Annotated in this window: 53 protein-coding genes, 1 tRNA gene and 1 pseudogene (1 of these 55 running past the window's edge); 34 read left to right on the forward strand and 21 right to left on the reverse strand. The window is 38.9% G+C overall.

The genetic code is table 11. The features are described from left to right. The 3 genes from AACU25_RS14920 to hpnH all read left to right on the forward strand — a co-directional run. Positions 1–1,158 (forward strand): efflux RND transporter permease subunit (locus tag AACU25_RS14920; RefSeq protein WP_339382031.1); only part of this gene is annotated, 1,158 nt, incomplete at its 5' end. Next, complete coding sequence (hpnA, locus tag AACU25_RS14925) at positions 1,158–2,147, forward strand: hopanoid-associated sugar epimerase (RefSeq protein WP_096576851.1); 990 nt, start codon at positions 1,158–1,160, stop codon at positions 2,145–2,147. The genes AACU25_RS14920 and hpnA, both read left to right, overlap by 1 nt. A 281-nt stretch (positions 2,148–2,428) precedes the next feature. Beyond that, positions 2,429–3,445, forward strand: a complete 1,017-nt coding sequence (gene hpnH / locus AACU25_RS14930; RefSeq protein WP_096576853.1) for an adenosyl-hopene transferase HpnH — start codon at positions 2,429–2,431, stop codon at positions 3,443–3,445. 189 nt (positions 3,446–3,634) lie between these two features. On the opposite strand, the gene AACU25_RS14935 is transcribed toward hpnH, so the two are convergent. Further along, complete coding sequence (locus tag AACU25_RS14935; protein ID WP_096576855.1) at positions 3,635–3,958, reverse strand: hypothetical protein; 324 nt, start codon at positions 3,956–3,958, stop codon at positions 3,635–3,637. 364 nt (positions 3,959–4,322) lie between these two features. Here AACU25_RS14935 and AACU25_RS14940 point away from each other — a divergent pair, with 364 nt between their 5' ends. The 6 genes from AACU25_RS14940 (at position 4,323) to AACU25_RS14965 (ending at position 11,364) form a co-directional block, all read left to right on the forward strand. Continuing rightward, positions 4,323–5,477, forward strand: a complete 1,155-nt coding sequence (locus AACU25_RS14940) for a murein hydrolase activator EnvC family protein (RefSeq protein WP_321206751.1) — start codon at positions 4,323–4,325, stop codon at positions 5,475–5,477. A gap of 68 nt (positions 5,478–5,545) precedes the next feature. Further along, positions 5,546–5,618, forward strand: a tRNA-Arg gene (locus AACU25_RS14945). Between the two features lie 533 nt (positions 5,619–6,151). After that, entirely contained in the window at positions 6,152–7,063 is a 912-nt protein-coding gene (locus AACU25_RS14950) for a DUF4007 family protein (protein ID WP_190445816.1), read from the forward strand. A 17-nt stretch (positions 7,064–7,080) separates the two neighbouring features. Continuing rightward, positions 7,081–10,584 carry a hypothetical protein gene (locus AACU25_RS14955; protein ID WP_096583784.1) on the forward strand — a complete coding sequence of 1,168 codons (3,504 nt, stop codon included), beginning with the start codon at positions 7,081–7,083 and terminating at the stop codon, positions 10,582–10,584. Between the two features lie 127 nt (positions 10,585–10,711). After that, positions 10,712–10,942, forward strand: coding sequence for a type II toxin-antitoxin system Phd/YefM family antitoxin (locus tag AACU25_RS14960; protein ID WP_096576857.1), 231 nt, complete (start codon positions 10,712–10,714; stop codon positions 10,940–10,942). 2 nt (positions 10,943–10,944) lie between these two features. After that, positions 10,945–11,364, forward strand: a complete 420-nt coding sequence (locus tag AACU25_RS14965; protein ID WP_096576859.1) for a type II toxin-antitoxin system VapC family toxin — start codon at positions 10,945–10,947, stop codon at positions 11,362–11,364. Between the two features lie 73 nt (positions 11,365–11,437). Here AACU25_RS14965 and AACU25_RS14970 read toward each other — a convergent pair whose 3' ends face one another. The 4 genes from AACU25_RS14970 to AACU25_RS14985 all read right to left on the reverse strand — a co-directional run bounded on the left by AACU25_RS14970 (position 11,438) and on the right by AACU25_RS14985 (position 13,477). Further along, positions 11,438–12,346, reverse strand: coding sequence for a DUF4351 domain-containing protein (locus tag AACU25_RS14970; protein ID WP_096576861.1), 909 nt, complete (start codon positions 12,344–12,346; stop codon positions 11,438–11,440). 23 nt (positions 12,347–12,369) lie between these two features. Continuing rightward, positions 12,370–12,705 (reverse strand): XisI protein, encoded by a 336-nt coding sequence (locus AACU25_RS14975; RefSeq protein ID WP_045871735.1) that lies wholly within the window; start codon positions 12,703–12,705, stop codon positions 12,370–12,372. Beyond that, positions 12,693–13,109: a XisH family protein gene (locus AACU25_RS14980; protein WP_096576863.1), complete on the reverse strand. Its 417-nt coding sequence runs from the start codon at positions 13,107–13,109 to the stop codon at positions 12,693–12,695. Before AACU25_RS14980 ends, AACU25_RS14975 begins: the two co-directional genes overlap by 13 nt. 146 nt (positions 13,110–13,255) lie before the next feature. Then, on the reverse strand, positions 13,256–13,477 hold the full coding sequence (locus AACU25_RS14985) for a hypothetical protein (RefSeq protein WP_096576865.1): 222 nt from the start codon (positions 13,475–13,477) through the stop codon (positions 13,256–13,258). 138 nt (positions 13,478–13,615) lie between these two features. Between AACU25_RS14985 and AACU25_RS14990 the strand changes: the two genes are divergently transcribed. The 6 genes from AACU25_RS14990 (at position 13,616) to AACU25_RS15015 (ending at position 18,255) form a co-directional block, all read left to right on the forward strand. Continuing rightward, on the forward strand, positions 13,616–13,807 hold the full coding sequence (locus AACU25_RS14990) for a hypothetical protein (RefSeq protein WP_321206746.1): 192 nt from the start codon (positions 13,616–13,618) through the stop codon (positions 13,805–13,807). A 215-nt stretch (positions 13,808–14,022) separates the two neighbouring features. Further along, positions 14,023–14,823 carry a phosphoadenosine phosphosulfate reductase family protein gene (locus tag AACU25_RS14995; RefSeq protein WP_096576867.1) on the forward strand — a complete coding sequence of 267 codons (801 nt, stop codon included), beginning with the start codon at positions 14,023–14,025 and terminating at the stop codon, positions 14,821–14,823. 76 nt (positions 14,824–14,899) lie between these two features. Continuing rightward, on the forward strand, positions 14,900–15,460 hold the full coding sequence (locus AACU25_RS15000; RefSeq protein ID WP_096576869.1) for a hypothetical protein: 561 nt from the start codon (positions 14,900–14,902) through the stop codon (positions 15,458–15,460). Positions 15,461–15,491: 31 nt separating this feature from the next. Then, positions 15,492–16,847 carry a DNA sulfur modification protein DndB gene (locus AACU25_RS15005; RefSeq protein ID WP_190445815.1) on the forward strand — a complete coding sequence of 452 codons (1,356 nt, stop codon included), beginning with the start codon at positions 15,492–15,494 and terminating at the stop codon, positions 16,845–16,847. A 42-nt stretch (positions 16,848–16,889) separates the two neighbouring features. Further along, on the forward strand, positions 16,890–17,024 hold the full coding sequence (locus AACU25_RS15010) for a hypothetical protein (protein ID WP_321206745.1): 135 nt from the start codon (positions 16,890–16,892) through the stop codon (positions 17,022–17,024). A gap of 67 nt (positions 17,025–17,091) precedes the next feature. Next, a complete protein-coding gene (locus AACU25_RS15015; protein WP_096576872.1) occupies positions 17,092–18,255 on the forward strand; it encodes a cysteine desulfurase family protein in 1,164 nt (387 codons plus the stop codon). A gap of 602 nt (positions 18,256–18,857) precedes the next feature. Here the strand turns inward: AACU25_RS15015 and AACU25_RS15020 are convergent. Together AACU25_RS15020 and AACU25_RS15025 are read right to left on the reverse strand one after the other, a co-directional pair. Next, complete coding sequence (locus tag AACU25_RS15020) at positions 18,858–21,434, reverse strand: U32 family peptidase (RefSeq protein WP_096576874.1); 2,577 nt, start codon at positions 21,432–21,434, stop codon at positions 18,858–18,860. Between the two features lie 128 nt (positions 21,435–21,562). Further along, positions 21,563–21,718 carry a lmo0937 family membrane protein gene (locus AACU25_RS15025; RefSeq protein ID WP_096576876.1) on the reverse strand — a complete coding sequence of 52 codons (156 nt, stop codon included), beginning with the start codon at positions 21,716–21,718 and terminating at the stop codon, positions 21,563–21,565. A 305-nt stretch (positions 21,719–22,023) separates the two neighbouring features. Between AACU25_RS15025 and AACU25_RS15030 the strand changes: the two genes are divergently transcribed. From AACU25_RS15030 to AACU25_RS15040, 3 genes and pseudogenes are all read left to right on the forward strand, one after another. Then, complete coding sequence (locus tag AACU25_RS15030) at positions 22,024–22,344, forward strand: helix-turn-helix domain-containing protein (RefSeq protein WP_190445814.1); 321 nt, start codon at positions 22,024–22,026, stop codon at positions 22,342–22,344. 38 nt (positions 22,345–22,382) lie between these two features. Beyond that, positions 22,383–22,826 (forward strand): winged helix-turn-helix domain-containing protein, encoded by a 444-nt coding sequence (locus tag AACU25_RS15035; protein WP_190445813.1) that lies wholly within the window; start codon positions 22,383–22,385, stop codon positions 22,824–22,826. A gap of 82 nt (positions 22,827–22,908) precedes the next feature. Beyond that, positions 22,909–23,190 (forward strand): annotated as a pseudogene (locus AACU25_RS15040) (transposase); the annotation flags it as partial. A 7-nt stretch (positions 23,191–23,197) separates the two neighbouring features. Here AACU25_RS15040 and AACU25_RS15045 read toward each other — a convergent pair. Then, positions 23,198–23,410, reverse strand: a complete 213-nt coding sequence (locus AACU25_RS15045; RefSeq protein ID WP_339382115.1) for a hypothetical protein — start codon at positions 23,408–23,410, stop codon at positions 23,198–23,200. Further along, a complete protein-coding gene (locus AACU25_RS15050; RefSeq protein WP_321206743.1) occupies positions 23,328–23,882 on the reverse strand; it encodes an alpha-glucosidase domain-containing protein in 555 nt (184 codons plus the stop codon). Before AACU25_RS15050 ends, AACU25_RS15045 begins: the two co-directional genes overlap by 83 nt. A 978-nt stretch (positions 23,883–24,860) precedes the next feature. On the opposite strand from AACU25_RS15050, the gene AACU25_RS15055 reads away from it, so the two are divergent. Both AACU25_RS15055 and ggt read left to right on the forward strand, forming a co-directional pair. Beyond that, the gene (locus AACU25_RS15055) at positions 24,861–26,144 is read left to right on the forward strand and encodes a tetratricopeptide repeat protein (protein ID WP_321206742.1); all 1,284 of its coding nucleotides are present in this window, start codon (positions 24,861–24,863) and stop codon (positions 26,142–26,144) included. A 120-nt stretch (positions 26,145–26,264) separates the two neighbouring features. After that, on the forward strand, positions 26,265–28,043 hold the full coding sequence (gene ggt / locus AACU25_RS15060; protein WP_096576886.1) for a gamma-glutamyltransferase: 1,779 nt from the start codon (positions 26,265–26,267) through the stop codon (positions 28,041–28,043). A gap of 44 nt (positions 28,044–28,087) precedes the next feature. On the opposite strand, the gene AACU25_RS15065 is transcribed toward ggt, so the two are convergent. Then, the gene (locus AACU25_RS15065; protein WP_096576888.1) at positions 28,088–28,348 is read right to left on the reverse strand and encodes a hypothetical protein; all 261 of its coding nucleotides are present in this window, start codon (positions 28,346–28,348) and stop codon (positions 28,088–28,090) included. A 486-nt stretch (positions 28,349–28,834) separates the two neighbouring features. Further along, positions 28,835–29,428, reverse strand: coding sequence for a DUF1802 family protein (locus AACU25_RS15070; RefSeq protein WP_096576890.1), 594 nt, complete (start codon positions 29,426–29,428; stop codon positions 28,835–28,837). 81 nt (positions 29,429–29,509) lie between these two features. On the opposite strand from AACU25_RS15070, the gene AACU25_RS15075 reads away from it, so the two are divergent. Beyond that, a complete protein-coding gene (locus tag AACU25_RS15075) occupies positions 29,510–30,469 on the forward strand; it encodes an aldo/keto reductase (protein WP_096576891.1) in 960 nt (319 codons plus the stop codon). Positions 30,470–30,521: 52 nt separating this feature from the next. Here the strand turns inward: AACU25_RS15075 and AACU25_RS15080 are convergent, their stop codons facing one another. Further along, positions 30,522–30,953, reverse strand: a complete 432-nt coding sequence (locus AACU25_RS15080) for a hypothetical protein (protein WP_096576893.1) — start codon at positions 30,951–30,953, stop codon at positions 30,522–30,524. 211 nt (positions 30,954–31,164) lie between these two features. Here AACU25_RS15080 and AACU25_RS15085 point away from each other — a divergent pair, with 211 nt between their 5' ends. From AACU25_RS15085 to AACU25_RS15095, 3 genes are all read left to right on the forward strand, one after another. Next, on the forward strand, positions 31,165–31,884 hold the full coding sequence (locus AACU25_RS15085) for a hypothetical protein (RefSeq protein ID WP_096576895.1): 720 nt from the start codon (positions 31,165–31,167) through the stop codon (positions 31,882–31,884). A gap of 769 nt (positions 31,885–32,653) precedes the next feature. Further along, positions 32,654–34,267, forward strand: coding sequence for an NAD(P)H-quinone oxidoreductase subunit 4 (locus tag AACU25_RS15090; RefSeq protein ID WP_096576896.1), 1,614 nt, complete (start codon positions 32,654–32,656; stop codon positions 34,265–34,267). A gap of 179 nt (positions 34,268–34,446) precedes the next feature. Next, complete coding sequence (locus AACU25_RS15095; protein ID WP_096576898.1) at positions 34,447–37,002, forward strand: DEAD/DEAH box helicase family protein; 2,556 nt, start codon at positions 34,447–34,449, stop codon at positions 37,000–37,002. Between the two features lie 208 nt (positions 37,003–37,210). Here AACU25_RS15095 and AACU25_RS15100 read toward each other — a convergent pair whose 3' ends face one another. Then, a complete protein-coding gene (locus tag AACU25_RS15100; RefSeq protein WP_096576900.1) occupies positions 37,211–38,584 on the reverse strand; it encodes a cytochrome P450 in 1,374 nt (457 codons plus the stop codon). Between the two features lie 198 nt (positions 38,585–38,782). On the opposite strand from AACU25_RS15100, the gene AACU25_RS15105 reads away from it, so the two are divergent. From AACU25_RS15105 to AACU25_RS15120, 4 genes are all read left to right on the forward strand, one after another. After that, entirely contained in the window at positions 38,783–40,996 is a 2,214-nt protein-coding gene (locus AACU25_RS15105; protein WP_096576902.1) for a phosphoketolase family protein, read from the forward strand. A gap of 168 nt (positions 40,997–41,164) precedes the next feature. Then, complete coding sequence (locus tag AACU25_RS15110) at positions 41,165–41,821, forward strand: hypothetical protein (protein ID WP_096576904.1); 657 nt, start codon at positions 41,165–41,167, stop codon at positions 41,819–41,821. Between the two features lie 346 nt (positions 41,822–42,167). Beyond that, the gene (locus tag AACU25_RS15115) at positions 42,168–42,719 is read left to right on the forward strand and encodes a restriction endonuclease (protein WP_096576906.1); all 552 of its coding nucleotides are present in this window, start codon (positions 42,168–42,170) and stop codon (positions 42,717–42,719) included. Continuing rightward, on the forward strand, positions 42,716–43,267 hold the full coding sequence (locus AACU25_RS15120; RefSeq protein ID WP_096576908.1) for a hypothetical protein: 552 nt from the start codon (positions 42,716–42,718) through the stop codon (positions 43,265–43,267). The genes AACU25_RS15115 and AACU25_RS15120 overlap by 4 nt, the downstream gene beginning before the upstream one ends. A 92-nt stretch (positions 43,268–43,359) precedes the next feature. Here the strand turns inward: AACU25_RS15120 and AACU25_RS15125 are convergent, their stop codons facing one another. The 3 genes from AACU25_RS15125 to AACU25_RS15135 all read right to left on the reverse strand — a co-directional run bounded on the left by AACU25_RS15125 (position 43,360) and on the right by AACU25_RS15135 (position 44,281). Continuing rightward, a complete protein-coding gene (locus AACU25_RS15125) occupies positions 43,360–43,584 on the reverse strand; it encodes a DUF4926 domain-containing protein (RefSeq protein ID WP_096576910.1) in 225 nt (74 codons plus the stop codon). Then, entirely contained in the window at positions 43,581–43,928 is a 348-nt protein-coding gene (locus AACU25_RS15130; RefSeq protein WP_096576912.1) for a DUF6883 domain-containing protein, read from the reverse strand. The genes AACU25_RS15125 and AACU25_RS15130 overlap by 4 nt, the downstream gene beginning before the upstream one ends. A 203-nt stretch (positions 43,929–44,131) precedes the next feature. Further along, positions 44,132–44,281, reverse strand: a complete 150-nt coding sequence (locus AACU25_RS15135; protein WP_167717570.1) for a hypothetical protein — start codon at positions 44,279–44,281, stop codon at positions 44,132–44,134. A gap of 144 nt (positions 44,282–44,425) precedes the next feature. Here AACU25_RS15135 and AACU25_RS15140 point away from each other — a divergent pair, with 144 nt between their 5' ends. Next, the gene (locus AACU25_RS15140; RefSeq protein WP_190445812.1) at positions 44,426–44,890 is read left to right on the forward strand and encodes a hypothetical protein; all 465 of its coding nucleotides are present in this window, start codon (positions 44,426–44,428) and stop codon (positions 44,888–44,890) included. A gap of 330 nt (positions 44,891–45,220) precedes the next feature. Here the strand turns inward: AACU25_RS15140 and AACU25_RS15145 are convergent, their stop codons facing one another. Both AACU25_RS15145 and AACU25_RS15150 read right to left on the reverse strand, forming a co-directional pair. Then, complete coding sequence (locus tag AACU25_RS15145) at positions 45,221–45,604, reverse strand: hypothetical protein (protein ID WP_096576914.1); 384 nt, start codon at positions 45,602–45,604, stop codon at positions 45,221–45,223. Positions 45,605–46,111: 507 nt separating this feature from the next. Continuing rightward, positions 46,112–46,939, reverse strand: a complete 828-nt coding sequence (locus AACU25_RS15150; RefSeq protein ID WP_096576916.1) for a M15 family metallopeptidase — start codon at positions 46,937–46,939, stop codon at positions 46,112–46,114. A gap of 100 nt (positions 46,940–47,039) precedes the next feature. Between AACU25_RS15150 and AACU25_RS15155 the strand changes: the two genes are divergently transcribed. Further along, entirely contained in the window at positions 47,040–47,957 is a 918-nt protein-coding gene (locus tag AACU25_RS15155) for an AEC family transporter (protein WP_096576918.1), read from the forward strand. A 313-nt stretch (positions 47,958–48,270) separates the two neighbouring features. Here the strand turns inward: AACU25_RS15155 and AACU25_RS15160 are convergent, their stop codons facing one another. Then, entirely contained in the window at positions 48,271–48,798 is a 528-nt protein-coding gene (locus AACU25_RS15160) for a phosphoribosyltransferase (protein WP_096576920.1), read from the reverse strand. Positions 48,799–48,869: 71 nt separating this feature from the next. Here AACU25_RS15160 and AACU25_RS15165 point away from each other — a divergent pair, with 71 nt between their 5' ends. Both AACU25_RS15165 and AACU25_RS15170 read left to right on the forward strand, forming a co-directional pair. After that, positions 48,870–50,291: an MFS transporter gene (locus AACU25_RS15165; protein WP_096576922.1), complete on the forward strand. Its 1,422-nt coding sequence runs from the start codon at positions 48,870–48,872 to the stop codon at positions 50,289–50,291. A gap of 100 nt (positions 50,292–50,391) precedes the next feature. After that, complete coding sequence (locus tag AACU25_RS15170; protein WP_190445811.1) at positions 50,392–50,547, forward strand: hypothetical protein; 156 nt, start codon at positions 50,392–50,394, stop codon at positions 50,545–50,547. Positions 50,548–50,818: 271 nt separating this feature from the next. Here the strand turns inward: AACU25_RS15170 and AACU25_RS15175 are convergent, their stop codons facing one another. Beyond that, positions 50,819–52,174, reverse strand: coding sequence for a (Fe-S)-binding protein (locus tag AACU25_RS15175; protein ID WP_096576923.1), 1,356 nt, complete (start codon positions 52,172–52,174; stop codon positions 50,819–50,821). A 211-nt stretch (positions 52,175–52,385) separates the two neighbouring features. Beyond that, a complete protein-coding gene (locus AACU25_RS15180; RefSeq protein WP_096576925.1) occupies positions 52,386–53,672 on the reverse strand; it encodes an FAD-binding oxidoreductase in 1,287 nt (428 codons plus the stop codon). Positions 53,673–54,637: 965 nt separating this feature from the next. On the opposite strand from AACU25_RS15180, the gene AACU25_RS15185 reads away from it, so the two are divergent. Further along, entirely contained in the window at positions 54,638–57,304 is a 2,667-nt protein-coding gene (locus tag AACU25_RS15185; protein WP_096576927.1) for a histidine kinase dimerization/phosphoacceptor domain -containing protein, read from the forward strand. Positions 57,305–57,310: 6 nt separating this feature from the next. Further along, positions 57,311–57,671 carry the beginning of a hybrid sensor histidine kinase/response regulator gene (locus AACU25_RS15190; protein WP_096576929.1) on the forward strand. The gene runs 770 nt beyond the window's last position, so 361 of the gene's 1,131 nt are visible here — the first part of the coding sequence; its start codon is at positions 57,311–57,313; its stop codon lies off the right edge, out of view.

The raw sequence follows: 57,671 nt of genomic DNA on the forward strand, positions 1-57,671 counted from the left end.
AATATAAATCCCCAATTCCCAGTCCCCAATTCCCAGTCCCCAATCCCCAATTCCCAGTCCCCAATCCCCAACCCCTTAGACGATTCTTTGCAAGTTGCGAGGAAGTTGGAAGAGGTGGTGAGAAAATCGCCTGCTGTGGCAACTGTATTTACTACCGTGGGTTCTCGGGAGGGTGAGCCGAATAAAGGCACGCTGTATGTAAAACTGAAGGACGACCGCAAAATCACCACTGCAGAACTCCAGGATCAATTTCGTTCCTCTTTGCCGAATCTGCCTGGGGTAACTACCAGTGTGGAAGATATTCAATTTGTGGATACTGGCGGGCAAAAACCTTTGCAGTTGGCGTTACGTGGGAATGACCTCAAAGCCCTGGGTAAGGCAGCTAAGGATATAAAAGACCGTTTAGTAAAATTACCGGGATTCGCTGATGTCAGTGTTACAGGTGATAACAATCAAAGCGATCAGATTTTTCAAATTGAGCGTTTAAATAACCAGCGTGTGGCTTATATTAGCGCCAACCTGGGCAAGGATATGTCTTTAGGTGATGCTACTGATAAAGTTGTAGCAGAAGCTAAAGCAGTGTTACCAAAAGGTGTTTCCTTAGACTTAGGCGGAGACTCTGCCCGTTTAGGAGAAGTGTTTGGCAGCTTTGGCACTACCTTAGCTTTATCAGCACTGTGTATTGTGGTAGTACTAATTTGGCTGTTTAAAGGCTGGGTAGACCCCTTAGTAATTGGCGTTTCTTTACCCTTAGCTATAGTAGGGGCAATGTTGGCGCTGTTAATTACTAAGAGCGACTTCGGCATGATTTCCCTGATCGGCTTTGTATTTTTGTTGGGTATCGCCAATAAAAATGCCATCTTGATTGTTGATTACATCAATCAATTGCGGAAATCAGGGCTAGAACGGAAAGAAGCCATTCTCAAAGCCGGGCCAGTGCGCCTCAGACCAATTATGATGACCACTGCGGCGACAATTTTAGGCATGGTACCTATTGCCTTGGGGTTGGGAGCAGGTTCAGAATTGCGATCGCCTATGGCTGTTGCGATCGCAGGTGGTTTAGTAAGTTCCACTGTCCTGAGTTTAATTGTTGTGCCTGTGGTCTACGTCATCTTAGATGATTGGTTTCCTCGGTTCAAAAAGCGAGGTAATAATTAATGCAGGTTTTTGTAACCGGGGGTACTGGTTTTATTGGTGCCCATTTGGTGAGGTTGCTGCTGCAAGAAGGATATACAGTCAAAGCACTGGTACGCCCTAGCAGCAACCTGCAAAACCTCCAAGGGCTAGAGGTAGAAATTGTCAAGGGCGATCTCAATGATGGAGATTTGGCAGAGAAAATGCAGGGTTGTCAATATTTGTTTCATGTTGCAGCCCATTATTCCCTTTGGCAAACAGACCAAGAGTTACTTTACCGCCACAATGTCCAAGGTACGCGCAACGTTTTAGCCGCAGCCCAACAAGCTGGAATTGAACGCACTGTATATACCAGTTCCGTAGCCGCAATTGGGGTCGGGGAATCTGGTAAAGTCGTAGATGAAACTCATCAGAGTCCCTTAGAGAAATTGGTTGGTCACTACAAAAAGTCAAAATTTCTGGCGGAACAGGTAGCAATGCAAGCAGCTAGTACAGGTCAGGAAATCGTTGTGGTCAATCCTAGTAGCCCAATTGGGCCCTTGGATATTAAACCTACCCCCACAGGGGATATTATCCTGCGGTTTTTGCGGCAGCAAATGCCCTTTTACATGGATACTGGCTTGAATTTTATTGATGTGCGAGATGTAGCCAAAGGTCATTTACTAGCATTAACGCAAGGTAAATCAGGCGATCGCTATATCTTAGCTCATCAAAATCTTACCCTGAAGCAACTTTTAGAACAACTCGCCCAAATCACAGGTTTAAAAGCCCCGCAAAAGGCTGTACCTGCTTGGCTACCCCTAACTGCTGCTTGGATAGATGAAAAAATTCTCGCACCATTCGGTAAATCGCCCTCAGTCCCCTTAGATGGTGTACGCATGGCACAACAACCCATGTACTACGATGCATCAAAAGCAGTCAGAGAATTAGGCTTACCCCAATCTTCCCTCACCACAGCCCTCAAAGATGCTGTCGATTGGTTTGTGAGTAAAGGCTACGTCAAACAATTTTAGATTTTGGATTTTGGATTTTGGATTTTGGACTTTGGATTTTGGATTTTGGATTTTGGATTTTAGATCGACAATTTGATATTTGTTCCACCCAAGGCTGTGCTTGCACCAAAAACAATACAAAATCGTTCGACTGAGCGCTCACAACGAAGTCCCAAATTTAAAATCTAAAATTCGGAGGGTCAAATAAATGTTCTAGAATTTCCGTAATTACCAATTACCAATTACCAATTACCAAATTGTTATTAGTGGTGTTTTAACCAACAGAGGAGTGAACAGAAGTAATGGCGATTAATTTACAACAAGCTATAGATATTGGGAAATATCTAGTTACGCAACGCTTGAAAGGACGCAAACGCTTTCCTTTAGTATTAATGTTAGAACCGCTTTTTCGGTGTAACTTAGCTTGTAATGGTTGTGGTAAAATCCAGCATCCACCGGAAATATTAAAGCAAAATCTTACCCCAGAACAGTGCTTTGCTGCTGTGGAAGAATGCGGCGCACCAGTAGTTTCAATTCCTGGGGGAGAACCGCTAATGCATCCCCAAATTGATGAAATTGTGCGGGGATTAGTGGAACGCAAGAAATATATTTACTTGTGTACCAATGGTTTGTTATTAGAAAAAAGCCTCGATAAATTTCAACCTTCTCCTTACTTAACTTTCAGCGTTCATTTAGATGGAATGCGCGAGTTACACGACAAATCTGTTGATCGCAAAGGCGTTTTTGATATTGCTGTTAAAGCCATTCGTGCTGCTAAAGCTAGAGGTTTTCGCGTTGCAACTAACACCACCATTTTTGATGGTACTGACCCCAAAGAAATGCATGAGTTCTTTGAGTTTCTAGAAACTCTGAATACAGATGGGATGATGATTTCTCCTGGTTATAGCTACGAATTAGCACCAGATCAAAATCACTTTCTCCAGCGCGAACAAACACACGCCTTATTCCGGGAAATCTTGGCTCCCCAGAAAGCAGGCAAGAAAAATTGGAACTTCAATCACAACCCCTTATATTTAGACTTTCTCACTGGCGAGAAAGACTACGAATGTACACCTTGGGGTAGTCCTAGTTACAGCGTTCTCGGTTGGCAAAAACCCTGTTACCTATTTGGTGATGGTTATTATGCCACCTTTAAGGAATTGCTAGAAGAAACCGACTGGAGCCAATACGGCCGCGCCAGTGGTAATCCCAAATGTGCCGATTGCATGATGCACTGTGGCTACGAACCCACAGCCGCGATGGATGCAATGCAACCACAAAACATTGCCCGTTCTCTCGGTACTGTGTTTGGTAAATAACTGAAAAACTCCCACACTTTAGCAAGCAAGAAGCGTGGGCTCAATACTACAAGGGATAGCATTTTGAACTCAAAATTGGTGAAGGGGAAAAGGTGAAAGGTTAAGGATTAAAGGTTTTTTCTTTCCTTTTTTCCATTCCCCTTTTTCCCTTTAACCGACAAATATTGAGTGTGAGCTACTCAATACTCATCATTTATCTAAAACTGATTTTTCTTTGCTCCCATTTTGCTCTCGAACAGTTGCTAGCCCATGTATACCTATTGCTGTAATTACTCCTCCCAGCAATCCCCATGTGCCATCAGCAAATACATTAATACGATGCGCTAAAGTCCGATGATAGGCGTAATCTAACTGCCCATAACTAACTTTTGCACCTTTTGCTAGCCTTTCTACATTGTTCTCAGCTTTTCCTAGCGCGTCATAATCCAAAATAAACCAATACAGCGATATCCCCACCACTGCTAAACCAGGCATAACTAAAGTAATTAGAAGAATTGCTTTGCGAGTATTCATATAAATTAATTTAGGGTTTGGTATTTGGTATTTGGTGTTTGGTGTTTGGTGTTTGGTGTTTGGTGTTTGGTGTTTGGTGTTTGGTAATTGGTAATTGGTAATTGGTAATTGGTAATTGGTAATTGGTAATGGTTATTTCCCCTTGTCTCCTTTTACCCTTATCCTCGTCATCCCCCTCACCTCCTACTCCTCAACACCAATGACATTACCATGAGTCTGTGTTAAAACTTGGCTGAAAAAGTTGATACAGATTACGTTTGAGTAGGTGGGACGGATTTTGAAAATCATCCTCATGGTGTTGGCTTGGAGTCATCGCTTTTGGCAATTTCACACCATGAACAAGAGATTTTGGCATTGGTGGCAAATGGTATTGTCTGGGATTTTATGTGTCATTTTTTTGACATTCATTCTAGCTTTGCCAATCTATGCAACTGATACGCCATCAATTGACACCCTCAAGCAGCAGCAGCAACAAGTTCAGCAACAACGTCAGGATGTAGTTCAAGAACGCGATCGCTTAACTAATCTGCAAGAAGCCGCAAAAAATCGCCTCAATGGGTTACAACAAAATCTGCAAACCACTGATAGCCACATTCAAGATACGGAATTGCGCTTAAACCAAGCTAGTCAACGCTTGCAAGAATTGGAGACTGATTTAGATGTGGCAGAAATTTCCTATGAAGAGCAACAAGTAGCCACAGTTGCAAGATTGCGTTTTCTTCAGCGATCGCCTGCTAGCCAGGGATGGGGAATTTTACTGCAAAGTGAAAATATTAGTGATTTTATCAGCCGTCGTCATCAGCTAAAGTTGGTCTACCAAGCAGATCGGCAAATTTTGGCAAAACTTAATCAGCAAGCCAAGTCAATTAATCAACAAAAAACCGCAGTAGAACAGCAAAAAAACGAAATTGCCCTGATTCGTCTGCAATTACTAGCACAAAAAGCTGATTATCAAACGCAAGCGCAGTCACAATTAGAGTTAATTGAACGCCTAAATAGCGATCGCTTGGCTTTAGAAGCAGCACAAAACCAACTAGAACAAGATTCCAAAAATATAGAAATTCTCATTCAACAAAAGATTGCAGAAGCGCAAGCGAAAACCAACAGTAACAGTAAAAGTGTGATTATTCGCGGCACAGGAATGTTCGCATATCCCAGCGATGCACCTACCAGCAGTCCTTTTGGCTGGCGAATACACCCAATTCTCGGCTATCGTCGCTTTCACGCTGGGCTAGACTTTGCCGCTAGTTATGGTAGTACAATTCGTGCGGCTGATTCGGGAACAGTAATTTTTGCTGGCTGGTATGGCGGTTATGGAAAAGCTGTAATTATCGACCACAGCAACGGGATTACTACACTTTACGGTCATACCAGCGAATTGTTCGTTTCCGAAGGACAAGGAGTACAACGCGGACAAGCGATCGCGGCTGTGGGTTCCACTGGTTTATCTACTGGGCCTCACCTGCATTTTGAAGTAAGGCGTAATGGCACACCTGTAGATCCCGCCAGTTATCTTTAAGCTTGAGGAGTGCGATCGCAACTCATCTGCAAATTTTATCCCTGGCGTGTTATAATCGAAAAGATTAAGGGCGCGTGGCTCAGTGGATAGAGCAACAGATTCCGGTTCTGTGGGTCGGGGGTTCAAATCCCTCCGCGCTCGTTTTGTTTTACATTGACTAATTATTTGTCCGCGTTGACAGATTAGTGTCTTTGGTGAATTATAAGAGACATTAAACCAAGCTTGTGAAGATACAAGGTCTTGTAGTTACTAAATAGTGGAAGCAGAAATTAAAACTTTTGCTGAGTAACTAGAGCAGTGCATGGGCTATGAACAAACTCTAGGGTGAAGTTTGCTGACTAAACTTACTTGACTAAATAGAGAAAATATTGTTGAGCAAGTATGATTTCATTACGGTTAATTTTGTCTTTATGCAATTGCTAATTAACCTCATAAATTAAATACTTTTTTGATATGAATTTAGCAATAGCATGATTTTTGTTGCTAATTAATTTGTATATATGTTGATTTTTTTAATAAGTTTAGATTCAGTTTATTTACATTTTGGAATTGACATTTGATGCAAAAATATTCTGTTTTAATGATATTAATAAAATATTTTTAATGATAGTAAATAAATTGTGTCTACTTTGAGTCATAATAAATAAAATAGTTCTTATTATAACCATCTGATTGTGATCCAAACGACTCAGAACTCAAAAAAGCAGGAAAATTTAGTCAATCCAGTATTTGCCAATCATGAAACTTTTCATCCTAGGTTTGGTTGGTTGAAAAAAGGATTCGATGCAGCCCAGAAAGATCCAAGTATTTTCTTACAAGATGATGCACCTGTACGTCTGGGCGTTGGTAAAAATATGGTACGTGCTATTCGTTATTGGTGTAGTGCGTTCAAAATTCTTGATAAAAATAGCTTACCAACAACATTTGGAGAAAAACTGTTAGGAAACAATGGTTGGGACTCTTATTTAGAAGATCCGGCATCTTTATGGCTATTACATTGGAATTTGTTAAAGCCTACTTGTGAAGCGGCGGCTTGGTATTATATTTTTAATGTTTTTCGAGATTTAGATTTTACCAAAGAAGATATTTTGGCAGGTTTAAAAGATTATATTAAAAGTTTCAATAAAACGATTGCTGATTCTTCTTTTATCAAAGATGTCAATTGTATTTTACGAATGTATTCAGCACAGGATTTTATTAGAGATAATACCCCAATTGAAGATTCTATAGATTGTCCGTTTAATGAATTAGGTTTAATTCGCAATTTCGGCAAAAGTTATCAGTTCAAAATTGGCTCAAAGTCTAACTTGCCAGCATCAATTATAGTGGCAACTTGTTTAGAATATGCGAGTTGGGCAAATCAGGATAGCAATACAATTACTATTCGTAAGTTACTTTATGATGAAGGTAGTCCAGGGATGGTATTTAAACTGACGGAAAATATTTTATGTGCAGCCATTGAAACAGTTGCGAAAGAATTTAATACGATAGTTTTGGAAGATACTGCTGGACTCATTCAGTTATCATTACCTAATGAACCAGATGTTGTAGCTGGGGAAATTTTAGATAATTATTATAATTCCTAATGAAAATGAGTAAAAATATGACTAACAAAAAGTTATCCCACTATTTTAGCCTCCAGCGTCGCTATTCTCGTTCCATTAATTTAGAAAGAGATTTAGATAGTGTGGAAGCTTTAGAAGGTTATGTGCTAACTAAAAGAGCAATTGATTCTCTAAAACGTATTTTAAATAGTTTTCATTCTGATGAAGGAAATAGGGCTTGGACTTTAACCAGTGTTTACGGTACTGGTAAATCTGCTTTTGCTCATTATTTAATTTCTCTGGCTGCTAATTCTCAAAGTAAAATACATCTGAAAGCTTTATCAATAGCTGAAAATAAATTGGGGAAAGATAGTGAGATTTATCAATTAATTGAGGAAAAAATTCACCCGACAGGATTAATTAGGGCTGTAGCTACAGGACAAAGAGAACCGATTAGCCATACCATTATTAGAGCTTTATTAACAGGAGTTAATAGTTTTTGGACTCCTAGCCAAAGAAACAAAATTAATACTGTGCGTCAGTTAGTAGATTTAGAAGCAGAAATTAATGAGGGTGGTAAGGTTGATAGTAGAGAAATTCCTAATTTGGTGTGGGAATTAGCTGAGGAATCTCAAAGTGGAATTTTCCTGGTAATTGACGAATTAGGAAAGAATTTAGAATATGCTGCTCATGCTCAAGGTGATGAAGATTTATATCTTTTACAACAATTAGCGGAATTACCACAAAATAAAAAAAATCCTATTTATATTTTAGGAATTTTACACCAGGCTTTTGCAGAATATGGTCAAAGATTAGCAACTATTCAAAAGAATGAATGGGCGAAAATTCAGGGAAGATTTGAAGATATTTCTTTTACTGAATCATCTGGACAAATGATGAGTTTGATTGGTGAAGCAATTGACTCTACAGCAGCAGATAATATCAGGATTGCTACTCAAAATTACGCTCAGGAATGGTTTGAAAATTTAGAATCAATGCTTGCAGATGAAGAAGTAACTGAGCAAATTATCCAAAAAGTTTATCCATTACATCCTTTATCAGCTTTGGTGTTACCAAGCCTTTGTCAAAAATATGCTCAAAATGACCGTTCTTTGTTCACATTTTTAACTAGTAGTGAACCATTATCGTTTCGGAATTTCTTAGAAACAGTCACTCTGAAAAACCATGAATGGCCTTGTCTGAAATTGTACCAAGTTTATGATTATTTTATTGAATCTGCGGGGATGGGTTTAGCTTCCCGTCCTAATTTGCAAAGATGGGTGGAAGTTCAAGATTTAATTAATGATGCCAAACGATTAGAAGAAGATAGTCTCAGGGTACTAAAAACTATTGGTGTTCTCAACCTGATTACAGTTACAGGTTCGATGAGGGCGACAAGAACTTTAGTATCTTTAGCAATGTGCAATATTCCCTCAGCAGCAGAGATTAATTATTGGCAGGAAATTATTGATAAACTGTTAAAACAAAATCTCATTACTCATCGTCGTCAGTTAGATGAATTACGAATTTGGCAAGGTTCTGATTTTAATGTTGACAGTGAGTTAAGTATATATATAGAACAAGAGCGATCGCCTTTAGTTAAACTATTATCTATTCACCGTCCTCTTAAGCCTTTAGTCGCACAACGTCACAGTTATCAAACAGGGACTTTGCGTTATTTTGAACGCCATTATTTAGATAAATCCCAAGATTTGAGCAATTTAAGTTGTAATAGCTTAGATGCAGATGGTTTTGTGGGGTATTGGGTAGATGAAGAACTTCCTACCGCTGTTCCTTCCACAACTAGCAATGGGAAACCATTGGTGATTTTGAGTGCAGCTAACTTAGATATTTTGCGAATTCGTACCCTGGAGTTTGTGGCTTTAAGTAATATCAAAAAAACAGCCAAAGAGTTACAAACTGATGGGGTAGCGCGTAAAGAGGTAAATTATCGCCTGCAAGAAGCGGAAGAATTTTTAGATGAAACCCTCAATCAGTCCTTTAGTATTGGGGGAAATCAGCAATGTTGGGTTCAAGGAAAAGTTGAGAAGCTAAACAACATTAGCGATTTTAATAGTAAGCTGTCTGAGATTTGCGATCGCGTTTATCATCGCAGTCCTATTTTGTGGAATGAATTAATTAACCGTCGAGACTTAACCTCTCAAGGGGCGAAAGCTAGACGTGAATTGATTCAAGCAATGTTGGAACATCAAAATGAAGAGAAATTAGGCTTAGAAGGTTATGGGCCGGAAGTCAGTATGTATTATTCTCTGTTAGAAGAAACAGGGATTCATCGTCAGGAAGAGGGATATTGGGATTTTTATCCCCCATCGGAAAATTCCGGGTTAAATTCTCTGTGGGAAGCAGTTGAGGATTTTTGTTTAGCAGCCACAGAAAAAAGCCAAACCTTTGATTTGCTATATCAGCATTTAGCTACACCTCCATTCGGTGTGAAACAGGGTGCAGTTCCGGTAATTTTGGCGGCTGTACTGTTACACCATGCTGATGATTTGGGATTGTATCAAGATGGGACATTTATTCCTGTATTGGGAACGGAACATTTTGAGTTATTAGTAAAATATCCTGAACGATTTGCAGTTAAATATTTTGCAGTCGTGGGATTAAGGGCAGAAGTCTTCAAAGAATTAGAAGCGATTTTACGCAATCCCCAGTTTAAAAAATTAGGTAAGGTGCGTAATGCCACTTTATTAACAGTTGTGACTCCTCTTTATCAATTTGTTAAAAAACTGCCTAAATATACTCAACAAACTAAAAAGTTAGCAGATGAACCTAGAGCAATTTTAAAGGCATTGCAAACTACTGTTGAACCAGATGAATTGTTGTTTAAGGCTTTACCAGCAGCTTGTAATTTACCCTCAATAGGGATTGAAACTGGCGATGATGGTGTGACTGCGAAAACTTTACGTACTAAGTTAGTTCATGCCCTCAGAGAGATTCATACAGCTTACGATCATTTATTAAGTGATTGCCAAAAACTCATTTATGAAGCTTTTGGTGTGAGAAGCCAGGAAACAAAACTCAGGGAAGATTTGCGGGTAAGGGCGAATTATTTGGCGGGAAAATGTATTGAACCTTTACTAAAACGGTTTATTCGTGCAGCCTCAGATGAGGCGAAGAGTGATTCTCAGTGGTTAGAAGCTTTGGTGATGATTGTCGCAGATAAACCTGCGGAATCTTGGACAGATGATGATGCGACTGCATTTGAAATGAAGTTAGCGGATTTGGTGCGACGGTTTAAAAATCTGGAAGCTTTGCAAAAGGAAGTAGCCGCCAAAGGGGAAGGTTTTGAAGCGCGACGAATTACTATGACTCGCCCTGATGGTCAGGAAATCCATCAAATGGTATGGGTAGATCATGGTAGAGAATCGCAGGTTGAAAAAATCGTTGACAAAATTCTGGCGGAATTACCTGACGATCAGCAATTACGCCAAGCGATTTTAGCGAAGTTGAGTGAACGGATTTTAAATCCTAATGTGGGAGATGGGGTGACGAAGATTGAGGAAAAGCGAACTGATGAAATGAACAAGAAAAAGTTAGGATAAACAAGATCCCCGACTTCTTGAAGAAGTCGGGGATCTGAACCTCTCAAATTTACTGTTAATTCATCGGAAAAGTTAGGTTCAAAATCTTGACCGTGGTGAGTGGCTGTATTTAATTTTGAATTTTGATATGAAACAAATTATCCTTGCAGAACTTCCCGAAACCGTTCAAAACCTAATTAACCAAGCCCAAAAAACAGGTGAAACCCTGACTATCATCCAAAATGGTGTCCCCTTCGCCATCATTTCCCCCATTCCAAAAAAATCTCTCTTAGAAACCCTTTCCACTCTTGAACCATTGGACGAAGACTTTCCCGATGTGGACGAAGGATTATTACCCTTAGATGATATCGATTTATAAAAATGAGTTATTTATACTTGTTAGATACAAACATTATTTCCGAACTAATTAAAAACCCTAGAGGAGTGATATTTTCCAAAATTAAAAGCGTCGGAGAAGATACAGTTTGTACAAGTATTATCGTAGCTTGTGAATTAAGATTTGGGGCAAAAAAAAAGAATTCTCCAAAGCTTATAGAAAAACTTGAAATCATCTTAGATAGTATGGAAATACTACCCCTAACTCATCCCGTAGAGCAATATTACGCAGAAATCCGCACAGATTTAGAACAGCAAGGTCAACCGATTAGTGGTAATGACTTATTAATTGCTGCTCATTCTTTAAGCCTTAGTCTAACTCTTGTGACAGCCAATGTTCGTGAATTTTCCCGCGTTTCTCATTTAAAAGTAGAAAACTGGCTTAACCCTGATGAAGAAAGCTAACAAGTATTAAGTAGGGTGCGTTACCCGTTGCTTTAACACACCCTACATTTTAAGTTCGACTTCTGATAATGATTTATCTCTGTTGTTGGTTTAACCAAGTTTCTAAATCAGCAATGGTAGAAAAGTCTAGTAATGATTCTCCTAGATTTTCTAATTGTTCAATCGATAATTCTTGAATGCGATCAATTAACGATTGATTAATTTCCCCAATCCGGCGATTGAGTAACCGTAATATTAAATCTTGTTCTCCTTCTCTCCTTCCCTCTTGCTTTCCTTCTTGCTTGGCTTGTTCTCTATCTCTTTGATAAAGCGGTTCTAATCGCATAACTAACTCCCTATCATCTGCTGATAATTCTTGATTGATTCTCAAGTTTTCGCGCAAGTTATAAACTAATTCAAGAGTGGCCTTTTGGTATGGATGATTTAATGGTAACGCTTGCAATTCTATAATCGCTTGTGACTGTACGTTTCCTCTACATAAAAGCCTCAACCATAATGTTTCCGGTGTTTGTGGTAGTTGATGTATGGCGACAATTGCTGTCCGTAGTGCATCTGGGAGAAAATGTACTCCTGATAACCAATCTGATTTTTGCACAGTCCCAAAGCTAGATAATCTAGTTTCAGATACTGTGGGAGTCAGAATCCACAATTTGGGAATTTCTGAGTCTTGAAGTTTGGTTTTGTTGGCTTTAGCTTCTCGTCGCAGTGAAGCTTTTACTTCTAATAGTTTGAGGATACAGTCGCATATTTCATCGGTAGAGGCTGGATTACGGAATGGTTCTATAATTGCGGGATTTTCGGCAAATCTTCCTAGTAAACCCAAGATTTGTAAATTAGAGTTTTGCTGTTTAGCAGGAGTAAAGAAAACATCTATTTCTTTTATCTCTCCTGAGACTTTTTCTGATGCTTTGACTTCTCCGTAATCTTTGAGTAACTCTTCTAGATAGTCTTTAGCAAATTTGTCATGTATGAAGCGTGTCATTCAGTTAATAGTCTAAGTTTTTGTTAAGCCACTCCATATCCTGTATATGGACGTTTATATGGTGGTTGCAAACCGAATACAATATCTTCCTTTGGTACTCCCATCTCCAAAAGTTCCTGTGCTAAATCTATATCTGTCATATTCTGCTGAATCCAGATTTTGCCATTTTTAATATCAAAATGAATGATACTGTGATACACACGGCTTAAACCATTCCAACCTATACGCATTAACTGATAATGGTCGTGTATTGTATCAAATATTAATTGATTTTCGATTTCTTCATGGTTATATTTATATTTGCCGTGTTGAGTTAAAATATTTTGGATATATTGACGATAATTTTCTAGCTTTTCCATTCCAAAATTACCTCCATTATTGGTTCGTATACTATTAGTTTTAATTGATGTTTTCGCACTGCAGTTTTAGCAAGCTTTGTCTGAAAAAATGTTTCATGGGCATCAACCGGAATTGCTAAATATAATCTACGTTCTGGCTCATTCTCTTCGAGTGCAATTTGATAATTTAGGAATTGCCCTAAAGCTGTATGAAAGTCACTTACTGCAGAATTACTGGCAAAAGTTTTGATTTCTACAGCTATTTTTTCTCCTTCTCTTTCTGCCGCTATCAACCGTTCTGCACCTAGATCTATTTTAAGCGTTACTTCCTCAAATTCTATTTCTAATGGATCATCGGTAACTATCCAATTTTCTTTTTGAAGTGCATTTTTGACCGCTTCATGAAATAAATCTCTAGCTGACATCAGCGCATCACTTTGTTGATATGAAGACCTGTATATTCTATCAAATGTACTCTTGAATATTTTGAAGCGTAAGAGTTAGTGCGATCGCGCGGGATTTTAAAAAAGGCGATCGCACTTCTTATTCAAACTTCTATTTCTTAAACTTGCTATCTAATCAAGACACTCAAGACATCGCCAGATTCGCCTAAGTTACCAGCTTTTACGGGTTTAGACCAAGAGCCTACTTCTGCATAACCGATAGTATGCAAGAGATTGATAGTCCTCTGCACTACATTAGGACTACCGACTAGCAGGTGTTTTATCTTTTCTTTGCTTACCTGGACTTGATTGCTGCTGTTATCTTCTAATTTCACAAATTCTTGCGCCATAACGCACCTGTTTAATATTGCAGGGTGGGATTAATGTTTTTCATGTTTATTGTACAGTACGTATAATACGTACTGTACAAAGGGAATATTGAAACTTAACGATTTATGATGAGTCTTGATGATGTGTAAAAGTTGTGTGTGACAGAAAAGCGTCAGGGACAAGAGTATCTGGGTTTCTATCTTCCACAGGGGAAGAAGGATGTGTTTAAGGAGTATTGTCAATTTATTGACAGTACAATGAAGGATGAACTGGAGAAGTTTATTGACCAGTGCATTTGTGATCCTAAGTTCCAGCAATATTTAGAAATGAAGCGTCGGTTAAAAGAGTAAGTAATGTTGCTTTCTATACACTTTCCGAGTTATGGTTTTTCCTGAAGCGAACTCAAGTATATAAGCGTGATGCAATAGTTTATAGCAGCGCAATCATAGCAGTAATTTTACTTAACTTTTTACAAATAAGTCAAAAACACTACACATTGTTAATGCATATTTGCTAAAATATTAGCATTACTAATATACTTGCCAAGAAGCACTAAAGAATTAGCATGGCAAAGCAGAAAGTTAGACACATATTAGGACTTTCAGGGGGAAAGGATAGCACTGCTTTAGCGGTATTACTGCATCAGGAAATTCCAGAGATGGAATATTTTTTTTGTGATACCCATAAAGAATTACCAGAGACTTACGAATATCTTGACCGCATCAAAGCACGGTTGGGGATTAAAATTCATTATCTTAGTGAAAACCGAGGCTTTGACCATTGGTTAGCTATTCATGATGGTTTATTACCTTCTCCCCAAATGCGGTGGTGTACCGTCAAGATGAAAATTAAGCCTTTAGAGGATTTTGTGGGAGATGATGAGGCTATTAGTTACATTGGCATTCGTGCTGATGAAAACCGTGATGGTTATATCTCCACTAAACCTAATATTAAACCTGTGTTTCCGTTTAAGGAAAAGGGTTTAGTTAGGGCTGATATTATTCGGCTATTAGAAGAAAGTGGAATTGGACTCCCTGATTATTATCGCTGGCGCAGTCGTTCTGGGTGTTTCTTCTGCTTCTTCCAACGCAAGTATGAATGGGTAATGTTGGCGCAGGAACATCCTGATTTATTTCAAAAAGCTGTTGAGTATGAAACTAATCATAAAGATGGTAGAACCTATACTTGGACAGATGGGGAGACGCTGCTAGAACTTCTAAAACGCAAGGATGAAATTATTGCTCAACATGAGAAGTTAATGGCTCAAGAGAAAAAAGCAGCACCTAAACGTCCTTTATTTGAATCATTAGAAATAATTTTAGATCAACAGGACGATGAGTTACCTTGCTTATCTTGTCATTTGTAATTTTGATTCATCTAGTAAATATAATACAAACCATAATTTATGAAATTATTTACTTGAATTATACGCTCAATAATTTATGTCTCAGGGTGTAATTTTATCTCCTATAAAACATAAAGCTTCAAAAATGGCTAATGATTTATATGATTTTGCTACTCAAAAAGATGCTATTTCTGGGTATTTTGAGAAAGAGTACGAATTGAATCTTCAATGGCTACCTCAATACGTTGAGGATTTCCCTAAAGTTATGGGAAAAATAATGTTGAAATGGGAAAAATGCAAATTTGTTTCAGCATCTCAACAGATGATTCCTGAAAAGCATGGAGTTTATTGCTTTTCTATTCAACTAGGTGATCCATTTCCTGACACAATTCATATCCCTCTATATATTGGAAAAGCAGCACCAGGATATTTATCAGAAAGGTTTCAATCTTATTTAAGGGAAAAGAACAACATCAAGGGACGTTCAAAATTAGTATTTATGTTAAATAAATACCGTAATCAGCTATTTTTTTGGTGGTCTGAATTACCAAGAATTTATGTGGACACAGTAGAAGAACATCTTTTAATGTGCTGTAAACCTCCCTGTAATGAAAAATTTCCTTCTCGTGAAAAATTATGGGGCAAAGCATTCGACTAATTACTATTATTTATTAAAAAGGAGAAAATTAATGGCAGATTACGTTCCAGCATTAAAAGCTCGTATGGGTGATTGGCAATATTATGTAACGGTCATGAAGCTTGGTAAAGTTTCTCGTGAATGCCGACTTGCAGAAGAAATTCATGCAAATAAAGATTTAGATGAGTTAATCCAAAGAGCAATACAAGATCGTGTTCAAAAAGAGATGGTTCCCTATCTTTTAAATGAATCTCAGCGATTTTATGGAGCGTTAGTTGTAGCTGTTTATGGGGGAGATCCAGAATTTTCACCAGTTCGAGTAGCTGAACATCAATTAATAGATGATAGAGATAAATCTAGCTATGGTTTTGGATTATTACGTTTTGATGGTAGCCAAATCTACTATGCTTTAGATGGTCAGCATAGGTTAAAGTCAATACAAGAAGCAATTGCTAAAAATCCAGACCTTGCTCAAGAAGAAATTAGTGTAATTATTCTTAAACATGAGCAAACAAAGGAAGGTTTAGAGCGAACTAGAAGATTATTTTCCACACTTAATCGTCGGGCTAAACCTACATCATCAGGTATGAATATCGCCATTGATGAAGATGATAGCATAGCTATTGTTAGTCGTAGATTAGTTAAGGAAAATGAAGTTATTAAGGGATTAGTTTTAACTAGTCTAGGTTCTAAGCAAATATCTCCTGCTAAATCTCATGATCCTTATATTACAACGCTAGCGGCTTTTTATGAAACTAATGAAATTTTGCTGAGTGCGTATGAAGGTGGTTTAGAGATTGATAAGAACTTCAAACAGTTCAGACCTTCTAATGATGAGCTTGATGCTTATTATAATTTTTTGGAAAAGCTTTGGATACTAATGCTAGAAAAATGCCCTGGTTTTACACCTATTTTAAAAGGAAGAAAAAAGCCAGGGGATATTCGTAAACGTATGGATTCGGAAGGAATTTTAGTTTTAGATAATACGGGAAAGCCAATAGCAGGAGGAAGTGTTTTTGCTCGTCCTATTGGTCAATTTGTTATTGCTGAGGTAATCAAGTTAGCCTTAATTCAAGGAAAACCGATGGAAGATACAATCGAAGCAATTATGACTAATATATCAATGGATATTGATCAATCTCCTTGGGTTAGAGTTATTTGGAATCCATCAATACAGAGAATTATGGGTACGCAATCTGAAAGACAATTGTTAGTATCAATAATTAGTCATTCTCTGGGATTAAAAATAAAATGGAAAGTACGAGAATTGAAACAAAAATATCGTGATAATATTGAAGATCAGAAAGCATCACTATTATCACCCATAGCATGGTCTGGAAATCAAAATAATACTTCTACTGAGAGTGAAGATGATAGTGAAGAAAATGAATTTATGGAAAACGAATAACGATAACTTGTTTATCGAAGAATTAAAAATGAAAGGTGTTAATTGAACTTCAACGATTTACTATCAAAAGCGGATGAAGAAACACTACAGCAATTATTAGGTAGTGCAACTTTTCATCTGCTCAAACTCCTAGAACCTAATTTAGTTCATCCTAGTAAACACAGTTTTCAGGAGTAAGGTGCGCTAAAACCACGCACGATGCACTAGAGATGATGCTACGTTAATGTTAAGAGTTTCTTAACCTATGACTACACAAAATAACATAATTTACCTCGATTACCATTCAACTACTCCCGTTGACCAGAGAGTAGCCCAAAAATTCATGTACTATATGACTACGGCTTTTGGTAATGCTAATAGTGTAGATCATGGTTATGGAGACGAAGCAGCAAAAACAGTTAAACAAGCTCGTCAACAAATAGCAGAATTAATCAACGCCTCACCCAAGGAAATTATATTTACATCTGGTGCAACAGAAAGTATTAATTTAGCAATTCAAGGACAAATTGCACAACAAAATACTCCTGTAAAAATAATTGTTTCTCCAGTCGAACACAAAGCCGTTTTAGATACCTGCAAAGCATTAGCTAACAAAGGACTGGCGGAAATTATTTGGTTAAAAGTCAATAAACAAGCGCAGATTGATTTAGAACATCTGGAAAAAGTCTGTACTGATGGTGCTTCCTTACTTTGTGTGATGGCGGCGAACAATGAAGTAGGGACAATTTACCCCATAGAAAAAATCGGCGCGATCGCATCTTCCTACAATATCCCTTTTTTATGTGATGCTTCCCAAGCAGCCGGGAAAATTCCCCTCAACTTCCACGACTGGGGTATTACTTATCTAGCGATTTCTGGACATAAACTTTATGCACCCAAAGGCGTTGGTGTGTTAGTGGTGAGAAACGGCGTTCATCTGCAACCGATGATTTACGGTGGTGGACATCAACAGCGAATGCGATCAGGTACGCTGAATGTACCCGGAATAGTTGGCTTAGGGGAAGCTTGTAAATTGAGACAGTTGGAGATGGAAGTAGATGAAACTGCGATCGCACTTTTGCGAGATCATCTGCAAAAGCTACTCCAAGCGCAAATTCCTGATTTAGTGGTAAATGGAGACTTAAACAACCGTTTATCGGGTAATTTGCATATTTCTATCCCTAGCATTCCTAATAGTGCCATGATTGCGAGAGTTCGCCATCAGTTAGCCATATCTACAGGTGCGGCTTGTTCATCAGGTGTTGTTGCTCCTTCTCATGTTTTACAAGCGATGAATTTAGCAGAAAATATCATTGAGGGTGCGTTAAGAATTGGGATTGGTAAATTTACAACCAAAGCAGACATCGAAACAGCATCTTCTGTAATCATCAGCGCAGTCAATGAAATTTATCGGCTTCTATTGGTGTAACTTGCCCATTTTCGAGTGCTGACTGCTAACAGTTGACAGTTAACAATAAGTTAGGGACTTCCAAGAAATAAGTTATTCCATCTTGTGGGGCGGGTATCTTGCCCGCCATATCAACTGGGCGGACAAGATGTCATTGGTGTCAACTTAACGCGAAACCCGCTTTGTTGCAAGGTTTTTGCCCTCACCCCCAACCCCTCTCCCACCGGGCTATCCATTAGTCACATCTTTCTTTACAATCTTGAAATGCTTATTTTGTGGGCATCTTGAACACTGAGGTGTCAAACATACTTGACAGATTAACTCTTAGTCTTCTCGCTAAAATTAGGTTTTTATTGAGAATTGATGACGAAGGAATCAGGGTTATAAAAAGCGTGAGTGAATACTCTCGTAAATGTTGAGAAAGATCCGGGTAATGGATAGCCCACCGGGAGAGGGGAGCAAGAGATTTAATTCCCCTTCTCCCAAGGGAGAAGGGGTTAGGGGATGAGGGCGAGGGTTTTTGTACAACGTCCGCCCTGTATAGCTTTTAGCTTAAGTTGACACCACTGAAAAGATGTCCACCCCACAATAAATACTGGGATATTTTTTTATTTGGAAGTCCCCTACCTGAGTGCAGAAACTCCCATCGGCCCACGAGTTACGCCTAGCTGATTTTGCAGCTTCAACTCCCGCCAGAGTTGGGAACCTGTAATCTCTCCCCGAAGCAGTTGACTGTAGCAATGTATAGTTTTACTCACCTGCGCTGGGGTTTCATTGACAAACTCAATCCGGAAGTGGCGTAATCCCAAATCTATCAAGCGCTGTACGTACTCGGCTCCTGTTTGAGCAGTGCCGTTAAATACAGTATTGCGACAGCCGACATCAGCTTTGAGGACATGTTCGCTACCAACACGGTCTTTTAATTTCACTTCATGCTGTTCGCAGGGTCTGCCACAGTTAGTGTAATCTGTTCCCTGGGAGAGAAAAGCGCAAAATACGCAATGCTCCATGTGAAACATCGGCATATGTTGATGAATTGTCACCTCAAACCATTGGGGCGGACAACTATGAAGTAAGTCTTCGAGTTGGCTAATATTCAGGTCATAGGATGCGGTTAAGCGTTCCAAACCATAGCGCTGGTGAAAATAATCTGCGGTTAAGGCGTTTGCAACATTCAGCGAAAAATCTCCAACACAACGGTCTTGGGTAAAAAACTGCAGTTGATCGTAATTCCGCACCAAATAGCCATCTGCTTGGGAGTCCCGTACTTGTTGCAAAATCCAATTTTCCCCGGGTTTGGTAATTCGCGGAGGTGCAACCCAGATGGTGGGGTATTGGGCATTTTTTATATTCTCCCCTGCTCCCTGCTCCCTGCCCCCTGCCTCTTGCCTTACCATTTGCACGGCTTCGCGATAAAAGCGGGGATCTTCAAATTCACAGTACAGTGTTTGGATTCCGGCTTGGAGTCCGGCTTGGAGTTGCTTAAGGTTCCTTACTAAAACGATAAGTGAGGGAGATGTGGGGGATTTAGGGGATGATTTGGGGAGTAGGTTTTGTAAAGAAGCATGATCGTTGAGTTCCCAGCGTTTGGGTTGACGGCGTAATTCTTCTAGCTGCGTCACCATTTCTCGGCGCATCCGGTTTAACTCACTTACAGGTAGTATTAATGCACCATTGAGATGATTGGTTAGTTTTCCTAAACAGAAGGGGGTATTACCTAAGCGACCTAACTGTTCGTGCAAACGTTCTGTAGTTAGGGGTTTGGTGTGCGCTTCTACTAACGGTATTGTCGAATCCACTTGCACAACATGACCTTGTCCATCGCGGGCGATCGCAGTTAGTGGTTGATCGACTTCGCCGTAAATTTCTAAGTCAATGGGACGCTGAAATTGGGGGTTATCTCCCGCAAAGCTTTGACGTAATTGCTTATCTAGTTCTGGATCGCTGGTTTTCCAAACGCGATCGCCTATATGCACACGGCGGAAGTTGAGGTCACTGCGGCCAAAGGTAAGCACGGCTTCTTTACCTTTCTGTACTACTGCATAAACTCGCCCGCCTTCTTCCTTGGCTTCGGGATGACCGGCATCGAAAACAATTCCATCTCCCGCTTTCACTGGTGCTTCTAGGGTGATTGTTACCTGTTCATTGCGAATGCGGGTAACTTCTCCTAGGTACACCCCACGTTTTTTGCCAAACCGCGCATGAACTAATTCTTGGTTGTTAATCCCATTAAACCAGCCTGTGTAGATACCGCGAGAAAATGCCATTTCCAAGTTGTATTGTTCTTCAGCAGCATGGGAGGGTTTGCGCGCCTTTGGAGTATTCGCTGTTAATTCCTCCATCACCCGATCCAAGGCTTGCCGATAAACGCGGGTAACATTCGCCACATACTCTGGAGTTTTCAGCCGCCCTTCAATTTTGAGACTTGTTACTCCCGACTTCACCAAATCTGGCAGAACTTCTAACCCTGCAAGGTCTTGGGGGCTGAGAAGATATTTGCGATCGCCTAAATTAACTACTTCCCCATCTGCTATTAACTCGTAGGGCATTCGGCAAGCTTGGGCACATTCGCCCCGATTGGCAGAACGTCCACCTAAAGCTTCACTAGTTAAACATTGACCGGAATAAGCGACGCACAAAGCACCGTGAACAAAGACTTCTAAAGGCAAAGAAGTTTCTTTTTGGCGTATTTGCTGGTGAATTTTGTTAATTTCCTTGAGGGAACATTCACGGGCTAACACCACCAACTGACAACCGAGTGACTGGGCAAATTCTACCCCAGCCGCACTGGTAATTGTCATCTGCGTAGAAGCATGGATAGGAAAATCAGGTGATAGGTGACGGATAAGACGACATATACCCACGTCTTGCACAATGACTGCATCCACACCCGCAGCAATAATCGAGCGCAGATATTGCTCTACCTCTGGTAGCTCTTGCGGAAAAATCAGCGTATTAACAGTGACATAACCCTTCACACCCCGCAGGTGCAGAAAAGCCATCAACTCTGGTAAATCCGCCTCAGTAAAATTTTGCGCCCGCATTCGCGCATTGAAGCGATCCAAACCGAAATAAATTGCATCAGCCCCATTTTCGACAGCAGCTTTCGCGCAATCCCAGCTACCTGCTGGTGCGAGTAGTTCTGGACATTGCAGAGTGGATACAGTGAGTTGAGGAGTCAAAGAGCGATCGCTTTTCATCAGGCTGGGAAAGTTTAACTAGCACCATAGTGATTCTATCTAAAGTTCATGGGCAAAGGAGGCGATCGCTTTGTTAATCTCTCTTCCCCAGCGCACTCTGCGGTTCGATATAAATTGTCTCTAAATGACTAAAAAGCGGTGCGTGATTTTAGGAAATTATAGATTGCGATCGCAATTGCCAAAAGTAACAATACATGAATTATGTTGCCTGCAATATGCAATGCTAATCCTAAAGCCCAAAAGATAAAAAGTACAACTGCAACAGTCCAAAGTACACCAAGCATAGTTTTTTCCTATAAACTGCGTATTTGAATAAAATTTTAGAGACCTATTCAATTTATAGTTAACTATCTTGCGGATGAATTACGGCTATTTATATTGATAGATTTTTATCAGATAGTAATAGATAACAGCCAAACGAGAAATCCTAAGGCTTATAACTTAAGAAGCCAGTATAGTAGTCGGTCGGGAACTTGTACCGATTTATTTTTACTAAAATATTTACCTAGTCGTTTGCTGTTTCTTTTCTACGCCAGTAATTTCAGCAATTAACTTATATAAACCTCATCCATCTTGAAAACTGGAGTTTTTGCAGAAAACATATTACTTTAGATATGTGGGTGTGGTAAAAAATAAAACAGAAATGCTCAAAGTAGAATGCGATCGCTGGAATGAGAGTGCCTCAATCTTAAGAGAAAAAGCCTTAAAAGCAGAACATGCTAGGACTCGTGAGCGTTTAATGGCACTATATGAGATATGTAATGGAAAAAGTGCGACACAAGTAGGTCGCTCAACAGGACGTAACCCTCAGACCATAATGGAGTGGGTACATCGTTATAATCGTTCAGGCGCGGAAACACTCAAATATCGGCATACAGGTGGTTATACCCCCCTTTTTCACCACAGATAGACAAAGCACTCGATTCGGAAATCCGCAAAGCCCTAGAATTGGCAGCAATACCACCTCAACACCGACAACAGAATCAAGCACAACTGCCACGGTGGACATTAAAGCGGTTAGTAACTTGGATAGAAAAGCAATTTCATCTCAAGTGTTGCCGTGAATCAGTGCGTAAAACCCTGAAAAATTTAGGTTTTTCTTGGAAAAAAGCACGTAAACTTTTGAATAAAGCTAATAGTAAAAAACGTGCTGAATTTCTAGCAAGACTTCAAGGCTTACTGGATGATGCTCTGCATAATGGTCATTTACTAATTTTCATTGACGAAGCCCACATTCATCTTGATAGTGATGAAGGTTATGGTTGGTCAATCAAAGGTGAACGTTTTTGGGTTAGTTCTAGCTCCCCTGGAAGAGAGAAGGTTTCGTTCTATGGAATCTATGTTTACAACTATGCCAAAGTTAGGATTTTTCCTTACCTCAAAGCTGACTAATTCAACACGATTGATGTTTTAAAACATCTTCGGACTGAATTTCCCGAGCGCGACATGACTCTGCTGAAGGGATGGTGCTCCTTATCACAGGGCACAAGCGGTCAAAGAAGTATTATCAGTTTTACAAATCAACCTAGAACCCTTACCTGCTTATAGCCCTGATTTTATGCCTGTTGAACACCTGTGGCAGTGGTTACGTGAAGATGTTACCTACCATACATGCTATCAATCTTCTACAGAACTGATTGAACGGGTTCTTTTATTTGAACAAGATATTAATTCTCACCCCTTTGAAATTAGCGATCGCTTGTGGGTGAAAAATCACCTTGACTCTGACGAGGAAAAACTACGGGTTTCAACATAGACGAGGTTTAGCTACCAAGAGAATTTAACCCTAGATATACCGGAATGCAGAGATACATGGGATCGGAACCTGGAGGATACATTCCCGCCGCATCGTAGTTCCACATTCGGTAGATTTTAATTTGTTGCTGTTCATCTTTAGCGGCGCGCAAATTCAGCGTTGAAGCCCGTTTCCCTAAGCCATAAATGCGTTCTTCCGTCCGCAGTTGTGCTTGATGAATCCAGCCTTCGCTTTTGCATTGGGGTGGTAGCGCGGATAACTTGCCCAGAGCGATCGCAAAATTTTAGGCTACCATCTATTTCAGCAATTACTTTGAGCGCATGACTGGAAACAGAGTAGTTATTCTCTGTTTGTTCCAAGTTGTTTGCTACTTCCGGCCATTCATGGTGTTGAATTCCGTAGGGTATCGGGGGTATTCCCGGTTTCCAGTTAATTCTGACTAAATCTTCCGTAAGAAAACAAACTTCTAACTCTGCCATTTCAAAATAGAAGTTAGCGCCCCTAGCTTTTGCTTCAGCTCGGAGTAATTTTCCTGGTTGATCAAAACCTGGTTCTGTGGGTAGCTTAATAAACTCACACTCTATGCTATTGCGTTGACGTGTGTACAAAAATGCTTTGGGAGCATAACTTGTATAGAAGAGAGAACCAAATAAAAACTTTAATTTTAATTTGATTTGCTTGAATCTATCCATTAGGAATATGCTCCAAGATACATTAATCTTCAATATTTTGAGGAAGTTTGAACCCGTTATCAGTTAGCTCAAGCTGAATTGTAAAATTTTGCTTTCACAGGCGATCGCAATTTATATCAAACAGCAACTCTTGATTTTGAAGCCTGAAAAATTTATCATCCCTTTAGCCCAGCCAACTCTTCAATGATTTGCTAATTTCAGGCAAAAAGTTAATTGATCTTGGGTGGTATTTATATTTGATATTTAATTAAAAAAAGCAACCCTAAGATTCCGCATCTCTCTTAGGTTGGAAGAAAAAACTCCAGATTAAAGTTGAAAATTGCAAAATATGTCGTTAACGCTATGCCTCAGCGTCGCTATACACAGCCTCTTTTCTGGAAGAAAAACAATTTAAAAGCTAGCCTAAGCACCTATGCCTAATATTTTGCATTAATTTAATTTAGTTACTTAAGGCTTATTTTCCAGCTTAATTAGCTATTTAGCTTAAATTAGCTATAAAATAGTTCAGTATGTAGTAAAAAATTGTAGCTGTCACAAAAGCATCTATTTCCCAGAGACTCAGTAGATAAATTTGATAATTGCTATTTTATTACTACAATAATAAAAGTCTCAGTTTGTGCTTTTTTGCCATCTTATGGAACTTCTAAAGACTTTGTATGTCATAAGTAATGTGTGATTTAAAACTGGTATTTTCCTGAACAAATGCCACTTATTTAAGTATAAATACGATGGACTTGTAATCCTTTCTGTCTGAATATATACTTTAAATAGCATTTGCTATTAAAGGCTTGAGTAAGAAAATTTAAAGTTTATATGAAAAATAGAAAATCTTTACCAAATCTATTTATCAAATGCTACCAGTAACATGTTACGTATTACTGTAATCATGTTTGACTGGATATTTATACAGTCAAATTTTACCTAAGTTAAAAACTATACTTTCTACTCAATATGTTGGGAGAAGATGAACAACATCTCATGCACCTCCTGCGTAAGCGGCTTGCTTATTACTTGGAGAGGCTGTCAATTAGTCGCCGCAGTCACGCTTTACAGGAAGAACTCACTTGCTTGAGCCAGCTAGCAGCTATTTACGAAAAACTATTTAACTTTGCACAAGCTTTAGAGTATCATAAGCTGCTTCTTGCCTTATCTCAGCGGATGGGTGCTAAAGATTGGCAAGAAATAGCTTTATACAATATAGGTAATTGTTATTTTCAACTGCGACAAGACTATGATGCGATTAAGTATTTTACAAAATTAGTCAAAATTACTTGTGAGACTGAGAACAGAGTCTTACACATCGCCGGAATATCAGCTTTAGGAACTAGTTACCAAAATTTGGGACAGTTTGAAATAGCAATTGAGCATTTCAAAAATCAGTTAGCTATTAGTTACGAAATAAATCAACGCATTTGCCAGAAAAGTGCTTTGGATTCTCTAGCCAATGTTTATCAGTGTCTAGGTAATTACCAAGAATGCCTAAGATATAAACAGAAAGTTTTGTTAGTTGCTCAAGAAATGGAGGATATCAAAGCTATAGGCGATGCCCTAGGAAATATAGCTGGTATTTATCTCCAATTACAAGAGTGGCACCAAGCAATCAATTTTTGTAATAAATCACTGTTGCTAGCGAAAGCTATTGATAATCAAAGCCTGGTGATGATTAGCTTTAACATTCTAGGACAGGCATATAAAGCACTGCATGATTATCATCAAGCAATAGATTGTTTGACAACTTCTCTAAATATTTCTGATGAACTAGGCGAGTCCAGAGTCCGCAGTGTAATTTTGCACGGATTAAGTGATTTGTCCAACAAAATGAATTTATCTGAGCCAGCAAGAGAATACAATATTGAATCTTTAAGTATTAATGCAATTGGTGTTACACATCATCATTTAGTGAAACAGGATTGTGCTTTAGCACCTTATCAGCAATCTGTAAATCTTTTGCAAGATATGGGAAATCAGCAAAATCAGCAACAGCTATTATTTAATCTTGGTTATATATATTATTCATCAGCGCGATTCTCTCAAGCGATGGGATTTTTACAGTCTGCTTTTATCCTCGCTCAAGCTCAGAAAAATCATCGAGAAGCAGCCAAAATATCTCTGACTTTAGGGAATAATCTCCAGAGACTACATCATTCTGAAGAAGCTATTTATTATTACCGTTATGCATATAAAATTTATCAGATTTTAGGAGATAAATATCAAATCCAAAAGATGTTAAAGTTTATGGATAAATTAGGATTGAAGTTATAACTATAGACGATGCGTTAGCCTTCGGCGTAACGCATCCTACAAATATTACAAAAGATACTTTTCAATATAGACATTTTATGAGAAATTGCAAAGCATCACATTAAGCTAAATGGTATAAAAGTGCGTAATTCTCAATTGCAGCGCGTTGCATTTACCATCTTTTCTCTGAGCGTTCTGCTTCCTAGCCAAGTTGTATCAGCTGCCTTTACTATACCCTTACGCAGTAAACAAGGGATGGTGGTATCAGCACATCCCTTAGCGAGCGATGCAGGGATTTCGATGTTACGCAAAGGTGGGAATGCAGTTGATGCAGCAGTAGCCACAACCTTTGCAATTTCTGTAGTTGAGCCTTTTTCTGCAGGAATTGGTGGGGGTGGATTTTTGCTGATGCATTCCGAAAAAACTGGCGAAATGAAAGCGCTGGATTTTCGGGAACGCGCACCCATCAAGGCTACAAGAAATCTTTACTTAGATGCACAAGGTAAGGTGCGTCCGAATGCAAGTATCAACGGTTATTTGGCAGTAGCGACACCAGGAACGGTGGCAGGAATGTATGAAGTGCATCGCCGTTATGGTAAGCTGCCTTGGCGAGAGGTGATAAAACCTGCGATCGCACTCGCCAAAGATGGCTTTATCATCAGTCCTTTGCTAACTTACCGTTCTTTGCCAGCTCTGGCAAATCGTAAGCAAGTAATTCTTAGCAACCCAGCAGCGCGAGAAATTTTTACTCGCAATGGTGAATATTATCAGCCAGGGGAAAGGTTGGTGCAGCGTGACTTAGCCAAAACTCTAGAAGCGATCGCTCAAAATCCCCAAAGTTTTTACACAGGTAATATTGCTCAAGCGATCGCTGCAGATATGGCTAAAAATGGTGGTTTAATTACTTTGGCAGACTTAAAAGCCTACAAACCGATTTGGCGGACTCCCATTTGTGGCAATTTTCATCAAGCTAAAATCTGCTCAATGCCACCACCTTCTTCGGGAGGAGTTCACCTATTGCAGATTTTAAACATCATTGGGGACAGCAATTTAAAATCTTGGGGCTGGCATCACCCCGATGCTTTACATCTGATGGTAGAGGCAATGAAAATAGCTTACGCAGATCGTTCCCAATATTTAGGCGATCCTGATTTTGTGAAAGTACCTGTACAGCAACTAATTAGCACCCCCTATGCTAAAAAACGCCGTCAAGAAATTAACATGGAAGTTGCTAAACCTTCGACACAGATCAAGCCGATAGACCAAAAAACACTACAACAGTTTAGTCAGGCTTTACCATTAGGTTTAACGCAACGAAGTCATCCAAAATTTTCGGAATCGCCAGAAACTAGTCATTTAACAGTTGTAGATGCACAGCACAATGCCGTTAGTTTGACATTTACAATTAACCTTGGTTTTGGTGCAGGTGTCGTGACACCTGGAACAGGAATTGTGCTGAACAATGAGATGGATGATTTTGCTGCTGCACCTGGTGTACCTAATGCTTTTGGCTTAGTTGGTAACGAAGCGAACGCCATCGCACCTCGCAAAACGCCGTTATCTAGCATGACACCTACAATTGTCACTGAAAATGGTCAGTTAAAAATGGCTGTAGGTGCGCCTGGTGGTAGTACGATCATCACTCAAGTATTACAAGTTATCCTTAACGTGTTGGAATATGGCATGGATGCTGGTGCAGCCGTTTCTGCGCCGCGCATACATCACCAGTGGCTTCCCGATGAGTTGCGAGTAGAACCTTGGGGTTTGGATGCTCTGACTTTACAAGAGTTGCGCCGACGTGGACATAACATCAAGGAAACAACTCCTTGGGGTAATGCTAATGCGATTGTAGTAACCACAGATCGCAATTTAGAGGGAGCAGCCGATCCTCGCGGTGAAGGTGCCGCTATCGGTTATTGAATGTTCATAAATTTAAGTCCACAGTTTTCAGGATGAACTGTGGACTATTGATTTTGGATGATTGAATCGGAATAATTATTGACAAACTCGTTGGCACGCGCACTGGGTACAAGAGTCCAGCCAGCCTTCAGCAATTTTTGATAAGTTGCCCAACCTTTAGAACCACCGGGTATTTTATAATCGGGAACAGCATATTCCCTACAAGCGTTGTATGGCCGCCAAGGCTGATTAGGTGAAACTTGCAAATGCAAGATTTTCTCCCCATCAGCACCTAAACTAGATAACCAGCACATTTGTCCTTGCATGGTAAACTCCTTTGCTTTAAGCATATATTGCATATTTGCAGATTTTTGTCAATACCCACATCACCCTTTGGGATAATTTTTCTGCTTAATTGCGATAGCTGTAAATTTCCTATTGGTTGAGAACAGATAATTACCCACAAGCCGTTAACCCAACGGACTTTTTCCGCAGGCCCATAGTAACAGAGTCAACCAAGTCTTCTACTCTTCCTTGATATAGGGTGAAGTTTTTTTAATAGTACTTGCGGTTTTTGCTAGTGTATGTAGCAAGAGCTACTATTTGAAGTCACAAGTGATGGTTCACATATTTGTTTTTCTAGTCACACAAGTCGGAATTACTTATATTTGCTAATGTTAAAGCTGTGCAAGCTCAGAGTTACGAGATAGCTTTACTTGGCTGTATCCTTGCCACATCTGCAATTCAACCGAGAGGAACAGCGAATTTAGCAGCTAGGATACTTGCCAGAAGTGGAATTAAAAATTGGGGGATTACAACGATGGGGCATATAATTTATCGCCCACAATAGTACGAATTTCCCCGACTAACTGCTGATAGCTAGACTCAGACAAAACTGGTTCTGCTGCTTGGATATCAATTGGTTGTGCTAAATCAATCCAAGACTTGCAGCCACCATATTGAGAAAGATAGGGAATTTCCTGTACTTGTGAGAGTTTATAAGTCCGCAGCAGGAGAATATACAAAGGCTGACGAGCTTTCCATTTTAAGCGATCGCTAATAAAATACTCATTCCAAATATGGAAGGGAAGCAACTTGTTTACTGTTGACTCATCCCTTACAGGCAAAATATCGGTAATTTCCGCCCAACTACCGATGCGAACCGTTTCCGGATGCCAGCCAGATGTCACTGGGCATACAAGATTAGCATACTCAGATTTGAGTAGAAAAGTTTGTTGATGCTCAAATGTAGGGTAGAGTAAAACCTGGTGATGAGCAACTTGAAAACGTCCATTTTGTTCATGGATACCGCCTTTGCGAAGCAACATAATAGTGTTGCCATTTTCTAAGGCATCAATAGCAACTGCCCATTCTTTGAGTGCATGAAAAGTTGTGGTCAAGTTCATGGATATCTACTTTAACTCTGATTTAATTTCACGCTAATACCGTTACAGTTTGAAACTATCCAGGGATATGAATTAGGAACTATGGAAAAGCGAACTCTCGGAACATCAGAAGTCAAAATCACACCTATCTTAATGGGTACTTGGCAAGCTGGTAAAAGAATGTGGGTAGGTATTGAAGATGATGACTCTATTAAAACTATTCGAGCCGCATTTGAAGCTGGAATTACCACAATTGATACGGCTGAGGTCTATGGTGATGGACACTCTGAACGCATTGTAGCTGAAGCTTTATCAGATGTGCGATCGCAAGTTGAGTACGCCACAAAAGTTTTTGCAAACCATCTTAAGTATGACCAAGTCATCGCCGCTTGCGAACGGTCTTTAAAAAATTTAAAAACTGACTACATAGACCTATATCAAATTCATTGGCCATCTGGTGCTTTTAATACGGAAATAGTCCCAATTGAAGAGACAATGAAGGCTCTTAATTCTCTGAAAGAGCAAGGAAAAATTCGCGCCATTGGAGTTTCTAATTTTTCTCGCGAGCAATTAGCAGAGGCTACCCAATATGGCAGAATTGATAGTTTACAACCTCCCTATTCTCTATTTTGGCGACCAGTAGAAAAAGAGTTAATGCCCTATTGTGTCGAACATCAGATTTCTATTCTCGCTTATTCACCTTTAGCCCAAGGATTATTAACAGGTAAATTTTCTCCCGGACATCAATTTGACCCAGCCGATAATCGTGCTAAAAATAGGCTATTTCAAGGTGAAAACTTTGAACGCGCTCAACAAGCTTTAGATAAACTACGCCCCATAGCAGAAAGCCATAATGCTACCTTGGCTCAGTTAGCCCTAGCTTGGTTAATCGCTCAACCACAAACAAATGCGATCGCAGGTGCGCGTTATCCCCAACAAGCAAAAGATAACGCCGTGGCTGGAGAAATCAAACTTTCAGATGCAGAAATATCGGAAATCGATACTATTGGGCGCATCGTTACCGATCATCTCGATGAAAGTAAACTCATGTGGGAATGGTAACCCTACCTTATATATAAGGTAGATGATCGCGATCGCCCCCAGCATGACTGTCTTAGCCATATTCAGCTTGCAGAATTTGGGAACAAGAGAAGGGGAAAAGTTTGGTATTTTCCCTTTCCCTTTCCCCTTTCACCTTTTCCCTTTGCCCACCTGCTGTTTCTAATACCTCACTCAGAAAAGATTCGCTACATATCAACCCTAGTCGTATACAAACTTCAATCTGTATTGCAGAATTAAACAAAACATCAACTTTAGTTAACAACAGTTTTCTCCTAATGCCAGGAGTGATATCTTGATATTCATAAGACACCAGATAACAAACAACCAAACCCAAAGGGCAAATGACTCGGTGTCTCCTGTCAGCAGCCCAAGCAAGTTTCAGCATATTCATAGTTAAGTGGCGTAAAGTCTTTAAACAAAAGGCAAAGCCAAATCCCAAAGCGGAAAAACAAAAGGTGCTGAAGTTGTTAGTTGTTAAGTCCACCCTAGTTGTTGATTTCTCCACCTACTTATTAAAGTTAACGATTTGAAAACAGTGAATTCGAGCGAACCTGGTCACCAATGACCAGGTTTTTGAGTTTTATATATCAATTTATCTGGCATTTGGGCGATTTTTACTGCTAATTTTCGTCAAATTAGGGAAAATTTCTCGCTAGGAATACAATAGACAAAAAATATCTAGCTGGGAGATTTGAATGAGTATTAATAGGTGTTGGCAGAAAATTACTACAGCAATATTTATAACTCTACTTGCTGCATCATGTGTGCCAACTTCTAATAGAAAAATAGAGCAGACACAAGCTAATACGACTCAAGAAAAAAAGGTACAACAAAATATTACCTATGGCGATTTAATTATTAAAGCGCAATCAGATTATCTAATGATTCCTGTAACTCTCCCCGGAGAATATCTAGAGAAAGACAGCGATTATAGTATTTCGCGTTCTTCAGGTAGAGAAAACCAATTGTATAATTTTATTTTTTATCATAAACAAGATGGAGAAAGCCATCTGTTATTAAATAAAAAAGCGCTGATTAATAGCTACGAGTTTTTGGAAACCAAAATACCAGGTAAAACACCTACGCGATTTTGGTTATATAGAATCGTCGAGCAAGATACTAACGCTGATAAAAAACTTAACAGTGCAGATGCGATCGCAGGTTATCTATCTGATTTATCAGGCAAAAATTTGCTGCAAATCACCCCGAATAATACTCAAATTCTGAATTGGGTAATTGTTCCCAGCCAAAATGCTTTATTTATTAAAGTTATTAAAGACTCTGATAATGATAAAAAGTTTACAGCAAATGATAAAACAAATTTTATGAGAGTCAATCTTGACAAACCAGCTATGGGCACGGAGATTATTAGCGATGCCATAGAGCAAGAAATAAAATCCCAGATTTTTAAGTAATCTCAACAATACCTATTAGGGTTCCTATTTGATTGCTGAAATGCTTATAGGGTGGAATAAGATATACCAATTCAAATAATTTTTGCGAAAAATAAATGCTTTGTAGGGGCACGGCATCCACAATCTTTTGGTATATTCAATTATCTTACAGGTGCCGTGCCCCTACCATTCATCTGTCTTAAGCAAACTTGCGTTTCAGATCCCCGACTTTTTGAAAAAGTCGGGGATCTAAATCTTGCGACAGTCAGCAAAATTTACCTTTAAGGCGTGTTAATTCCTATATCTATATATAAACTGAAAAATTATCTCCTCTATTCCCCTAGTTCTTCTGTTTTCTTCTGGTACACTTCATCACTCGCGTTGACTTCTGAATCAAAAACCTTGGAGAGAAGAATCGGCTAGCTTCATAATGAAGCGAGTACACACTCCTTAGTAATTAATACTTATCAATTTCCTGTATTTGGCTACTTTACAAGATATATCGCCTTAGACATAATCACGAATATAACCAAAAAAGGTGGCAAAGCCGCCTTTTTTATGGAATTTTCACATTCTCTATAAATATCTAAATCAAATAAATAGAAAGATTGACCCCACATTGACGTTGCAAAACTTTACAATTAGAATGGTGGACGGCAAAACCGATGAGTATTTATCTCTACCAAAATCTAAAGATTTGCTAGTATAGGGATAAATTACGTTTACAAAAGTACAAATTGGTTCATATACTGCAATTAAAAGCAAAAACGCAAAACGATTGTCATAAGTGATGAGTCCTATTCAAGTTCCTTGGCTGACAGCCATAATTCTCTTGCCCCTGATGGCATCAATAGCCATCCCCTTTATCCCCGATAAAGAAGGTAAAACAGTCCGCTGGTATGGTTTAGGAGTAGCGCTAGCAGACTTTGCACTAATGATTTATGCCTTTTGGCATAACTATGACTTTCAAAATTCAAGTTTCCAACTAGTAGAAAAATATTCTTGGGTACCACAGTTAGGTTTGAATTGGTCTGTAGCAGTTGATGGCTTATCAATGCCTTTAGTGTTACTGACCGGCTTAATTAACACCCTCGCAGTTTTCGCGGCTTGGAAAGTAACCAACAAGCCGCGTTTATTTTATGGATTAATGCTGGTGATGTACAGCGCCCAGCTTGGCGTGTTTGTCGCTCAAGATTTACTATTGTTTTTCTTAATGTGGGAAATCGAGTTGGTACCTGTGTACCTGCTGATTTCTATTTGGGGTGGACAAAACCGCCGCTATGCTGCAACTAAGTTTATTCTCTACACTGCTGCTGCATCAATATTTATATTAGTAGCTGGTTTTGCAATGGCATTCTCTGGAGATACCGTCAGCTTTGATATGGCGACTCTGGGAATGAAGAATTATTCTCAAGCTTTGGAATTATTAGTTTACGCAGGTTTCTTAATTGCCTTTGGTGTCAAATTACCAATTTTCCCTCTACATACTTGGCTACCTGATGCACATGGTGAAGCATCTGCACCTGGTTCCATGATTTTGGCTGGTGTGTTGCTGAAGATGGGTGGTTATGCATTAATTCGCTTCAACATTGAAATGCTACCTAATGCCCATGTTATTTTTGCACCAGTTTTAGCAATCTTAGGTGTAGTAAATATTGTTTACGGTGCTTGTTGCGCTTTTGCTCAAACTAACCTCAAACGTCGGTTGGCTTACTCTTCAATTGCCCACATGGGGTTTGTGTTAATTGGGATTGCTTCCTATACAGAAATTGGGATCAGCGGCGCTGTTCTCCAAATGATTTCTCACGGTTTAATTGCTGCTAGCTTGTTCTTCTTGTCTGGTGTGACTTACGAACGTACCCACACCTTAATGATGGACAAAATGGGCGGAATGGGTAAAGTAATGCCCCGCACCTTCGCTTTATTTACAGCTGGTTCCATGGCTTCTCTAGCTTTACCTGGAATGAGTGGCTTTGTTGGCGAATTGATGGTGTTCTTGGGTATTGCTAGCAGCGATGTTTACAGTTCTAGCTTTAAGGTTGTAGTTGTACTCCTGTCAGCTGTAGGTGTAATTTTAACTCCGATTTATTTACTGTCGATGTTGCGTCAAGTGTTCTACGGTAAGCAAACCGAAGAGTTACATTTAGATAACTTCATTCCTGATGTTAAACCCCGCGAACTGTTTATCACCGCTTGTCTTTTAGTTCCCATCATCGGAATTGGTTTGTATCCCAAATTAATCACTCAAACTTATGATGTGAAGACAGTAGAAGTAGCTGCTCATGCACGCCAAGTTCTACCAGTTGTGGCTCATCAACAACCATCTAATCTCTACTCACGTCTGTTTAAAGCTCCAACATTAGCTGCTTCTCAAGTAGAAAGTTTGGTTAATATTACTGAGTAATTATATTTTTCTCTAAGGGTGCTGCAAGTAAATTCTAAATATGAGGGGATTAGAGGGGTGGTTGTGAAACTGCCCCTCTAATTTTATGAAGCTTCAAGCGTGAGAGTTTGAGTTTGAAGCATACATTATGGGCAAACTAACCTAGCGATCAAATTGTATTTGCATAGGGGAATACCGTAATGTACGCATCTATCAATATCGATCAACTAAGAAATGCTAATATTTCTCCCACAATACCATTCGAGCACCAAAAGGATGCTTTTGAAGCCCTTAGCAAAACATTTAAGTTTGATAGTCAAAAACCAGGTAGTGGAATATTAGCCCTTCCTACAGGTGCTGGAAAAACATTTACAGCTGTTAGGTGGTTATCTAACCATGTAATTCCTAAAAATATCAAGATACTTTGGTTAGCTCCTTCTTTCTATTTGTTAGAGCAAGCATTTGATACTTTTAAAAAAAATGCCAGAGATATTCCCGAAACTAAAAAAACATTAAATATTCGCTGTGTTTCTAGCCATCCTTCTCATGCAAATGCATCATCTATACAACTGACTGATGATATTGTTATCATGACGATACAAACAGCTATCAAAAATTTACATACTGATGCCATAGATAGATTTGGTAATAAGTTTGAGACAGCTTTTAGAAAATTTATTGATAGTTGTAGAGAAAAAGGGCTTTTTGTCGTAGTTGATGAAGCTCACCATTCACCTGCTTATGGTTGTAGAAATTTATTAATTGGTGAGAAAGATTCTGCGCTAGGACTTAGAGGACTACTTCCAAACTTACATCTACTTGGTTTAACAGCTACACCAACTTATAATGATAAAACTAGAAGAGGTTGGCTTTGGAAAATTTTTGAAAATGGAATTATTTATGAAGCTAATAAAGCCAGCTTAATCACACAAAAGGTTTTAGCCAAACCTAATTACATTGAAGTATCAACTGGTAAAGAATGGGAAGTAGATGACACATTATATGAAAGGTTGGTTAAGGAACATAAAGACCTTCCAGAGTCAATTATAGATAAGCTTGCAACTGATAAAGATAGAAATAATTTTATCGTACACACTTATCTATCAAATAAAGATGCTTACGGTAAAACTATTATCTTTGCAGATCGTTGGTTCCAATGTGTTTATATAAAAGAAAAGCTTTGCGAACAAGGCATTAAAGCGGATGCAATTTATTCTCATATAGATGCCGATCCTGGCTCTGCTGAAGCACGAAATAAACGGACTCAAGATGATAACAAAAGAATTTTAACTGAATTCAAGGATGGAAAGCTTGATGTATTGATCAATGTAAGAATGTTAACAGAGGGCGCTGATGTTCCTAATGTTCAGACGGTATTTATTACTCGCCAAACAACAAGCTCTATCTTAATGACTCAAATGATTGGTAGAGCATTACGGGGCGAAAAAGTAGGAGGTAGCAGTGATGCAAATATCATTTTATTCTTCGATGAGTGGAAACGTTTAATTGATTGGGCAGAACCAGAAGTAGGTGGAACAGAAGAGGATAAAAAAACTTATGTAAGAGGTCTTTATCCACTGGAATATATCTCAATCCGTCTAGTTGAGGAATTATCAAAGTTCATAGACGGTATTATAGATGTTCCAATGGAATTTAAGAAAATATGTCCAATTGGTTGGTATAAAACTGAAATTGTGTATGCTGATTCTGACAGTAACCATGAATCAATGGAAGCATTTACTGAATTTGTCATGGTATATGAACACACACAAGCTAAATTTGATTCATTTCTCCTCTATATTTACTCTACAAATTTAGCAGATGAATGGTCTAAAGAGTATCTAGATAATGAATTGGTGCAGCCTCAGATTGAACAATGGATAGATTTATGGTTTGATTATGAAACTGATAATATGGGAAATAAGCTTAATTCAGATTTAATTAAGATTGTTCGTCATATTGCTCAAAATCAATCTTTGCCGTCATATTATTCATTTGAGGAGAGAGAAATTTATGATTTAGATAAAATTGCTAATCAAGTAATTGAATTTTCATCTCGATTAAAACATGAATATCTCAGTAAAGAGTTCTCAAAACCTGGAACATTGTGGAAAACTTTCTACAAAAGTTCGATTCGATTTGAAACAGCAGTGGACGCAGCTATTAGAAGCATTATTCATCGTAATATATATGCAAATGAAGAAGGACAAAATTTTGTAACAATAAATACTCCAGATATTATAGAGTTAACTGAAGAAGAAAAGAAGCAAATTAAAAATCGAGATGGTCGTAGATGTCTATGTTGTGGCTTAAAAGGCGAAGAAGATAACTTACAAATTGATCATGTTTTGCCATTCTCTATGGGTGGCAAAACTTCCATAGACAACTCACAGACTTTGTGTGGTAAGTGCAATAGACTTAAAGGCAAGAATGAAATTGATTTTCGGATTAAGGTAACGAAATTAAGAGAGCCAAAAAAACTAAAAGAGCTTAATTTATCATTTCCATATGCAATACTAAATGATAAAAAACGCAAAACTCAGATAATTATAACAAGAATAGTAAATTTCTTTTACCACTGCCAAGCTGTTTCAAAAGTTAATCTGCAAGGCTCAATTTGGGAAATACATTTGTATGCTGGTAACAATCCTGCATGGCTGCTTCAACAAAAAGCGGAACTTCTCAAGTTTATTAAAGATCAGCTTGACTACCATGTGCAAGATATTAAAGTTACGGCACTTGATAAAAGTGAATAGGAAGTCGATAGGCACTTGCAAGTAATAAAATGGTCGGCTATCAATGGTGCGTTGCGCTTTGCGACAACGCACCCTACGAGAGAAAGCGATATTTTGCTGTGTTATGCGATCGCAGTTTTGCGATTCGAGATTCCGCTACTATAATGGTATATTTTTTAGCTGGAAGTCTCTTAACCCAAGCCTATTGATATTTAACCCAGCTAGAACTTCAAATGCTACTTGACTCTAAAGCCCGAGATGGTAGTTGATGCTGTTGTTTCGCCACTAATTGAATGCTGCGATTTGGCCCTGTAACTAAACCACGCCGCTTCGGACGAATCTCAAGATTCTGATCAACTAATGCCAAATCCCAACTTGAGAGAATTTTCGCTAGTATTACTTTCATTTCAAATTGGGCAAATGCCATGCCTATACAGCGTCTTGCGCCACCGCCAAAGGGCAAAAATTCGTAAGGTGAAAATTGACGTTCTAAAAAGCGTTCTGGTTTAAATTGCTGATGTTGTGGGTATAAATCTTCGCGTTGATGGGTGAGATAAATGGAACCTAGTACGATTGTGCCGGGTTCTAGGTCATGACCACACAAAGATACTGGTGTTTTGACTACACGTGGGAAAGTTAGCATCCCCACTGGATAAATCCGCAAAGCTTCGCAGCAGACAGCGTTGAGATATGGTGATTTAAAAACGCTACTGGGGTCTGAGTTCTCACCCAAACTATCGATTTCTTGTACTAGTTTTTGCTGAACTGATGGTAATTTATGAATCCAGTACAATGCCCAGGTGAGGGCTGTGGCTGTGGTTTCATGTCCTGCTGTTAACAGCGTCATTAATTCATCGCGTATTTCTTCGTCAGTCATGGCTTCCCCGGCTTCATCACGCGCCGCCATGAGTAAGCTGAGGATATCTGTGCGCGATGGGTCGGGATTTTCGCGTCGTTCCTGAATTTCTTCATTAAGGAGTTGATGAACGCGCTTTCTGCGGCGCAAAAATCTTCCCCAAGAACTGCGGGGTCCAAAATCTAGGCGCAGAGCAGGAAAATAAAGTTCAACTACCCTTAAGGGAGAGTTTTCGTTGAGCATTGTCGCTAAAACTTGCTCTAACTCTTGGGCACGTGGCCCTTCGTATAATCCAAATACAGCTTGCATAATCACCCGCATGGTAATGATTTGCATCGCTGACCTAGCACAGAAGGGTTTATCTATCTCCCATTGGCTAATTACTTGCGCTGTGACATCGTGAATTACTTGGCCGTAAGTACGCATTCTGTCACCGTGAAACGGCGGCATTAATAACTGGCGTTGACGGCGATGTACTTCTCCACTGACTGTAATTACAGAATTTTTCCCTAGCATTGGTTCAAAGACTTTGTTCCAATCGCTGGGGGCTGCAAATTCCTTGGTATCGCTGGTTAAAATTTGCTGTAGCGCCTCGGGGTTGCTCACAAACACCACAGGCGGATTTAATTGCATAGTAAAAATATCGCCATAGCGTTCGGCACAAGCTGCCATAAACGGCATGGGTTGAAAAATCCACTGAAGCATCTGGACAAACGCTGGAGATTTGGGGCCGTTGGGTAGTTTCATAGGCTTGGTCTTGTGGTTTATTTCTGTTTTGCCAATGAAGCACAAAGAAAAACATTAAATTTTTTGGAATGACTCATAGAAGCTGCTTATCTTTGTGTTGCGAAAGTGCAATAAACTGTTACAACCTGGAAGTTGTAAAATTTTTGTTAATTTGGACGAGCATCTCCAGTTTCTCCTCATCCTTTTAAGGTATTCAGCATGACAGCAACCACGCCTAAAGCATCTTCAGCGCTTCCTAATTTTTGCGAAGGAATTCAATATTTTGGGGAAGCGTTACCAGGTTTTGAAACCTATGGTGCCAACCCTGCTATAGAATCAGGCAAAGTAGCGATCGCAGATCCGAATGATCCAGTAGCCGTATATCAAACTTTACTGGCTGCCGATGCTCTACGTTACCTGACGCTACAAATCACAGGTAGTAAAGCTTCTGGTCACCCTGGTGGATTTGCTAGCCAAGCGGAAGCTTACGCGGCTCTCGTCATGTTAGGGTACAAAAACATTATTACGGAAGTCGGTCACCACGCCCCCGGATTTTATAGTGCCATGTTCCTCGATCGCTCTTTAGAGGATATGGGTATTTTGACTGTCCAACAATTGCGCGATCGCTTTCGTGAAAAGCATGGACTATTAGGGCATCTTTCTGGTTACATACCCGGTATTCTCGCACCTGCGGGGCCTTTAGGACAAGGGCAACACTTCGCCATGTCCGCTGCACTGCTGCATAAAGATAAATTATTCCCCTTCACCGTTGGGGATGGTGGGTTAGGTGAACCTTATATTATGAGTTCAATGGCTCACTTTAACACTGCTTATCCCAGCGTTACCAATTTCTTACCTGTGCTGGTGTGGAACGGTTACAGCCAAGAACATCACAGTATGGTTTCCCTGAAAACCAACGAACAGATGACAGCATACTGGCAAGGTAATGGTTTTGCCGAAGTTGTGTTAGTTGATGCCAAGGAATTTGACGACCAAAACCAAGCTGGTGATTATGTTGATAGTACCGCTTTTTCCTTTGAGCAACGGTTAGCCTTTACCAAAGCCGTACTTTTGGGAGTCGATCAAGCTGCACGTTCTGCTTTGAATGGTAAGCTGACAGTCTTCATTATTAAACAACTCAAAGGTGCGGGAGTTCACGCCAGAGGGTCAAAATCTCACAACCTTTATCCCAAAGATACGTTAGATGCTCCCCATATTATTAACGCGTTAAAAGAACGTGCATTATCTGCGTCAGCTTGGCAAATTGTGCGGACAAATGCCGAACGTGCAGGAGGTGGCCCTGCTGCGAAAACCGTGGTAACAGAATTTGAATTACCATTACCAGATTTAGGCGAATTACCTTTAGAAGAATATGCAGTAGGTGGCGAACCAAAAGTTTCGACAACTGCAATGGGAAGATTAGTAGGAATCGTCGGTAAAAAAGACCCGAATTTCTTAGTAACTAATGCTGATGGTAACGAAGCATCGGGAATTGCCAATATTAACCAAGCATTGAAGATTATTCACCCCACAACCGACGACTTATATAATCAAGCACCAACCGGACAAGTTTATGAACCATTGAGTGAAGATGCTTGTGCTGGTTTAGCTGCTGGTTTATCGTTAATGGGTGCCAGAACTCTGTGGTGTTCCTACGAATCTTTTGCCATCAACGGATTACCAATTTGGCAAACTGTTACTCAAGCAATGGCAGAATTGCGCCGTCAAACTCCTTCAACAATTACATTATTTACTGCTGGTGCATTAGAGCAAGGGCGTAATGGTTGGACACACCAACGTCCAGAAATTGAAGCTTATTTTGCTTCCTTAATGCGAACTGGCAATGTATTCCCATTATTCCCCCCTGATGCTAACAGTATTCAAGCTTGTTATGACTGGGCATTGCAAACAAAAAATAAAGGAATTGTGATTACTGCAAGTAAATCACCTTTGCCAATTCGCACTACTTTAGAACAAACTCGTCAAGGTTTACGCGACGGTGCAGTAGTATTGCATGAAGTTCCAGGCGATAAACAAGTTGTGTTTGCTGTCATTGGTGATATGACACTAATGCCAGTATTTGAAGCCGCAGCTTTTTTAGAAACTGAAGGTATTGGTGCCAAGATAGTTTCTGTGATTAATCCTCGCCGTTTGTATCGTTCTAATGATACTGCTTGGGATACTTGTTCGGAACCTGATGGTGGTTTCTTAGATGATGCCAAATTTGCCGAATTATTTGATGGCGATGCGTTAATTGGTGTTACTGGTGGTGCGCCGGCGATGCTAGAACCAATTATGTTGCGGAGTAATTCTAAGCGCGATACTTTTGCATGGAAGCGTGGGGAAACTACCGCGAGTGCTGGTGAGTTGATGGCGTTTAATGGGTTGACTGCGGAGGCGTTGACGAAGCGGGCGATTGAATTAGTGCATTAATATTTAGGCTTGAAATTTTAACCGCAGATGCACGCAGATGAACGCAGATAAAGAAGCGTTTTGATGAGTGTATTCGCGGTTTTTTTTCAATTAACGCTGAAGTAAATTAATATAGAGACACTTATAATAAGATTAATCACTATAGTTAATTTTACTAATTCAGCGACAATGGAAAACGAATTACAAGAATTACTACTATCTAAAAAAGAGTTGAAAGAATTAACAGGAATATTTAATGATAATAATCTACCTATTTTTCAAAAGTTTGTAAATTTTATAAAAAATATATTAATATTTATTGGAGTATTTATAACTTTAAAATTTATCTGTTACATTTTCTTTTATGAAGAAGATGCTGAGTTTTTTAGTTTTGTAATAGCTTTGATTATAGGTTTACTCTGGATAATAAGTGCTTATATTAAGCATCATAAATTTATTATTAATAATTTTAATGGACAAAATCAAATAAATGAACAATTAAATAACTTGCTTAAAGAAGTAGAAAAATATAATTCTTTAATTAAAAATATAACTGTTATCCAAGAGCTACAAAATATTGGACATAATGTAAGTTTAGATAATAAATCAAATATAATTGAGGCAATTAAAATAACCAGAAATGATTTGATCCGTGCTTTGAAAACCGAAAGAATTTTAAGAGAAAATCCTAGTTTTAAACCTGAGGAATTTTCAATTAATCTGGATAGTATCAGAGCATTGCAAACTGCTGAACAGGCTGACGAGTATGGACGTTTATTCAATGATGCTTTGCAAGTAGCTATGAGCGTACAAGAAGAAATGAAAAAGTTACAAAGTAAATATTAAGAAATAAATTAATTTTTCTAGTTATAAGTTGTTGTCTTCTGTAAAATGGCATAAATTGCAATTATCTAGAAAAACAGATTCATCTGGTAGGTTGGGTTTCGTTCCTCAACCCAACATCTTAAAAATTTATCAATGTTGGGTTGAACGAAGTGAAACCCAACCTATAAGAGATTGCTTGATTACAAGTAGCGTAACTACTCAAATAGTAGCTATTGTAAATTATTCGTGAACGACCAGATCCCCGACTTCTTGGAGAAGTCGGGGATCTGAGACTTGGCTACTTTTACAGGGTAAGGATGTAATATAAGTTAAATCTTCAACAGCTTATTACACATCAGATTCAATCATGACTACAGATGCAGAATATCAAGCAGAAATTATCACCTATGACTGGGATAATTTAATGATATTATGGGCAGAAATCAAAGCAAAGAATACCTCAAATTTTTGGGATAAAGGTAAAGCATTAGAATATTTAATTTTACGCGCCTTCCAACTTGATGGTGCGGAGGTGGCTTGGCCTTATAGTGTAAAAATTCAAGATACAATAGTAGAACAAATTGACGGAGTGGTATATACAGACAGCCTCGCCTGTTTAATTGAATGTAAGGATGAAACTAAAGAAGTTAATATTGAACCTATAGCCAAGCTACGAAATCAATTATTACGAAGGCCAGCAGCAGCTATTGGAAGCGTGTTTAGTTGCAGTGGATTTACAGAAGCAGCAGTAACATTAACTGGATTTGTAGCACCTCAAACTATTTTATTGTGGGGAGGACAAGAAATTGAATATTCACTAGCCAATAAATGTATATGTAAATTCCTAGTCAAAAAATATCGTATCTGCGTGCAAAAATGTATCCCTAATTACGACATTACAACGGAGATTTCATCATGAACCTGGCATATCTGATTACAGAAAATGATAAAGATATAGAAATTTTACAGAGATTACTACCGCAAAATCTAAGTCAAAATATCAAATTTATAGCAGGTGAAAGTTCTTATAGAGCGCGTTCTTTAGCTAGTTCACTTCTTGCTACTCGGAAAACACCTGTTGCGCTTGTCTTAGATGCAGATACAGATAACGAATCTCAAATATTTGAAAGACAAGATTTAATTAATTATGTATTAAATCAGGCATCATCGGGGATACCTTATCAAATTTTTCTGGCAATTCCTGAATTAGAAATTGTATTTTTACAAGATAAATCATTAATTGAAAAAATAGCTCAACGTCAATTCAATGATTTAGAATGGCAGTTGGCTAAAAGTAAACCTAAAGAATTTTTAGAAACAGTATTCGGCAACCAAAAGTCAATAAATACCAGAATATTTGAATATATAAATGATGAAGAGATTAAAATATTGCAAGAAAGCCCATTAATACAAGAAATAATTAATTTCTTATCATCGCTTATTCCGTCTTCTGTTTCCATAAAATAAAATCGTAAAAACTGCCGTACCATTGGAAAAGTAGTTTCAGAAATTCACCCTTGTGCAAAGTATCAATAACAGATGCGATCGCAGTGTTCGCATTAATTCATCACCCGCGATCGCGCAATCTCTCTTCTACCAATGGGACGTACTTGTATGCTGTGGAGTGAAACAATTGCCACAGTTTCCCCATCCAGTGTGACAAATTCAACCTCATATCCTTTGCCACCCTGATGTACTAAAACAACTGTACCTATATCACCTTGTTCTAAACTATATTCTGGGATATCACTAGTCAGAATAACCCTATCAAGTTCTTGAATCATTCTTCTCTCCGTTTCAGTGGGTAGGAAGTAACAAACTTAGGAATAGTTTCCCCTGTTTCAATAAACCAAGCCGAAAGAATCACAGGGTTTCTGCCATCCGGTGATAGCAGTGTACCTTCTACAGCATATCGAGTTCCAAATGGTGAATCTTCAATCTTTGTAACATCGTTATCAACAACATGATTTAGTAATGCTTTAGCAAGAGTTTCCCAGTCATCTACTGAAAAACCAAACGCAGTGAAAAACTTTTCCTTGCCGCGCCCATCGGGGTGAGTTGGCGACAATAGATACTCAGTAATTTTTCGTTGTGGCACAACTGCAAGTTCATAATTAGGCAGTTTCAATCCGCCTCTCCTACATTCTTATCTTTAGTTTATCGGCAGTTGAGTCTTAAATTATCTTATCGACAATATGCGCCTAACACACCCTACATCAATTTTATTGTTAATTTATAAATAGCCTCTTACTATTGTTTGGTAGTTATTCGATAAATCCAGCGATCGCACTTTCGCAACAGGCGATCGCTTTATAGTATAGATATACAATACTAATTCTTGACTCGCCCGTTAGTTGACTCTGGTAAAATTGCAGTCGGGACGGGTTGAGTAGCGGGAACCTCTACAACTGGAGGAACTGGCGAAGTTAATTTTTGACTACCACGCTTGCGATTAGAACCGCCAGCTTTGGAATATTCCATGCTGTTTTTACCATAGACAAGTATTGCAACCCAAGTAAGTTAATCATCAAATTCACTTACAGTAGCCGCCACTTCATTTGCTTAACATTCAATTCCGGTAAAATTTAAGCAGCAAGGCTATGCAAGAAAATCTTTTTACAACACATGGCAACAAAAAAATTAGAAGCTTTGATCACCAAAACTGTCAAAAAAGTAATTAAAAAAGAATTAGGAAAGCTGAAAAAAGATAATTTGGTAATTGCATCAAATCAAACTTCTAATACATTGGCAGAAATAGAGAAAGTTAAAAATGATAATTTAGCGCTGGCATCAAATCAAGCGCATAATACATTAGATAGGTTTGTAGCCAAGGTTGATAATTGGCAAGCAAAAGATTCTAATGAAGAAATTATTGATGAGATATATACAAATGGTTATCTTAGTTTGCCTTCTAAAGAAGATGCAGAACTTGAGTGCAAGTTGCGAGAACTAAAGTTTAAACAAGAACTGAGAAAAGATTGGATATTATTTCTTTTAAAGGATGTAATAGTATATTCTGCCACTATAATCTTTATATTTGCTGTTGCCGGATTTTACTTATTTACTCTGATTACGCATCAGAGATATTGAGGCAATTGCTATTGCATAATATTAATAAATAATGGATATGCTGCATTTTTCACAAGCAGCAAATGTAGGGTGTGTTACTGCTGTGCAAGGATTTCAGAACTTAAGAGAGTTATAATTAGCCGTAAGACATCATCTTTCTCATACCAATTTAATGTGAAGTTGCACATATCTTGATCCCCCTAAATCCCCCTTCAAAAGGGGGACTTTGATTCTTTTCCCCCCTTTTTCAAGGGGGATCGAATTTTATGCAGCTACATAAAGAATTTGCATCAGTACGTTATGCGATCGCTAACGCACTTTACAATTTAAGGTTTACTTTATAAACCATTTCTAAGGGCCTACTCTGGTTACTTTCATACAGCCGTGACCATTGTTGTAAACTTGCAAAATTGGGTACTGATCTGAGCGAACTAACAAAGCTACATATTGTGATGCACTTGCAGCACTATCGCAGATAGTTGTTGGCTCACCAGACCGAAAAGCCCGATCCGACCATGTACACTCACCAGGAGATAAACCTTGGGGTGCTGCTCCTGGCCCAGCTTGGAAATTGATTCTTACACCATTATTACCATTGTTTTGTATACTCAGCGTACCACCACCACGACAGGTTAAGGGATAGCTCTGTTGTGCATGAGCAGTATTTATCGTCAGCATGGGGGACAAAATAGCAACTAAAGCTGCCATCTGGGAAACATGAGAAAATACTTTCATCTTCTGACTCCTAAAAATTAAAAATTTAGTATTAGGCTGCGTTCAATAAGTATTAGGGTTGATGAAAAAGTTTTATGCAATTAAGTAGATGCGCTGACCCTAATTAAAATTTTCGCTCGGCCCTAACGCATCAGCTTAGTTTAGGGATAATCTTTAATATTCCTTGTCAATATCTATATAATGATGACGATAGGATAGTATTAAGTATTAGAAACCCTTAAGTAGGGTGTGTTACGGCTGTGAAAGGATTTGATACTTAGAGATAATGAAATTTAGCCGTAACGCACCGCCTCATGGATGGTGCGTTAGGCGCTAGGATAGTTTTTTCGTGACAAATCATATTGGAAATGAGCGCCTAACACACCCTACTTTATAAATAACTTTTAAGGAAAAGCTACGGCTTTGATGAGACATATGGCAAAAGTTTCAGACATGGTATATATCCTTGTCTGAAACTTTTGTTAATTACGAATTACGAATTACGAATTACGAATTACGAATTACAAACTATTTTGGCGTTGTTTCGGGTTTGGGGGTTGGTTTTAAGTTTTTGGCTTTGTAGAAGGTTTCTAAACTATCGCGATCGCCTACGAAACGCCAGTGCCAAGGTTCATAACTGACACCTTGTGCATTATCTTTAGGAAAGGACATTTCAAAACCAAAACGGGCAGCGTTTGCTTCAAGCCACTGATAAGCTTTGGTATTGTCAAAGTTAGCTTGCAGATTAGTAGCTGGGACTGCGCCATCACCAACATCTACAGCATAGCCTGTGTGATGTTCGCTATGACCAGGAGGCGCACTGAGCGCTGCTCTTTCGGCTGGTGTTTGATTGCGTTGCGCGCCCACCCCAAAAAATAACTGCTCTTGTTCTTTTACAGAACGGAAACCAGAAATTGGTACTAAAATTACCCCAGCGCTGCGTGCTGCTTGTTTCATCTCTTGAAACTTTTCCGCAGCAGTTTTTCGCATTCTAATGCGTCCACTACCAGGAATTACTGCTAGTTCTGATTCTGGCGCTTCTGCGTATGTTAAATGTCCTAAGACAGTATCAGTATTGGTACTCTGAGAGTTAGCAGAACTTTCAGATGTTGGTGTCGGTAAACTAGTGGGTGAAGGTTGAGAATTGGCTGTTCTTTTGGGAGAAAGAATGAAAAAGACAAAGCCACTACTCACAGCAAGCAGGACAAATGCTAATACTCCCCCAACCAGCAAAACCATCGGTTTTAATCCCACCTTAGGTTTAGCATCGGGAGCATCGCGTAAAGCTGCTGGAATATCATCACCAGAAGCAGCCGAAGAGTGTTGAGGTTCTCCAGAAAACCCAGCTTTATTCAAGAGTTCACTCCTGCTTTTTTTGAATAGCCATAACAGATTGTAGACTGGAAAAAAATAAACGCAAGCGTTAGATTTTACGTCAGCGTTTTTAGGTGCAACCTTGATAAATCTTTTAGCACTATATGTCAAGTTAGTGGGGCTAGTCCTAATTGGATTTGTCCTCGGACGTAAACTACCAAGTACAGTTCCTTCAGGTGTAGCTTACTTCCTTTTTTGGGTAGGAGTACCTATAAGCATTGTATTTTTTCTATACAAAACCGACTTATCAGGGCAAATTTGGATTGCACCTGCGATCGCATACCTTGCCATTTTCCTAGGGGCTTTTTTGGCTTGGCTAGCAATTAAAGGACAAGCCTATCTCACAAATACCATGCCGCAGCCACCAACTCAAGGAAGTTTCCTATTAGCAGCGATGGTAGGGAATACAGGTTATCTCGGCTTTCCTATCACCTTAGCAATGGTAGGAGAAAAATACTTCGCTTGGGCATTATTCTACGATTTACTCGGCACACTCTTTGGTGCTTATGGCTTGGGAGTAGCACTAGCAGCTAATTTTGGCAATATTAAGCATAATTATGCAGAAGTAGCCAAAGCAATAGTGATTAATCCCGCTTTATGGAGTTTTGGCTTTGGCTTACTGTTGCGACAGCTAAAAATTCCCTTTGCAGTGGAATTTTGCTTAGATAAATTGGCTTGGACATCTTTAGCTTTATCCATAGTATTAATTGGGATGCGACTCTCACAATTAAAGTCTTGGAGCAACATCCCCAAAGTAGGAATGAGCTTGGCAATTAAAATGTTAATAGTTCCCTTACTTCTAGGTTGCACATTACCGTTTTTTGGTGTCACTGGTTCACCTGCCAAAGTAATCGTACTACAAATGGCTATGCCCCCAGCCTTTGCTACTCTAGTACTTGCCGAAACCTTCAATCTTGACCGCGATTTAGCTGTCACAGCCTTAGCAGTAGGCGCAATAGTATTATTAATTACATTACCAGTTTGGCTATGGCTGTTTTGAAAATTGGGCATAGGGCATAGGGCATAGGGCATAGGGCATGGGGCAGGGAGCAGGGGTGAGAATAAAAATATTCTCGGACTATATTGGATAATTTATTTTCTGTAAGTCCCTCAACACAAAACAGCACAATAATTTTGGAGGGGGTTTGGGGGACGCAACCGTCCGAAGTTTTGTGGAAGGAAACCTTCCCCACAAACTTCACCCAATCGGGGGTTTGGGGGAGAATCCCCCAATTCTGCTGGCTTAGTTGATGGTATGGAAGCCCCTTAACCCAAGCTTTCTTTCGTCATGACGAATTGTATAACTTTAATCTTTACACTTCAGCCTTTATTTGATTCATTCTTGCTGCTAAATCCGCAGGATTCATATATTCATAAGGTTCAAAAGGTTGGTGAATCCAGGGATTATCTGATAAATAGTCTACATAGTAATCCGGTTCTATCACCGAACAAGATTTATACCAAATTACAGCCGTGCGAATATCTAGAATTGCGCTTTCACTATATTGCTGTAGCCAAGGGATAGTTTGCTCGAGTGTAACTCCAGAATCTACCAAATCATCAACCAGCAAAATCCGCGAACCTAAAGTTTCCGTAGTCATGGTGATATGGCGAGAAAAGTTTAATGCACCTCTTTCTTGCTTACCTGGGCCACTGTAAGATGATGTTGCTAAAATTGCCAACGGTTGGTTATATATACGGGAAAGAATATCTCCAACTCGCAGTCCGCCTCTGGCAAGACAAACAATCTGGTTGAATTGCCAACCTGATTGATAAATCTTAGCAGCCAGTAGTTCGATTTTTTGGTGATAATCTGACCAAGAAACGTAAAGGTCTGGCATAAGGGATGTAGTTTTTGGCTAATACTGAAAGCACACGCAAATTCTCTATTTTAATATGAGCGCAAGATATTATGAATGATTCTGCTGCCGATGGTTCTGCTTATAGTGAAAAACTGCCATTTAAAACCAAACTAGCCTATGGTGCAGGTGATTTAGGCCCCGCGATTACTGCCAATATTGCCATATTTTTTCTCTTGGTTTTCTTTACCAATGTCGCTGGTATCCCGGCGGGTTTGGCTGGCAGTATTTTAATGGTGGGTAAAATCTGGGATGCTGTCAACGATCCATTTGTAGGGTTTCTGACTGATAAAACAAAATCTCGTCGCTGGGGTCGTCGTCTGCCTTGGTTATTATACGGGGCAATTCCCTTTGGAGTATTCTTTTTCTTACAGTGGATTGTACCACCATTTAGTGTTTGGGGTTTGTTTTGGTATTACGTCGTGATTGGGTTAATTTCGCAGGTGTTTTACACCGTGGTGAATTTGCCTTATACAGCAATGACACCAGAACTCACCCAAGATTATGACGAACGTACCAGCCTCAACAGTTTTCGCTTCACCTTTTCCATCGGTGGCAGTATTTTATCTTTAATATTGTCAAAAATTGTGTTTTCAGTAATTAGCGATCGCGGACAACAATATATAGTATTAGCCGCAGTTTGTACTGTAATTTCCGTCTTAGCCTTATATTGGTGTGTTTATGGCACACGCGATCGCGTATTAGCATTTGAAGCTAAACGCATTCAACTAGAAGAACCTCAATCTCTCCCCTTTCCCGAACAAATCAAAATCGCCTTTACCAACAAACCTTTTCTCTTCGTCATCGGTATATATCTCTGTTCTTGGTTAGGCGTACAGATTACAGCCAGCATTATTCCTTATTTTGTCGTTTACTGTATGCGTCTGCAAGAAGCGGATGTTCCCACAGTGATGATTGCTGTCCAAGGAACAGCGCTAGTCATGCTATTTTTCTGGAGTAATTTAAGTAAGAAAGTTGGCAAAAAAATCGTCTATTTTCTCGGCATGATTTTATGGATTATCGCCGCCGCAGGACTTTATTTCTTACAACCAGGACAACTTACCTTAATGTACATCATGGCAATCATGGCAGGGTTTGGTGTCTCTACAGCTTATCTCGTTCCCTGGTCAATGATTCCCGATGTCATTGAATTAGATGAACTGCAAACCGGACAACGCCGCGAAGGAGTATTTTATGGTTTTATGGTGTTGCTGCAAAAATTTGGTTTAGCCTTCGGCTTATTTTTAGTCGGAAACGCCTTACAAGCTTATGGTTTTAAAGAAGCAGTAACCGGACAAACTGCACTACCTACACAACCAGAATCAGCATTACTCGCTATTCGCCTCGCAGTCGGCCCCTTACCTACCGTTTGTTTAATTGCAGGTTTAGTCCTAACCTACTTTTACCCCATTACCCGGGAAATGCACGCCGAAATTATGATGAAACTCCAGCAACGGCGAGAAAAAGCCGAGTGAATTTCCAGCCAATATTTCTACCAAATCTATTTTTGCGTAGGCGTAGCCCGCCGTAGGCATCGCAAAACTAACTCTTGCTGGTGTTAAACTAACTTTTGCTTTGACATCAGCTGCTATTGCTGATGTTAAAGTAGCTTTTGCTAAAAAAATATCTATGATTGCAAGTGCAATTGCTGCGATTGCTGATGTCAAAGTAGCTTTTGCTAAGAAAAAATCTATGATTGCAAATCCCATTCCTGCAATTCCTAAATCATAGAACGATTTAGCCCCATTTAGAACAAATCGCCAAAAAAATTTATCCCCAGCGTTTGGCGTTTGGTAATTGGTAATTGGTATTTGGGACTTCCAGAAAATAAATTATCCAAAATATAGTCCGAGAATATTTTTATTCTCCCCCTGCTCCCTGCTCCCCGCCCCCTGCCAAGAAAGCGATAGTATATTTTTTTAGTTGGAAGTCCCTTTATTATTTTTCCCCCTGCCCCCTGCCCCCTGCCCCCCTGCCTTTTCCCATTCCCCCTTCCCCAAACTCAACCTCCCAACTTTTCCCCCCGAATCGAATAATCTAACAACTCCATCGGGTGAATTACAGATATATTCTTACCTTGCAATTGCAAATGCTTAGTAATCTGCAATGTGCAACCAGGATTAGCAGAAGCGATTAACTCTGCACCAGTATTTAGTAAATTCTGCACTTTTTGCTGACCCAATTCTTCAGCAACTTCTGGTTGCAACATATTATAAACACCTGCACTACCACAACACAAAGCTGCATCCAAAGGTTCACTTAACTTCACCCCAGGAATTTGGCGTAACAACTGACGCGGTTGCACACTAATCTTTTGCCCATGCAGTAAATGACAAGCATCTTGATAAACTAAATTCACAGGTTTATCAGTAATCGGCAACAATTTTGCTGTTAAACCTACGGTTGCTAAAAACTCTTGAGCATCTTTCACCTTAGCAGCAAATGCTTGTGCCTTTTCCCGATATTCTGGGTCATCCGCCAAAATATGACCATATTCCTTCAATGTATGCCCACAACCAGCAGCATTGATAATCACAAAATCGACATCAGTATTAGCAAAACTATCAATCATCTGTCTCGCCAAAGCCTTTGCTTGTTCCGTTTGTCCCTGATGTTCAGGAAGCGCCGCACAACATCCTTGGGATTGGGGAATCACCACCTCACAACCATTCGCCGTCAACACCCGCACCGTTGCTTCATTTACAGGAGAGAAAAATAGCCTTTGCACACATCCCAAAATTACCCCCACACGGTAACGTTTCTCTCCTTTTGCACGGATAACAGTTGGTAGATTACTTTGAAATGTTTTCAATGTAATTTCTGGCAAAATCGATTCCATTGCTGCTAACCGGGGAGATATATTTTTTAGTAACCCTGTAGCGCGAATAAATTTAGAAACCCCTAACTTTTGATAAGCCAGTAATGGTATAAGTAAGATTCTTAAAAGGTCGGGGTTAGGAAATAAAGTAAATATTAATTGCCGAACCAGCTGATCAGGTAAACTGCGGGAATAATTGCGTTCAACTTGATGACGAGTAGCAGAAATTAACTTGTCATACTGTACACCAGAAGGACAAGTTGTTACACAAGCCAAACACCCCAAACAAGAATCAAAATGTTCTACTGTCGCCGTATTAAGTGCAATTTCACCTTCATTAATCGCATCCATTAAATAGATACGTCCCCTGGGAGAATCCATCTCCTTACCCAACACCCGATAACTGGGACAAGTAGAAAGACAAAATCCACAATGTACACAACTATCAATTAACTTGGGATCTGGTGGATGACTTGCATCAAACCCCTGCAAATTTTTGATACTCGCCGTATTATTCACAGAATTTTCCGAAACTTGCATATTACTTTTTCCCCTCTTTTTAAGTGCTGAGTTGCAGAGACGCGATCCATCGCGTCTGTACAAGAGTCAAGAGTAAAATTATTTGTGCCTTATCCTAATTAACTGAATTTCCCAATCCCCAATCCCCAATCCCCATTACCCCTTATCCCCAGAGGGGGCCCCGAGTTCCCCAATCCCTAGTCCCCAATCCCCAGTCCCCAATCCCCAATCCCTAAATCCCCCCAACAAACCGACCTGGACTTAAAATATTTTTACTATCAAACTGTGCTTTAATCCGACGCATCAAATCTAAAGCATTACCTTTGTATCCCCAAACATCAAATTTTTCTTTTATATTAGCTGGCGCTGCCAAAATCGAAAGAAAGCCACCGTAATTTTGACAAATATCGCGGATTTGCAAAACTTGCTTTTGGCTATCTAAGGACAACACTCCCAACCCACTACTAATATGAATCAGTCCCATTTCTACTCGACTGAGAACTTCTACAGCCGCGCTAGGTAATACTCCTATTTTGCAGGTAATCGGTAAATTTGCAGCATCAGAGTGCATTTCTTCTGGCAATCTCTGCCATAAATCAGCCTCTTCCTTTTCTTGATAAATTACTCCTGCCAATCCCAACTGCTGCCCGACTTCTAGTAATCTATTTGCCTGTTCTTTGACACTCTCACTAATACTTTGGAAGCGAGCAATTAAGCCTAATCCATTACCTAATCCTAAACTATCAACCAGTTTAGTAGATAATAAATCAGCCTGGGTTGGTGTTAATGCCGAACCTCTCAAGGTAGCAGCCGCTTGGGATATCGCCGCCTCTTCGCCAGTTAATACTACTGTCGCTGATGTCTCTTGCTGGGGGTAAACCCTAAAGGTAACTTGAGTGATAATTCCCAATGTGCCATAAGACCCAGTAAATAACTTCATCAGGTCATATCCAGCCACATTTTTCACAACTCTTCCGCCAGCTTTAGCAATTTCGCCATCAGCACGGACAAAGGTAATACCTAACAACTGGTCGCGTACACCACCATAACGTTGTCTAAGAGAACCTGTATTCGCTGTAGCAACTATACCACCAATGGTTGCTAAATCTGGTGCAGTAGGGTCAAGGGCGAGAAATTGGCGATGATTAGCCAAAATACCTTGAAGATGAGAAAATTTCATGCCCGCTTCCACTGTCACCGTCAAATCACCAACGGCGTGTTCAATTAAGCGATTGATGTGTTCTGTACTCACAACCACATCAATATTTTGAGCTAAATTACCCCACCCTAATTTACTAGCACTACCGCAAGGAAGGACACGCCAATTTTTACGGTGTGCTTCCGCAATAATCGCCGCTAGTTGTTCCTCGGTACGAGGATAGACAAGACAACTGGGAGATTTTCCCCCAATTATTGCCTTTTGGATTGATTCTTGAAGTGTGGGTGGAATATTTTCCCAAAAGTAAACAGCATTTTCTTCGTTGACGATAGATGCCAGACAAGAAGCGATCGCATTCATCAGTTTATTTTTTACGTCCTACTTCTAATTTACTGGCTAAACTCACTAAAAAAGTGCTCAGTTAAAAGTGGTGCCTATGCTTACACTACAAAAGTTCAGATAATTTGTTACTAATATTACTTATACATACATACTATATTTAAGCAATATTACGGAAGTAAAGATAATATTTATGACTTAAGCTGGCTACAGCAAATTGTCACCTTTTGTCTATATAACAAAATATAGATAAACAGAGGGGATAAATTGGAGATTGAATTATCAGGGTAGCAATGTTATTAATTTTTTACAATAAAATCACAATCAAGTTATTTGTGATACCACTTATCTACTCATATAACAGCAAAATTTGAGGTCATGAAAAATTATGCATAGCATTGCCATTAGGATTGTAGCAGTCAAAATTCTCTCGTCATTTTCTGTATTTGTGTAATCTAGTGGTTCACCACATAAGTTATGAAGGGTTGCGAGGTGTCAGATCCCCGACTTCTTCAAGAAGTCGGGGATCTCGCAGCCTAGCAAAATTAATGTGGTGGAGTAATAGGTTGGGAATGCTGAAAATAATTCAGCGCTAGAATCGATTTCAAAATCATAGTTCATAAATGGGTTTTACCCAAACTCTTAAGATTTTTAGCTTTTCTCCTGGCAATCAGCGTAGTTTAAATTTTATATTTTGACTTGAGAAGACAAAATATAAAATTTTTGATTTGACATAAAAGCTAGTTTTAACCTGATAACAATTTGCACTTCTGAAACTCTAAATTTAAGCCGAAATCAAGGCATAGTGTAAATAGTAACCCCTAAATTGGTTGACCTGAATATATTGGTTGTTGAAAAATTATCTTCTAACAATTTGTAATTAATAGCCGATTAATTACATTTGGTTAATTGATATTATTCATAGCTAATATTTCTAGTAATGATTCGCTCTCCATAAATAAATTTAATCATTATTAAATACCAATATGTCACTATCAAACTATGCAATTATAGACTCTATTCTAACTTTTGCTCCTGATACTCCAGTTGAAAAAATTATCAGTTATATGGAGCAAATTAGAGAAAACATTGGCATGGAAAAAGGTATATTTGTGACTGACTCCAGTTTATATACCTCGCATCCCCAAGTAAAAGTATCTACAGCACAATCCATTCCTCAAAATGCACATCACCGTAACCTGAATTTAGCGGTTGATTGTGTATATGTGGTAGATAAATCACATTTATTAGGTATATTCACAATTTTAAATCTGCTCCGGCTGATGACTTCTGGCATGAATTTAGCCACTATGAAGATTGCCGAAGTCATGCAAAAACCTTTAATTACTTTAGAGCAGGATTTTGATGTGAACAATATATTGCCACTAATGCAGCAATATAACATACGTAATTTACCTATTGTCAATGATATTGGGCAGTTATTAGGAATTATTACACCAGAAAGTTTAGCGGTGGGTTTACAAAAAGAACTTGTCAAAATTCGAGCAGATTTACAATTAGAAAATGTCCAGCACCGTTCTTTAGAAATAGCATTACAAAATGCTGAAGCAGAATCTGAACTACGCGTTAATCAAGCAACTGCAGAGTTAATTAAAGCCAATAAAAAGTTACAGCGAGAAATAAGCGATCGCATTGCTACAGAGGTGCAATTGCTGCAAACAACTTCTGACTTACAAGAAATATTTCAAGCCTTTCCTGATGTATATTTTCGTATTGACAGGGATGGGACTATCCTCAGTTATTACGCTAAAAATACCTCAGACTTGTATGTAGTACCAGAATTTTTTTTGGGGAGGAGGGTGCAAGATGTTTTCCCTCCCAATGTTGCTAGTAAATTTATGACTGCAATTCTGAATTCACAGCAAAATGGAGCCATTTTTACTATTGAATATTTATTATCTATTGCTGGTAGAGACGAAAGCTTTGAAGCCAGAATTTTACCTTCAACGCAGCAACAAATTATCGCCATCATTCGCAATATCACTGAACGTAAGCAAGTCCAAGAAGCCTTACAAACAGCCAAAGCAGAATTAGAAATTCGCGTAGTAGAAAGAACTAAAGAATTACAAGATATTAATAAACGTTTGGTGCTAGAGATTAGCGAACGCCAGCGAATTGAAGAAGCTTTACGATATCGAGTGGAATTTGAAAAACTAACTACTGCGATATCTACACATTTTATCAATCTTGCACCTAATGAAATTGAAAATGGTATCAATCAAGCATTACAGTTGATTGGTGAAATTACAAATGTCGATCGTGCTTATGTATTTGTATTTGCAGATAGCAATACCTATGAATGGTTTGCAGCATCCTTAGCAGGACAAGTTCATAATTTACAAGATATTAGTAATGCAGTTTTATCTTGGGGAAGAGACAAACTCAGCAATTTTGAAACTATTCACATTACTAATATTGATGATGTAGCTATTGCAGTTAATACTCACACTATTCAGTCACTCATTATGGTGCCCATAGTATGTAGTGGTTTATTAATTGGTTATCTGGAATTTGATTCTGTAAAAGCTGCAAAAACCTGGACAGAAGATAGCATTATTATGCTGAGAATGGTTGGAGAAATTATCGGTAATGCTTTAGAACGCCTGCGAGTAGAGCAAGCATTACGAATTAGCGAAGAAAGATATATTAGAGCTATTAGTGCGGGGAAAGTTGGAATATGGGAATGGAATATTAAAACTAATGAAATTTACATAGATCCCAATTTAAAAACTATGCTTGGTTATTCAGAACAAGAAGTTCCTAAATATTTTGATGATTGGCTAAAATTTGTGCATCATGATGATGTGGAATCGGTTAAAAATGCAGTATACACATATTTAGCAGGTTTAACTCTAAAATACGAAATTGAACACCGAATGCTAAAAAAAGATGGTAGTTGTATATGGTTTTTAAGTCGAGGTACACTACTGCGAGATCCTCAAGAGAATATCTGTTTTTTAGCTGGTTCCAATACTGATATTACTGCTCGCACACAAGCAGAAAATAAACTTAAGGTATCTCTAAAAGAAAAAGATATTTTATTGAAAGAAATTCACCATCGCGTCAAGAATAATTTGCAAATAATTTCTAGTTTATTACGTCTTCAATCTAGATATATTAATGATGAACAAGCCTGTGAACTTTTCCAAGATAGCCATAACCGTGTCAGAGCTATGGCAATAATCCATGAAAATTTATATCAATCCAATAATTTATCAAAAATTAACTTCTCTGATTATTTAAGAAGTTTGGTTAATAATTTATTGCGTTCCTACGGTATAAAAATAAATATCAAAAGTCACTTAAAAATAGATAAAATTTTTCTCAAAATTGATACCGCTATTTCTTGCGGACTAATTATTAATGAGTTAGTTTCTAACTCTATAAAATATGCATTTCCTGAAAATCAAGATGGGGATATTTACATAGAAATGTTACAAACAACTAAAAATCAATACTTCTTAAATATTAGTGATAATGGTGTGGGAATATCTCAGGATATAGAAGTTTATAAAAATCAATCTCTTGGGCTGCAATTAGTTTGGAGTTTGGTTGAACAGTTACAAGGAACAATTACATTTAATGCCTCCACAGGAACTTCATTTACAATTACTTTTAGCGAACAAAGGTAGAAAATTATGCAAGAAAAAATCTTGGTGGTTGAAGATGAAATAATTATTGCTTTTGACATTAAAAGTTGTTTAGAAAAAGCTGGATATATTGTCCCTGCAATTGCTGCTCATGGCAAACAAGCAGTTGAAAAAGCTGCAGAATTACATCCAGATTTAATTTTAATGGATGTGATGCTTAAAGGTGATATGAGTGGCATAGAAGCTGCTGCTGAAATTGGTCATCTGTTTAATATTCCAGTCATTTATCTCACTGCATATTCAGACCAAACTCATTTACAAAAAGCTAAAACTACACAACCTTTTGGTTACATACTTAAACCATTTGAAGAAACTCAATTAATTACTACCATTGAAATTGCTTTAAACA

This window comes from Tolypothrix tenuis PCC 7101 (assembly GCF_963874875.1).
Taxonomy (GTDB): Bacteria; Cyanobacteriota; Cyanobacteriia; order Cyanobacteriales; family Nostocaceae; genus Aulosira; species Aulosira tenue.

Excerpts from the sequence above, each read along its gene's own strand:
- hpnA (WP_096576851.1), top strand. The coding sequence starts at position 1,158 with ATGCAGGTTTTTGTAACCGGGGGTACTGGTTTTATTGGTGCCCATTTG.
- hpnH (WP_096576853.1), top strand. The coding sequence starts at position 2,429 with ATGGCGATTAATTTACAACAAGCTATAGATATTGGGAAATATCTAGTT.
- AACU25_RS14935 (WP_096576855.1), bottom strand. The coding sequence starts at position 3,958 with ATGAATACTCGCAAAGCAATTCTTCTAATTACTTTAGTTATGCCTGGT.
- AACU25_RS14940 (WP_321206751.1), top strand. The coding sequence starts at position 4,323 with ATGGTATTGTCTGGGATTTTATGTGTCATTTTTTTGACATTCATTCTA.
- AACU25_RS14955 (WP_096583784.1), top strand. The coding sequence starts at position 7,081 with ATGACTAACAAAAAGTTATCCCACTATTTTAGCCTCCAGCGTCGCTAT.
- AACU25_RS14960 (WP_096576857.1), top strand. The coding sequence starts at position 10,712 with ATGAAACAAATTATCCTTGCAGAACTTCCCGAAACCGTTCAAAACCTA.
- AACU25_RS14965 (WP_096576859.1), top strand. The coding sequence starts at position 10,945 with ATGAGTTATTTATACTTGTTAGATACAAACATTATTTCCGAACTAATT.
- AACU25_RS14970 (WP_096576861.1), bottom strand. The coding sequence starts at position 12,346 with ATGACACGCTTCATACATGACAAATTTGCTAAAGACTATCTAGAAGAG.
- AACU25_RS14975 (WP_045871735.1), bottom strand. The coding sequence starts at position 12,705 with ATGGAAAAGCTAGAAAATTATCGTCAATATATCCAAAATATTTTAACT.
- AACU25_RS14980 (WP_096576863.1), bottom strand. The coding sequence starts at position 13,109 with ATGTCAGCTAGAGATTTATTTCATGAAGCGGTCAAAAATGCACTTCAA.
- AACU25_RS14985 (WP_096576865.1), bottom strand. The coding sequence starts at position 13,477 with ATGGCGCAAGAATTTGTGAAATTAGAAGATAACAGCAGCAATCAAGTC.
- AACU25_RS14995 (WP_096576867.1), top strand. The coding sequence starts at position 14,023 with ATGGCAAAGCAGAAAGTTAGACACATATTAGGACTTTCAGGGGGAAAG.
- AACU25_RS15000 (WP_096576869.1), top strand. The coding sequence starts at position 14,900 with ATGTCTCAGGGTGTAATTTTATCTCCTATAAAACATAAAGCTTCAAAA.
- AACU25_RS15005 (WP_190445815.1), top strand. The coding sequence starts at position 15,492 with ATGGCAGATTACGTTCCAGCATTAAAAGCTCGTATGGGTGATTGGCAA.
- AACU25_RS15015 (WP_096576872.1), top strand. The coding sequence starts at position 17,092 with ATGACTACACAAAATAACATAATTTACCTCGATTACCATTCAACTACT.
- AACU25_RS15020 (WP_096576874.1), bottom strand. The coding sequence starts at position 21,434 with ATGAAAAGCGATCGCTCTTTGACTCCTCAACTCACTGTATCCACTCTG.
- AACU25_RS15025 (WP_096576876.1), bottom strand. The coding sequence starts at position 21,718 with ATGCTTGGTGTACTTTGGACTGTTGCAGTTGTACTTTTTATCTTTTGG.
- AACU25_RS15050 (WP_321206743.1), bottom strand. The coding sequence starts at position 23,882 with ATGGATAGATTCAAGCAAATCAAATTAAAATTAAAGTTTTTATTTGGT.
- AACU25_RS15055 (WP_321206742.1), top strand. The coding sequence starts at position 24,861 with ATGCACCTCCTGCGTAAGCGGCTTGCTTATTACTTGGAGAGGCTGTCA.
- AACU25_RS15065 (WP_096576888.1), bottom strand. The coding sequence starts at position 28,348 with ATGCAAGGACAAATGTGCTGGTTATCTAGTTTAGGTGCTGATGGGGAG.
- AACU25_RS15070 (WP_096576890.1), bottom strand. The coding sequence starts at position 29,428 with ATGAACTTGACCACAACTTTTCATGCACTCAAAGAATGGGCAGTTGCT.
- AACU25_RS15075 (WP_096576891.1), top strand. The coding sequence starts at position 29,510 with ATGGAAAAGCGAACTCTCGGAACATCAGAAGTCAAAATCACACCTATC.
- AACU25_RS15085 (WP_096576895.1), top strand. The coding sequence starts at position 31,165 with ATGAGTATTAATAGGTGTTGGCAGAAAATTACTACAGCAATATTTATA.
- AACU25_RS15090 (WP_096576896.1), top strand. The coding sequence starts at position 32,654 with ATGAGTCCTATTCAAGTTCCTTGGCTGACAGCCATAATTCTCTTGCCC.
- AACU25_RS15095 (WP_096576898.1), top strand. The coding sequence starts at position 34,447 with ATGTACGCATCTATCAATATCGATCAACTAAGAAATGCTAATATTTCT.
- AACU25_RS15100 (WP_096576900.1), bottom strand. The coding sequence starts at position 38,584 with ATGAAACTACCCAACGGCCCCAAATCTCCAGCGTTTGTCCAGATGCTT.
- AACU25_RS15105 (WP_096576902.1), top strand. The coding sequence starts at position 38,783 with ATGACAGCAACCACGCCTAAAGCATCTTCAGCGCTTCCTAATTTTTGC.
- AACU25_RS15110 (WP_096576904.1), top strand. The coding sequence starts at position 41,165 with ATGGAAAACGAATTACAAGAATTACTACTATCTAAAAAAGAGTTGAAA.
- AACU25_RS15115 (WP_096576906.1), top strand. The coding sequence starts at position 42,168 with ATGACTACAGATGCAGAATATCAAGCAGAAATTATCACCTATGACTGG.
- AACU25_RS15120 (WP_096576908.1), top strand. The coding sequence starts at position 42,716 with ATGAACCTGGCATATCTGATTACAGAAAATGATAAAGATATAGAAATT.
- AACU25_RS15125 (WP_096576910.1), bottom strand. The coding sequence starts at position 43,584 with ATGATTCAAGAACTTGATAGGGTTATTCTGACTAGTGATATCCCAGAA.
- AACU25_RS15135 (WP_167717570.1), bottom strand. The coding sequence starts at position 44,281 with ATGGAATATTCCAAAGCTGGCGGTTCTAATCGCAAGCGTGGTAGTCAA.
- AACU25_RS15140 (WP_190445812.1), top strand. The coding sequence starts at position 44,426 with ATGGCAACAAAAAAATTAGAAGCTTTGATCACCAAAACTGTCAAAAAA.
- AACU25_RS15145 (WP_096576914.1), bottom strand. The coding sequence starts at position 45,604 with ATGAAAGTATTTTCTCATGTTTCCCAGATGGCAGCTTTAGTTGCTATT.
- AACU25_RS15160 (WP_096576920.1), bottom strand. The coding sequence starts at position 48,798 with ATGCCAGACCTTTACGTTTCTTGGTCAGATTATCACCAAAAAATCGAA.
- AACU25_RS15165 (WP_096576922.1), top strand. The coding sequence starts at position 48,870 with ATGAATGATTCTGCTGCCGATGGTTCTGCTTATAGTGAAAAACTGCCA.
- AACU25_RS15175 (WP_096576923.1), bottom strand. The coding sequence starts at position 52,174 with ATGCAAGTTTCGGAAAATTCTGTGAATAATACGGCGAGTATCAAAAAT.
- AACU25_RS15180 (WP_096576925.1), bottom strand. The coding sequence starts at position 53,672 with ATGAATGCGATCGCTTCTTGTCTGGCATCTATCGTCAACGAAGAAAAT.
- AACU25_RS15185 (WP_096576927.1), top strand. The coding sequence starts at position 54,638 with ATGTCACTATCAAACTATGCAATTATAGACTCTATTCTAACTTTTGCT.